We start from the raw sequence: 57671 nt of genomic DNA, 5'->3' as shown, positions 1-57671 counted from the left end.
GTCCTCCCAGCGCCGGCACGCGGCCTCCAGGGCGCCCCCCAGGCCCTCCTCGCCCGGGCCGGTCGCGTACGTGACGAGGGCGGCGCGGGCCTGCGGGCTGACGCCGGTGTCGCGGCTCTCGTCGTACGGGGGGAAGAGGCCGAGGAAGCCCTCCACCAGCTGCTGCCCCCCGGCGAGCGCGGCCTCGGCGAACTCGGCCTGCCAGGCCGAGGCCCCGAACAGGTCGGTGGCGCGCCCGGGCAGCGGCCGCAGCGGCGTCCCGTCCGGGGCGGTCAGCCGTCCGGCGCCCGCGAGGTCGAGGAGGTGGGCTACGTACTGGCGGCGCAGGATCTCGGCGGCGGACAGGTAGCAGCCGGGCGGCAGGACGTCCCCGGCGATCATGAGCCGGGGTTCTTCCAGGTAGTAGCGGTCGCGCGGACCGCGGTCGACCATGGTCAGCAGGTACGCGTTGCCGGTCGAGCGACCGGCCCGGCCCACGCGCTGGATGTAGTTGGCCGGGCCCTTCGGCAGGGAGGCGAGGACGACGGCCGACAGGTCGCCGATGTCGATGCCGAGTTCGAGGGTGGGGGTGCAGGACAGCACCTGCGGGTTGGCGTAGTGGACGTCGGTGCCCTCGCGGAACGCCTTCTCCACGGCCTCGCGTGCGGCACGGGACAGTGTGCCGGTGTGTTCCGCCGTGTTGATGGTGAAGACACCGGCCTCGCGGTACATGCGCCGGTAGAAGTCGTCGGTGAAGTCCCGTTGCCGCAGGCCGCTGTCGAGGTCCCGGCCGGTGGCGAGGATTCCGGGGCAGCGGTAGCGCGGACACGGCTGTCCGTGCCACTGGTCGGCCAGGTCGGGATGGACGGTCTGCTCCCAGAAGCAGACCGGGCAGTGCGCGGTGGCGTCGGGCAGCGTGTCGTCGGCGAGTCTGCGGACCTGGATGTGTCCGGGCTGGAGGCCGTAGACGCGGGTCGCCCCGTCGAGTGCGGTGCGCACGGCGAGGACCCCGGTGTCGGCGAGGGCGGGCAGCAGCCGGGTCAGGAAGTCGGTGGCGGCCTCCCTGCGCAGCCCGAGGGAGCGTACGGCCCAGTCCTGGTACCAGCCGAGCCGGCCGGTGAGGACGTCGAAGTCCTCACTGCCCTGCTTGGGGGTGCCGAGCAGGAACGCGGGCGCGGAGACCCCGCGGGGGAAGGCCGGCATGCCGGTCTCGCGTCCGCCCCAGATCGCCCATCGGCGTACTCCTGCCTGGTCGAGCCAGGGGTCCAGCCAGGCGTGCCGGACGGCACCCCGGACACGCAGCCGCTCCAGCAGGCCCCGGACGAAGCCGGTGTACCGGTCGGGGCCGGGCACCGACCCGTCGGGCAGGGCGATCTCTCCAGGAGTGGTGAGCAGCGTCTCGCGTACGAGGTCGGCGACGGCGTCGGCGTCGGGCAGGGGCACGTCGGCGGCGACGGTGCGGGTGAGTTCCAGGGTGCGGCCCTGCCGGGACCGCAGGCCGAACTCCATGACGGTGGCGAACGCCAGGCGCTGCGCGATCAGTTCCCAGGTGGCCCGGGAACCGTGGCTGCGTCCGGAGAGCAGGGTGTCCACGCCCCGGATCAGGTGCAGGTCCGGGGGGATGACGGCGGCCTGCACCGCCTTGCTGTCGACGACGTCGGCGATCAGATCGGCGGCCAGATCACTCAGGGTCGTCGGTTCGTCCTCGTCGATGCGGCTGGCGAGCAGCGCGCGCAGCGAGAACGTGTAGGAGCGGCTGGCGACGTATCCGGCGCGGTGGGCGGCGTCCTGCACGGAGTCGTTGAAGAGGAGGGTCTTGTTCTCGCGCTTGCTCTTGTCCAGTTCGCCGCCGGTGAAGAGCTGGGTGACGGCGGCGGCGGCGAGTGCGGCGAGGCCGGTGCCGAGGTAGCGGATGGAGTTGAAGGTGCGGCAGGCGGGGCACTGGTCGCGTTCGGCGGCCCGGTCGCCGTCCAGGTCGGCGTGGACGAACGCGGCATTGTGAAGGGGCCCGGGCCGGCGTGGTCCGTCGCCGCCGGCGGGGGCTGTGAAGTCGGTCTCGGGTGAGAGGGGGCGCAGCCGTCCGCCGGTGCCTTCCAGGACCATGACCGCGGGCCCGCCGCGTCGGCGTTCCGCCCCGGCCGCGAAGGCGGCGTCGTGCACTTCCCGGGGGGTCGCGGCGATCATGTTGCGCACCCGGCGCTTGTCGCGGCCGACCGAGGCGCGGCGGATCTTGGAGGCGTTCAGGTCGAGTTCGGCCGGGTCGACCTCCGGCGAGTAGGCGGCCCAGCCGGAGCGTCCGCACTCGCGGCAGAAGACCGCCGGCAGGAACACCTCGGCGGGCGGTGGGGCGCTGTCGTCGGCCGGTACGGCGGCCTGCTCGGCCGCGCCGGCCGGCACGACGGGGTCCTCCCCGTCGTACGGCGAGGTCCGGGCGGCCGGTCCGTCCTTGCGGGCCAGTGCGCCGCGGGAGGTGACCCGCTCGTCGTCCCAGCGGAACTCCGCACGGGCCGCGCTGATGCCGCGCAGCACACGGGAGACGGACCGCACCCAGTGGTGGATCTCGATGGACAGCAGGGGCCGCCCCGGGTGCTCGGGATCGCGGGCGTACGACAGGAGGGCGATGTAGCGGGCGAGTGCCTGGGCGGCGACGCGCGGCCGCTGCTGCACGGCCACGCCCCAGTGGTAGGCGTAGCGGGGCAGCACCTCGGTGATCTCGGCGAGGGTCCTGGGGGTGCCGTCGAGGATCTCCAGGACCGCGGCGGTGAGCCGGTGGCGGCGCAGCACGCCGCCGAGCTCCTCCGGGCTGGGGCCGCTCAGGCCGGTGAACGCGGCGACGAGGCCGTCCATGGCGTCCGGATCGCGGGTGGGGTCGCCGAGCTCGGCGACCTCCTGCGGGGAGGGGAAAGGCAGTGTGAAGTCGCTCTCGCCGGTGAAGTCCCTGGTGGAGCGCCGGTCCTCACCGACGACCGACTCCGGCGGGAACGGTACGCCGAAGACCTGCCCGGCGACCTCCAGCATGCCGGGCCCGCCGCCCGTCGTCCGCCCGTTTTCGCCGGGGCCGTTCTCCCCCAGCGTGGCCGACGTGGCGACGGGACAGACCGGCCCCAGGGGACGGCCGGGTTCCGCGAGTCCGGTGACGGACCCGAGCCGACGCAGCAGCATGGCGACATCCGTGCCCTGGGCGCCGTCGTAGGTGTGGAACTCGTCGAGGACGACGTACGCGAGCGAGGAGTCCTGCCACAGCCGCTGGTCCTCGGGCCGCTGGAGGAGCAGGTCGAGCATCTTGTAGTTGGTGATCAGGATGTCCGGCCGGGTGCGCCGGATCTCGTCCCGGTCGACGGTGATCGTGGGGTTGGCCTGCTTGAACTCCTGCGACGGCTTGTCGCCGATGTAGAGCCCGGCCCGCACACCCGCATCACGCAGCCGGGTGTCCTTGGGGTCGTCGAGCCGCTTGTCGATGCGGTGGGCCTGGTCGGTGGCGAGGGCGTTCATGGGGTAGAGCAGGATCGCCTTGACGCCCTCCCGGCCCGCCTCACGCTCGCGGCGGCAGTGGTCGAGCAGCGGGATCAGGAACGACTCGGTCTTCCCGGACCCGGTGCCCGTGGTGACGAGGGTGGGCCGCGCCGGCCCGTGCAGTGTGGACAGCCTCTCCCAGGCGAGCTCCTGGTGCCGGTGCGGGGTGAAGTCGCGGGGCCACCAGGTCAGGTGCCGCTGCCAGTCGTCGCCCTCGGCGCTCCGGAAGGGTGTGCGGATGCGGAGGTACGGGCCGCGGAAGATGCCGTCGTCGTCGTCGCCGAGGAAGCCCTCCAGGGCGCGGCGGGTGCTCTCGTCGGCCAGCGCGTACGTCGTCGCGAGGTACTGGCTCAGACTGGCCCGTACCTGGTCGGCGGCGAGTGTGGGACGCACGCGCGGTCCTCCTTGGTGCTGGTGGGGCGGCTGGGAGCGGGGCAGACCGAAGCCGCCCGTATCACCGCCCTACGGTAGCGGGGCGGGCCGGGCGCTCCTGCCCGGATCACTTGCCGAGTTTCCGCCCGGCGTACGCGATGCGCAGGGTGCGCTCCTCGTGGACCAGCCGGAAGTGCATGCGGCCCGGTGACGGCAGGAAGTCGCAGTGCCAGTCGAACAGCCGGTCCTCGCCGTCGGTGTCGGTGAACCAGCACAGCCGCCGCCGGGCCTCGAACTCGGTGCGGACGTAGGAACGCCACTGGGGCGCGACGGGCTGCCGCTCCGGATCCCAGTCGCTGACCGCGTCCTGGAGCTCCCCGAGCCGTTCGCCCACCGGCCGCACCCACACCTCGGGGAGTTGGACGAAGTGCTGCTCGGCGAGCGGGAGGAACTGGAGGAGGGGAAAGAGTTCCGACCGCAGGCCCCACAACTCGGCGCCGGACCGCAGTCCTTCGACGGCCTTCTGCCGAGCGGTGTCGGTGCCCTGCCGGATCCACGGCAGGTGGGCCGTGACGTGTTCGGTGGTGGCGGCGTGCCGGATCTCGACCGCGGTGAACGCGGAGCTGCCGTCCTCGTCGTCAAGGAGTTCCTCCCGGACGAGGGGCAGCCGGTCGGTGATCCAGCGCGGCTCGACCGGGAGGGAGATGCCGAGTCCGCCCGTCAGGTGCGCGGCACCGAGCCCTTCGACCGTCTCCCCGTCGTGGCGGTACGCGACGTCGGAGTGTGACTCCCCTTCGGGGAAGGCCTCCCGGTGGGGCCACTTGGTCTCCAGGATCGCGAGCCGCTGCCACAGGTCTCTGGTGCCCGGTGTGCCGATCCACTTGCCGATCGCGTGGCCTTCGGCGAGCTCCAACGCGTTGACGGGCTTGTCGGCGACCAGCCGGGTACCGGCCCTGTCCTCCCTGGCCACCGCGAGGACGGCTTTGACCATCTCGGTCATGGCGCGGTTGACCCGCTGCGCGTCGGCACGGGTTGCACAGGACTTCTCGTTCAGGAACAACTGCGGCACGTCTCCCCCTCCGGATGGTGTGCGCCTTGCCCCGCCCTCCCCGGCGGGTGTCAGCCGATGAGCTGGTCGAGCGTGTTCTCCAGCTCGTCGAAAAAGCCCTCGGGCCACTGGTCGAGCATGCCGTCCGCGTCGACCTGCGGGCTGACGACGTCCACGCCGGTGCCGTCGCCACGGAAGTAGTGGAACACCACCTGCCCAGGCGCGAGCCGCCGCTGCTTGACCGCGAGCCGGACGCCGTTGATGACGTGGTCGCTGTGGGTCTCCATGATCACCTGAGCGCCCTGCGCGGCAGCGGCGGCGGCGAGCGACGCCATCCGGGTCTGGCCCTGCGGGTGCAGGTGCGCCTCCGGGTTCTCCAGGAGGACCAGGGAGCCGGGGCGGGCGGTCAGGCAGGCCACAACGATCGGCAGGACGTAGGTGAGGCCGAATCCGACGTTACTGGGACGGCGACGCCGGGTGGCGCCGAGTGTGCCCTGGAACCCGTACGAGAGGCGTACGGCGTCGGCGCCCTCGATGGCATCGGCCTGGATGTCCACCCCGGGGCAGAGTTCGCCCATCCAGGCGGCGGCCTGGTCGAGCAGGAGGTCGGACTCGGCTCGGGGATGACGCAACGGGCCCTCGGGAACGGGGTTCCTCGCCTGGTCGCGGAGGAAGTTGACGGTGTGCTCACCCCGGACGCCGAGGAAGCCGCGGCCGATGGCAGCGTGATGGTCACGCGGGTAGAACTCGGCGGGCGAGATCCGGTCGGCGTGCAGGTACTGGAAGGGCGCGGTGAAGAACGACGGGGACACGCCCGCCGAACCGGCCGGGGCGTCGGGCCCCTCCGAGGTGAGCGGCAGGTCCGCATCGAGCAGGGGCAGCAGGTTCTGCTCGGGGTCGTACTCGACGGTCCAGCCGTAGTGGTACGGCCCTTCGTCGACTGCGAGGGTGATCCGGGCCTCGTCCTCCGTGAAGTCCTCGTGCAGGACGTCCTCTCCGGTGCCGAGACCCACGAGTTCGCCGTTGAGCAGGAAACCCTGGTTCGCGACACTGCCCGTCAGTCCCGCCCGTCGTGCCTCGGACAGGAAATCGGAGACCACGAGATCGCCCGCTTCGTACGACTGGCGCAGCAGCGCGACGGCCTGGAGAACACTGCTCTTGCCGGACGAGTTGAGCCCGGTGAGAAGGGTGAGCGGGCCGAGCGGAAGCACCGCGTCGCGGAACGCCTTGTAGTTGTGGAGTGTCAGACGGTCGATCACTGCTCAGCTACCCCCCGGAACAGCCGCGCCACGTGCTGGAAACGTGTGCGGATCTTAGCCGGGTCCCCGGTGCCGATGGAGATCGACCGGTCGAAGTCCCAGTCGTCCATGAGCGCGAAGAACCCGTCGTGCACCTTCGTTCGCGACGCTACCAGTCTGTCCCGCTCGTGATCGTCGAGTAGCGCGAGATGGACGGAGATCGCCTCGAACAGTGCCTTGTTGATGGCGGGCGAACTCCGCTGCCCACCACGCCACTTGCGAAAGGCGTGCTCACCGAACAGCTCCCGCGCGCACCGCATGGCCAGCCGGAACTCCCGTGCCAGCTGCTCCCGCCGCTCCTCGGTGAAGACGTTGACCTGGTACATCGCGTTGATGAGGAACTGGTCGAAGTCCTTTTCGGTGTGCTCGGCGGGATTGGTCAGGCGGAAGGCGAGGAAGCGCAGCACCATCTCCCGGTCGGCCATCCGTTCGTCGGACACGCTCCACCGGGTGGCCTCACCGAACTCCGGGTCCTCGGCCAGGTCGGCGAGGAACGCACGGACGGGACCCCGTACCAGTGCGTGCCGCAGCTCCTGCGGTTTCAGTGGCATACCGCCGGTGTTGATCCGGGAGAACACGTTGTACTTGACGGCCTCCGGGGTGCCCTGCTGCATGATGTGGACGGTGAGCTGGGTTTCACGCAGACGGATCTTCAGCCGCCCGGTCAGGTCCTGGTACGTGCTGCCGTTGAATCTCCAGAGGTAGTCCAGGCCCCGGAGGGTCAGCGGGCCGAGGCCCGTGACCTTGGGGTCCATGAACCGGGCGATGGCGGTGAGCCGCTGCACGCCGTCCACCACGGCCCACTTGTCCTCGTCGTCCTGGGCCATGTGGAAGTTGGAGATGGGGATGCGCAGCAGCAGCGACTCGATCAGCCGGCTCTGTGAACGGTCGCTCCAGATTCCGGCCCGGCGCTGGAAGTCCGGCGCGAGGTCGATCATGGCCTCGCGCAGCCGGGACAGCAGCAGATCCACGGTGGTGGTCTCCGTATGGATCTTGATGCTGTCGGGCCGGAACGGGGCGGAGATGCCGTCCGCGTCGCTGTACCGGCCACCCCCGTCACCCTCCTCGTCGGAGGGCAGCTCCAGCTCCACGCCGGTCGGCCGGCCGTCGGACCCGATCTCGAGGGGCGCCCCCAGCGGCAGGAGGAGCGCGTCCGGCTCGTCGACGTCCTCCGCCACGGCGTACCCCTGGGGACTCGTCCGTCGGTTCCTCCCGGTGACCCCGCCGCCGCTTTCCTCCAGGTCCGTCACGGTTCGTATCGCCCTCCGCCGCCCGATGCCCTTCCCGGCCCAGCCTATAGAGGGGTTCACGGACTGTCAGTGCGACGTCCGGGGCCACCTGGGCTGTGCGGGCACCGTCACCGCGGCAGGTCCGGCTCAGCCACGACACGCTTGCCTACGGGTACGCGGTCGAGGACGTCCCAGCGGTCGACGAGCGCCTCCACCAGCGCTCAAGAGTCGTCTGCGCTCGAGGACACCTCGATGTCCTCCTCGCCGCCCTGCAACCGTCCCGTGATGCCCATGACCTGGAAACCGGGCCCGCCCTGCGTCACGTTCCGGCCAGGTCGGCCAGCGCCGCGCGGATGGTGGCGGTCATCGCGTCCGGCCTTCCGAAGGCCTCCGCGGCCGTGAAGCGCAGCACCCGCCTCACGCCCGCGCACGCGGCCAGCTCGTTGAAGCGCCGGGCGTCCCGTGCGTGGGCCTCGCGTGTGCCGTGGAAGGCGAATCCCTCGATCTCGACCACCAGGCCCTCCGCGAGGAAGAGGAAGTCCGGGCGCAGGATCCGGCCGGCCTGCGTGCGCAGCTCCACCTGGGACGCCGGATGGAGCCCGGCGTCGTGCATCCGGAGACGCGCGAACGTCTCAGCCGGTGATCCGGCGGCCGGGTCCGTGAGGCGCAGCCATCGCCGCGCCCGCTGCGCCCCGTGCAGGGGCGGGGCGAGCTCGGCCGCGAGGCCGGCCAGGGTCACCAGGGCCGGGCGGGTCACGCCCGCCACTCGGCGAGGAGAGAGGGCGGAGTCCGCGGCGACGACGGCGTCGTCACGAGGTCCGGCGCGCAGGAGGTCGGCGGCCGTCCGCGCGGGCGTGGTCACGGCGAGCCCCTTCCGCACGGTCCGGTCGGCGTCGGTGAGGTGCGTCGCCACCCGCACACGGACGCCCGTCGGCTGGTCGGTCGAGCCGCGGTACGTCGTGCTGAACTCCAGCGGCGCGGCAACCGGACCGTTCCTGAGCAGTTCGATGCGGTGCAGCGCGGCGGCGGTGCTGTGACTGCAGACGAGATGGGGGCGCAGTAACTGCATCGCGCGGGCACGCAGCAGCCAGTCCACCGGCACGCCCGGCGCTGCCCACGCGCCCCTGTGAATGGGAAGCCAGCCGTCGCGGCGCAGTCGCCGGGTGAGCCTGCGAGCGGGCCAGCCGACGGCCAGGGCGTGGGCGGTCAGCAGCACGCCGTCGCGGGTGAGTCGTGTCAGATCCTGCACAGGGGAAGTGTCCGATGTCGGGCGGCAGACGCGCTTCCCCTGTGGATAACCAGGGCGCGAGCCCGGGCGAGCCGGCACCGTGACCCGTGCGGCGCGGAAGCGTCACCACCGGAGCGGCAGGGTGCACCTGACCACCGGCCCCGGTGGCGGCGTCGCGGCCTGTCAGCGCGACCTCCGAGGCCGTCGGCACCGTCACCGTGACAGGTACAGCTCGGCGACGACCGTCTTGCCGACGGGTACGCGGTCGAGGACGTCCCAGCGGTCGGCCAGCGCCTCCACCAGGAGCATGCCCCGGCCGGTCTCCGCGAGCGGCGGCATCGGGGGGCGCGGCTCGCCCGGGGCGGGCGGCCGGAGCTCGCCCCGGGTGTCGGAGACCGCGATGCGCAGGGTCCGGCCGAGGATCTCGGCGGTGACCTCGAAGTCCCGGCCGGCGACGCGGCCGTGCGTCACGGCGTTGGAGGCCAGCTCCGCGACGAGCAGGGCGGCGGTGTCGGACACCTCGCTGCCGTGCGGCACGCCCCAGGCGTCGAGCTGGTGCAGCACCAGCCGACGGGCGAGGCGTGCGCCGCGCGGGGTTGAGCTGAAGCGCTGGGTGAACACGCGTACGGGGAGCGGCGCTTGACCGGACGTGGGGGTGGACGGTGCAGTCATGCGCCCACGATGGCGGCGCGCGGCCCCCTCCACCAGCTGCGACGCGCGTACGCCGCGTCAGCGTACGCACACCCCCGGTGGCCAGTACGCGGCACCAGGTGCGACGCCGAGACGGTCCAAGTTTCTCCAAGGTTTGTTCAAGACCAGTCGCAAAGAGTGGTTCTCCAGCAGGGCGCGCGGCCCGGCCGGCGCTCATGCGGTGGCCGGCGCCACGGATGCCGACGGACGACGGGGGAACGTGATGGGACGAATCGGTGGGGCGGCGGGAGCGGCCGTGTTCCTGGTCTGCCTGGTCGGGGGATGCGGTACTGAGCAAAGCTCAGGGCATTCCCCGCGATCGTTACCTCAGGTGCCGTCCCCCCGGCCGGGCACCGCGCTTCCCCTGGACGGGTACCGGCTGTCACCCGACGAGCAGGCCCGGTCGGACCGAGCGCAGGCGACGCTGGAGCGCAGCTGTGTGACCGGCTTCGGGCTGCGCTGGGAGGGGCCGGAGGAGTCGGCTCTGGAATTCGGCTCGCGCTCGATCGCGTCGGAGCGGACCGCACGGTTCGGGGTGGTGGACCGGGATCAGGCCTCACGGTACGGATACCAGCCACCGCCGTGGAGCACACGCAACCCTCTCGTGCGCACGGCCCTGACCGAGCACCACCACGACATCCCTCCCGAGGTGGAGAAGGTGCTCTACGGCCTGACACCGAAGCACGGCGGTCGGAGCGTCCCGGAGCACGGGTGCCGGTCCGAGGCGGCCCGCCGGCTCATGACGGGTGTGCCTCAGCTGGACCGGAGCCTTCCCGCCCGGCTGGAGGAACAAGCGGTGGCGGCCGGCGCCGAGGACCCCAGATTGGCCGCGGTCCTGCGCGCGTGGGCCTCCTGCATGGAGGGCGCCGGCCACCGTTACGCCTCCCCGGAGACCGCGGCACACGATCCCCGCTGGAGGGGCGACGGCACCCCCACCGAAGAGGAGCGCGCCGTGGCCGTGGCGGACGTCCGCTGCCAGGACGAGACCCGGTACCTGCCCACCCTTGTCGACGTGACGGCGGAGCGTCAGCGCGAGCTGATCGACCGTCATGCCACTGAACTCGGCCGGCTGAAGCACCTGGAGAAGATCCGGGCGCGGAACGTCGCCGAAGCGCTCACCGCGGAACCGACGACACCCCCGCCTCCGGCAGAGGACGAGCGGGACGGCTCCGCGTAAGAGCGAGGAGAAAGACAGCACGATCCGCGAACCAAGAGAGGAACTGACATGCGAAGTGCCCTCAAGGCCGTGTTCGGCGCCCTGGCGATCAGCGTGGCATCCGCCGGGCTGTGGGCGGCGCCGGCGAGCGCCTCCGACGTCAACCAGGGGTCCGACTACGCATCGCACTCCTATGACGGGACGTATCTCGAATACTGCGACTACGAGAGCGACAGCCATTCGGTGTGGGTCAACTACTACACCGACGCGTCGACCAGCATGCGTTCGACGGCCTCGGTCAACGGTGCCGGCAACTGCAACGCGGTCTACCTGAGCAGCGTGCTCACCAACCTCAGGGTGGTCGAGGACAACCCCTCCAGCAGCACCAACTACTACGGCAGCTGGCACGGCTACCCGGTCCAGGGTTCGTAGCCGCGCCCACGGGGCGGTACGGGCGGTGAGGACGGCGGGCGCTACGGGGGGGTGCCCGCCGTTCCGGCACGAGCTCGGCGAGCACCAGCTGCCCCATGACCCGGTGGCTGGTGTCCAGCCCGGTCGCCGGGATCACCGTCGAGCAGTGCCGGCATCCACCGCCCCCAGCAGCCACCGTGTGCGGCCCGTCCGAACACGGCGTCGCTGTCCATTCCGGTCCAGCGAAGAAAGCAGCTGACAACAACGGAGGAAACTCATGCGTACTCGTCAAGCCCTCACCGTCACGGTGATCGGCAGCGCCCTGGCACTGGCCGGCACGACCGCACCGAGCTCGGCGGTTGCCGCGGCCAAGTACCCCGGCCAGGTCAAGTGCCCCAAGGGCGACTATCAACTCTGCATCGACGGGGGCCCTGGAAACTTCACCATCAGCGGCAAGAAGTTCTCCGGACACGACAACGCGATCCTGCTCAGGAACGTCAAAAACGTCACGGTCTCCGGCAACCGGTTCACGAACCTCAGCGGATCCACCGGCTACGCCGGGGTTCACGTCCAGAACTCCTCGGGCATCGTGATCAGGAAGAACACCTTCTCCAACCTGCGCAATGGCGGCAAAATGCATGGCGTCTACCTGGTCAGGACCTCGGGCAGCAGCATCACCGGCAACACGTTCTCGTCGATCACTGGCGACCCCGTGAGGATCAGGGACGGCAGCAAGAACAACACCGTCAGCGGGAACACCTTCACCGGCTCCGGCCAGTACGCCCTGTTCAGCGAGTGGGGCCGGCTCGAGAAGGGGGAGCGCTGCGGAAGCGGCAACGTCTTCAAGAGCAACAAGTACAGGACCGGGGGCTCCGGAGGGAAGAAGATCTCACTGATCAAGTGGGGCGGCAAAGGCGGGGGCACAACAGGCCTGAAGCTCACCTGGGGCAATTGCAAGAAGGCGAGCATCGTGAACAAGGGCGGTAACACGAGGCTCTGACCTCGATCGTGCCTGGTGCCGGTCACCGGAAGCAGGCGTCACAGTCGCGCCCCGGACGCGCACCTCCGTCGCAACTGGCGCCCCGACCCTCGGCCATCGCCGAGGCGGGGCGCCAGTCGCGCGAGTGCGGCCGCCCGCCGGGAGGTGCCGCCGAGATCCCAAGTCTGGCCGGATGTTGAATTGGCTGGGCGACCGAGTGAGCCAAGACTTGGCACAGGCACATTCGGAGGAAGACGGGGATGCGGTGACCATCGAGTTCGGCATGCTCGGGGAGATCCAGGCGCACGTGGGCGGGACGGCCCTGGATCTCGGGCCCACCCGGCAGCGCTGGGTGCTGGCGGCGCTGTTGATGGACGTCAACCGCGCGGTGCCGGTGGACGGCCTGGTCGGTCGGGTGTGGGGCGCCCACCCGCCGCCGGGGGTCAAGTCGACGTTGTACAGCTATCTGTCCCGGCTGCGGCGGGCGCTCGGCGCCGCGGCGGACGCGTCGTCCCCCGGCGCCGGCATCGAGCGACGCTCTGGTGGTTACGCGCTGCTCACCGAGCCGGACCTGGTGGACCTCCACCGCTTCCGCGCCCTGGCCGGCCGGGCGAGGGCCGCTGAGGACGAGCGTGCGGCAGACCTGTTCGAGCGGGCGTTGACGCTGTGGCGGGGCGAGCCCTTCGCCACGCTGGACACGCCGTGGTGCAACTCCCAGCGGGAGTCCCTCCAGCAGGAGCGGCACGCCTGCCTGCTGGACCGGAACGACGTGCTGCTGCGCCACGGCCGCCATGCGGCACTCCTGTCCGAGCTGGCCTCCTGCCTCGACGGACACTCGCTGGACGAGCGCCTGGCCGCCCAGTACATGCTCGCGCTCTACCGGAGCGGCCGCGCTGCGGACGCCCTGCGGTGCTTCGACCGGATCCGCCGCGCCCTGGCCGAGGAGCTGGGAAGCGACCCCGGCCCGGAGTTGCGGCGACGGCACCAGCAGGTCCTCACGAATGACCCGGAGATCGGCGCGCCGTCCGACGCCCCCGCCTCGTCACCGGCAGCCGTCGTCGTCACCGCCTCCGGCATCACCTCGTCACGGGACCGCGCCGTGCCGCGCCAGCTGCCTTCCTCGGGGCTGTTCGTCGGACGCAGCGCCGAAGTGGCCGAACTGGACAAGGCACTGGGCGCCGCGGGCCGGCGCGGCGGGTCGGCGCTGGTATGCGCCATCAGTGGTACCGGTGGGGTCGGTAAGACCTCGCTGGCCGTGCACTGGGCCCGCCACACCGCGGACCGGTTTCCCGACGGCCAGCTCTACGTGGACCTTCGAGGATTCAGCCCCTTCGGAGAACCCCTGGAACCAGCCACCGCGGTACGGGGATTTCTGGACGCCCTCGGCGTCGACCCCCACTCGATCCCGGCGGACCAGCAGGCCCTGACCGGGCTGTACCGCACCCTCGTCGCGGACCGGCGCATGCTCGTCGTCCTCGACAACGCCGCAGACGTCGACCAGGTCACGGCCCTGCTGCCGGGCGGATCCGGCTGCACGGTCCTCGTCACCAGCCGCCGCCAACTGACCGGCCTCGCGGTCACCCACGGCGCACACCTGCTGCGGCTGGACGTGCTCACGCCGTACGAGTCCCGGGACCTGCTCGGCCATCACCTGGGCGGCGAAGGCCTGGCCGCCGATGCCGCAGCCGTCACCACGGTACTGGAACACTGCGCGGGCCTGCCGCTGGCGATCAGCGTCGCCGGGGCCCGCGCCGCCGTCGGCAGCGCTCCCACGCTCGCCGCTCTCGCCGAGGAACTCCAGGACCAGTCGGCGCGGCTGGACGCCCTGGACGCGGGCGACCTGTCGACGAACGTCCGCGCGGTGTGCCGTGTCTCGTACCGCGGCCTGACCGACCGGGCCGCGGAGGCCTTCCGTCTCCTCGGGGCCGCGGGTCCGGCCCCCGAGATCGGTCTGGCCGCAGCCGCCGGGCTGCTGGGCCGGCCACCGGCCGCGGCCCGGGTGACGCTGCGGGAACTGGAGACGGTCCACCTGGTGCAGCAGCCGGCCCCTGGCCGGTACGGCATGCACGACCTGATCCGGCTGTACGCGGCCGAGCGGGCCGTCGAGGATCAGGCGCAGGTGTCACGCGAACGTGCGCTGCGGCGTCTGGTGGACTTCTACCTGCACTCCGGTTACGCCTGCGACCTGATCCTCAGTCCGTTCGAGCACCACGCGCTGCAACTCGAACCGGCGCTGGACGACGTGGCGCTCGAGTCTCCCGCCGATCAGGCCGCCGTCATGTCCTGGTTCCGGGCCGAGCACGCCGGTCTGGTCGCCGCGCAGCGCGTGGCCGGCCACCACGGGTGGGACCTCCTGGTCTGGCAACTGGCCCGGGTCGTGGACGGCTTCCTGTGGCGGCAGGGACGGCTCCACGAGCACGTGGCCCTGTGGCGTACGGGACTCGCCGCCGCCGAGCGCCTCGGCGAAGACACCGCCCGCGCCTGGGCCCACCGCCGGCTGGCCCACGCCTTCGCCCGCTCGGACCGCCACGATCGCGCGATGCACCACGCCGATCAGGCCCTGGCCGCGGCGGAGAAGTCCATGAACGTCACCGAGCAGGCGCGCATCCACGACGTCATCGCCTGGTCGTGGGGCAGGCAGGGCGACGACCGGGAGGCCCTGACGCACGTCCGGCACACCCTGCGGCTCCAGCGTCAGGGCGGCGACCCGTTGGCGCAGGCGAACGCCCTCAACGCCGTCGGCTGGTACGAGGCCCGCCTGGGCGAGTACGGGCAGGCGATCGCCCATTGTGAGGAGGGCCTGGAGATCCACCGCCGGCAAGGATTCCGTGACGGCGAGGCGTGCACGCTGGACAGTCTCGGCTTCATCGCGCACGCCGCAGGCCGGCACGATGAAGCCCTCGCCCACTACGAGCGCGCCCGCGTCCTCTTCCACGACCTGGGCAACCTCTACGAGGAGGCGAACACCCTGGCCAACCTCGGCGACGTCCACCTGGCACTCGGGCGGCCCGGCCGGGCCCGGGACCAGTGGCGGCGGGCGGCCAACCTGTTCCGCCTGCAGCACCGTGCGGAGGAGGCCGGCCGCATCGAGGACAAGTCGGCCGCGACGACCGGCTGACCACCGCGCCTGGTTCCGGTCACCGGCGACGACGCTGCCCGACATCTGATCCGGGCCAGTGGCCGGGGCCCGCCATCGGGGCGCCCCCAGGGCTTGACCTCCGCAACCTCCCGCCGAGCTGTGCGGGGGCCGTTCAGGGGCTGCGCATCAGGTTGCGGAGGCTCGCGACGAGGGCTGGGACATCGCGTTCGGCCTGCTCCGGGGCCGCCGCCGGGTCGGACGATTCCGGCTTCTGGAGCGCGGTACGGCAGGGACGGCAGAGGCCGTCCGGGAGCGCCTCGGCCGGGCCGGGGCGACCGCAGTCGGCGCACTCGACCAGGAGACCGCGCACGGCAGTCCCGGGGAGGCCCGACGCAGGGGCCGGGGCCGGTGCTGCGGGCAGTCGGGGTGGCATCTTGTCGGTGAGGCGGCGGCGCATCAGGCCGACGGGTGATCCGATCGGCTCGGGAAGCCCGGCCGTGAGCGCCGACGTCAGGTAGTCGGCGCTGACACCTCGCGCGAACCAGGCAGCGGCAAGCGGCTCCAGGGCGGCGCAGTCGGCGGCGGAGAGCGCCAGGCGTGGTTCGCGGCGCCCGAGTCCGGCCAGGGCGAGGTAGGCGGGGGAAGGGACCGCAGCAGCTGAGGCGGTGGCTGCGACCGGCCCGTGTTCCGGCGTCGGGAGCGGCGGCGGATTCGGGGCGGGGCGCGCGGTGGTGCCTGGCTCCGCAGCGCGCTGCTGGGGCACGGCTACCGGCTCGGCGGAGAGCGCGGGTGCCTGCTCGGGGTCGGCGGCTTCGCCCGCGAGCCTGACGGCCCACCACTCGTTGTCGTGGGCGGTACGGGACCAGTAGGTGCGCGTCACCCACCGGTAGTGGCCGTCCCCTTCCGCACGGCACCGCACCCGGCGCAGGTGCCCGGCCACGGCGAGAGCGCGCAGGGCGGTGCCGATGGCCATCTGGCCGTACAGGGGGAGGTCCTTGGCCAGCGACTTGATGTCCATGGCGGCGCCGTCGGGAAGGTGGTCGAGGTACCCCGCGACATACCGCTCACGCTCCGGCAGGAAGGCGAAGTCGCGGGCGGCGGGGTGTCCCTGGGCGGGGATGGACTGCTTGCCGTAGCCGGTGCGGGCCTTGCGGTACGGGCGTGAGGCTGCGGGGGCGGGCGGGGCGGAGCTAGGGTGCTGGATAGCCACGAGATCGTCTTTCTTGGGTATCGATCTTGGGTCAGACCCCGGCCGGTGCGCCAACACCGCGTCGGGGTCGTCTCGTTGTGGGCACCGTAAGCAGCCGCGACTCTCCGCCGCAACTCGCTCACCATTAGTCATACTTGCTGGCCGTGACGGGGTGGGGAGGGAGGGGCGGTTTTCCCAGAACCCCCTTACCTACCTCCCGGATGAACAACACCGCTCGGATACCGACCCTCGCATCCCGACCCTCGAACCCCGAAGCTCAAGCGTCGGCCCGCGCACCTCCACCCGCCCCCGAACGAGTGACAGGGCGGTGCGCGACGCTCGAACCCCAAGACTCGGGACCCGAGTTCCGGGGCCGGCGTCCGGGCTCCCGCAAAGCCCGGCACCGCCGCCAGGGTGAGCCGCCGCACACTTCCGCCCGAACAGAAGCACAACTGCCGCCTCCTCGACGGGAGGGGGCCAGGGCAGGCCGCCGGACGCCCTGGCGCATAGGGCAAACGTCAGCATTCACCGCCCTGGCGCGCGTACGCTGTGTAATCACGCACGCACACCCAGTGGCGCACCGTGCCGCTGGGTGTGCTGGTGCAACAAGGTCAGAAGCGGTACGGCGGGGCGGGTGCGCGCGAAAGGTGGCCGACTGTGGCCTACGAGAACACGGACGACGACGCTACGGGAATGGCGGCAGGAGGAACGGGCGCGGGAGCCGGCGCCGAGCCAGGGGCATCGGACAGCCTGCGCACGTTCGGCGCGTTCGTCCAGGCCCTGCGAGAGCACGCGGGCTTCAACCGCGAGGAGTTCGGCGACCTGGTGCGCTTCTCCAAGCACACCGTCGCCTCGATCGAGCAGGGCCGTCGGATGCCGGACTGCGACTTCGTCGAACGCGCGGAGGCTGCGCTGGGGAACACGGGGGCACTGCGGAAGGCGGCGCCGCATCTGTCGCGGCAGGCCGGGTTGGCGAGTTGGTTCCGACAGTGGGCGCGGCTGGAGACGCAAGCGGTGACCCTGTGGACCTACGAGTGCCGAGTGATTCCCGGACTGCTTCAGACCGAGCGGTACGCGCGAGCTGTAACGGTGAGCGTGCCACCCGTGAAGGATGAGGAGCAGGTGGCCAAGCAGGTCATGGCCCGGCTGGAGCGCCATCAGCTGTTCGAGCGCAGGCCACCGATCGCATTCAGCTTCATCATCGAACAGGCGCTTATCGAGCGAGGTACGGGAGGCCCTGATGTGATGCGGGAGTTGCTCGACAGCCTCTTGAAGCGGTCTTTGCAGTTCAACGTCGAGTTGCAGATCATGCCGCTAAGCCAGCCCGACCATGCCGGGTTCGACGGACCCTTGATGCTGCTGGAATCACAGGAGAACAAGTGGTTCGCCTACGCGGAGGGGCAGCGCGGCGGCATGTTGATCTCAGACCCGAAGGAGGTCAGCATCACGCTCCAACGGTATGCGAAACTGCGCTCACAGGCTCTCACCTCCGAGGACTCCAGGAGCCTGCTGAAGCAACTTCGAGGAGCGCTATGAGCAGCATCGACGAACGGGCTTGGTTCAAGAGCAGCTACAGCGGTTCGGATGGTGACGCCTGCATCGAGGTGGCGAAGGGGACGGAAGCGATCCACGTCCGGGACTCCAAGGACCAACTGAGCCCCGAACTCGCCCTCTCACCCTCGGCATGGAGCAACTTCGTCAGCTACGCCGCCCAGAGCTGACGCACGCGCCCCGCACCGGACCTGTCCGGCGCGGGGCGCTGCCGTTCAACGGGCAGGCGGTGTCCACTTCCCCTTGTCGACGGCTTCCTGAAGCCGTGCAGAGAAGTACGCGTGCGCTGCGCGCATCTCCTTCTCCCGGTCCGCCTTGTAGAAAGGAGCGGTGTAGCCCTCGGGGGGATCGGGCCGCTCCCTCTTCTGGAAGGCAAGGAAGTGCTCGTAGTGCTCCTTGGTCTGGCCGTGGCCGTGGGCATACGGGTCCTTGGCCAACTGCCGTCCGTTGGCATCGAACCACATGTGCGACTCCCGGTCCGCGAGGATCGCGTACCGCGCCTTGTGGATGGCGATGAGCTCGTCCGCGCTCATCCCGAGCCAGGCCGCCACCAGCGCGTCGATCTCCACGAGGGCAGCGCGACGCTCGTACTCGGTACGGAGGGGCGTGCTGTACTCCCAGTCCTCCGTGATTCCGCTGGCAATCGGCGCAAGACGGGGCCACTTAACAGCCCAGTCCTCGTAGCCGGGCCAGGTCATGTCATACAGCTCGGCCCAAAGGGGCGCGTAGGCGTTGGTCAGGCAGTTGAGTCGGAGGGTGCGGAGGAGAAGCGCGCCTGTGAGGGGGTGAGCAGGGTCGGCGTAGGGCATCTTCTTGGCCTCAGCCACCTGCAGGTGCGATCGGCCAGTGATACGAAGTAGATAGTCGAACGGGAGTGAAGCCCAGAATCCGGCGTTTAGAGCAGTGGTCTCGTTGTCCCTCAGAGCCATCGACTGCACGGTGTGGACGTGCGCGGGGCCTGGTGGAATGAGAGCTGGAAACAGGCTGCGCTCAGTATTAAATGGGATCATGACGCGCCAGGCCAAGCGGTAGAACCTCGTATAGGGCCGGAAGAACCACAACCGCTGACGCAGCAGCTCGCGCTGTTCGCCCTCGTCCGACTTCAGCTCGTCCTCTGTCAGGACATCGCTGCGACTTGCCCACTCCTCCGCGCTCGGCTGCCAGTCGGCCTCAAGCCGAGATCGATCCAACCAGCGGTCCTGTTCGCCTTCGTACCTCTTGAGAGAGCACGTCCCAGGGCGAACGTAATTCGTCCTGGGCACAGCATCCGCCGCAAGCGCTGTCAGGTCGAAGCTCGTCCAGTCGTGATTGCCCCGGCAAGGCACCTTCGGTTGCTTGCTGACCGGGGTAGCGATACCAAAATGCGGTCCCTGAATAATCAGCTCGGACTGCGAATCAGGCTGTGAGGTTGACCAAGCGATGAGCCCGTCCTCTTTACCCATCTTTTCGTGGTACCCGGCGCTAATCTGCGGATCCTGCCGCCCGATCCTGCTCTCCACTGCGGACAGCGCTGCGATAGCCCCCTGCTCTTCCGTCGTTACGGGCTGGAGCAACGCAGCTTGCCGCGCAGAACCGTCCGCGTCGCCTGTCAGCTTCTGCCACTCCGCGAGAGTGTCTTCAGTCACATGAATCACCCGCGCCAGATGGGGGCGAAGGTCCCATCCCCCACCGTGCTTCATCCCCGGAACTTCGCCCTCCCCGTCGTGGGCCAAGGACGCTACAACCGGCTCCACCCCGTACAACCGGCTCAGGTTGACGAATTCAATGTGCTGCTGCGGTCTCCCGTAGATGTGCACACCGAACTCGGTGTTACGGCTGGCTTCGAACGCCCAGTTGCCCACATTCACGAACCCGGCATGGAGCCTCAAACGCGGATAGGTCGCCCCACGAATCCGGCCGTCCTTGGTCCCCCCGAGATGCGTGTCCGGGTGCACCAGTCCAGCCATACCCTCCGAGCCCAGGTTTGCCCACGTCCGACACATGAAGGCCCGGTACAAGTCCGGCTGCGTCCCCGTGAGTACGGGGTAGGTGACGGGCGATCCCAGCCACTCCGCGATAGCCGCATTCGATGCCAGTTCCCGGAGGAAGTAGCGGGGCACACCTGCCTGATCCAGCACAGCCGCCTTGCGCTCACGCCAGACCGCGACGCCGGGCTTCTCCTCAAGCTTGAACCACGGTTCCAGCTCCGCCAGAACCGTATCTTCCTCCCACCTAGGCCGCACCCAAGGCGGGTTCCCCACCTGAAGGTCGAACCCGCCCCCCACCCCCCGGAACACGTGCGCGAAGTGCAGCTCCCAGTGGAAGAAGCCGTGGCCGTCCTCCGCCTTTATGTCCTTCTCCGTCGTGCCCGCGATGTCCTCGACCGTGTTCAACCACGGGTAGCGGAACGGCAGGAGTGCCGCCGGTCGCATGCCGAGGAAGCCCTCCAGGCGGTCCTCCACGTCGGCCAGCAGCTCCAGCGCATCGTCAGGGCTGAGGTTCTCGATGCCCGAGAGAAGCGACTGCTCAGGCATGTCGGCCGTGCCGAGGACGCTCTCCAGGAAGTCCAGCCAGTCGCCGAAGCTCTGGAGCGGCACGGTCCTCCGCTCAGGGGGACGGCTGCTCGTCCTGCGGGCCGGCGTGCTCCTCCTGGCCCCTGCGGTCGGCAGCTCCGCGCCCAGCTCGCCCTGCTCGCCGTCCGGGTCGTCGAACAGCCCGGTGGCCTGCCACAGGTGGGCACCCGGAGCCGGGGCCGACGTCTCGGCGGCGGTGGGACGCCCGTCCGACGGGCCCGGTGCTGCTGCCGCCGCCCCCTGCGCGAGGCTGTCACCTGAGGCGTAGACCGACTCCGTACCGTCGAGTTCGCCCGTCTTGTCCAGCGGCCAGAACCACAGCGCGCACCACGCGTCCATCACGGTCTTCAGCCGCCAGTACGGCGTGCCGTGGCGCGTCAGGTCGTCCAGGACCTTCTGCTTGTCCTCCGCCTCGGCCTCCGAGGACTGCTCCAGCCAGTCCGCGCCCCACACGTCGATGCGGCGGGCGATCGTCCGCTCGGAGAGTTCGAGGCGGGTGGCGACCAGGGACCACAGGAACTCCGCGCGGCGGGCCACACCTTGCAGCCGGCCCAGCTCGGTCTTCTGTGCCGCCTTCTGCCACCGGTCGTAGCGCTTCTGCCGTGCCTCGGCCGTCTCCTCGCCGCGCTCCTGGAACGGCTTCGGGCCCTTCGGGGCCTTCTGCACGCCTCTGCGCCACTTGCCGAGCGCCTTCGCCGCGTCCTCCGCGAGCTTCTTGGCCTCCGGCTCCCCGGCGACCGCGCCCCAGCCGATCGCGGGCAGAAGGAACTGGTGCACCGCGCCCTCGGGCAGCGGGCCGTCCCGGAACGGCAGGTCGGTCGGCGGCAGGGTGTTCTTCTTCGCGAGCCACTGGCCGTCCGCCAGGACGTCGGACTTGTAGACCTTGCGGCTCGCGCCGATGAGGGAGTTGCCGCGCCGCAGGTGCAGGCCGAACCAGGGGGCCCGCATGCCCGGGTGCATGGAGTTGAGCCACAGGGAGACTTCGGCCAGCTCCACCGCCGTGGCGTTGAGGTCGACCCCGTAGGCGTTGTGCAGGGCGACGTACGCCTTGGCTTTCTGGAGCTCGATCTGCCGCAGCTCGGGGTCGATGCGGCGCCCCAGCTCGTGTTCGCGGCGCCGCAGGTACTCGGCGGCCACCTGGTCGATGGCCTCGTTGAGGAACGCGCCCGAGCCGAGAGCCGGTTCGCAGATCTTCCACTCCAGGAGTTCCCTGGCCGGGGTCGTGGTGTCGTGCTGGTCGAGGCGGTGCTTGAGGGCCAGTTCGACCGTGACCTCGGTCAGTGACTTCGGCGTGTAGTACGAGGCGGAGGTCTGGCGGTCGCGGCCGGCCAGCCGGTAGACGAACCTGCCCTTCGGGTGGACCACCCGTTCCGGGCGGCCGGTCTCGGCATGGGTCCGCTGGACGAAGACCTCGTCCTGGTAGTCCTGGACGCGGGAGGCGGGGATCATCCAGCTGCCGCCCGAGGGGTCGCCGCCCTTGGCGACCTCGTACAGCTCCTCGTCGGCGATGAAGCCGGAGTACGACATCAGGCCCTCGTACACCGCGCCGAGCTGGTTGATGCCGAGCTGGGCGTACGAGATGAACCCGCCGCGCTCCCTCCCCTTGCCCTGGGTGAGCATCAGGCGGCGCAGCACCTTGTGCAGTGTCTCGTTGCGCAGCCGGGTGTCCAGGAACGGGCGGCGGCGCTCGCCCTCGCCGCCCCGGTACGCCCGGTTCTCGATCTGGTCGTCCGAGATGAGCCGGACGGCCTCCTTGGTGAACAGTTCGGAGCTCAGGGCCTCGAAGCGCAGTCCCGCGCTGGTGCTGCGGGCGGCGGCGCGGCGGGCCCGGTCGGCCTCGCGGACGCGTTCGGTGTGCTCCGCCTGGGTGATCGTGCCGGCGGCGAGCAGCCTGGCCGCCTCGTTCTCCGCCGCGGTGGCCTCGCGGGCGGCGGCCTCGGCCACCAGGTCCTCGGGCTCGGTGCCGTAGCGGCGGTGGCCGTTCTCGACCTTGTCGAAGAGCAGGTCCAGCGACTCGTACAGGTGGAAGCCGCGCCGGGAGCGCTCGCCGACGAGGTCGCGCAGGACGAGGTCGCCGAGGCGCTGGAGGCCGTACCCCCGCTCGTACTCGGGGTAGTCGGAGGGCAGGATGCCGAGCGCGGGGCTGGCCTCGGCGTACAGCAGGAACAGGATCCGGTACAGGTAGCGCAGCGACTCGCGGCTGAGCTCCTTGGCCAGGCGGGCCGGGTCGTCGAGTTCGGCCGGGGTGATGCCGTTCTCCGGTTCGCGCAGGCGGTCCAGGACCTCGTTGGCGATCCACTCGACGCTCAGGCGCAGGCCCTCACGCAGTTCGGTGGAGACTCCGACGGCGTGCTTGCCGGACTTGTCGAGGAAGGCGGCGAGCGGCGCGGTGCCGCCCTCGGTGGGCACGCGCAGCGAGTCCGAGCCGAACAGCGCGGCCACCGTGTCGAGTTCGCCGCCGTGGCGGTCGTCGCGGCGGTTGAGCGCCGCGTCGAGGTCGGCGGCCAGGTAGCGGCCCTCGTGCCAGGCCAGGCGGTCGGCGAGGACGATGACGCCGCCGACGAGCAGCAGGACGTAGCGCGGGGGTGTGTCGCAGGCGAAGAGGAAGTCGGTGAGGGCCTTGGCGTCCTCGATGATCGCCGACGCCTCCAGGGCGACGGGGTGGAGCAGGCGGCCGGCGCCGTCCGGGTCGAGAGCGGCGTCGGGCTCGGTGGTCCAGCCGCAGGAGACGGCGTACAGGCCGGGTTCGGCGTGGGCGACCTCGACGGTGTACGCGTGGTCGGCGCGGTGGACGGTGACGGTCTGCTCGTGGGCGGCGGTGTAACCGAGGGCGTGCAGGGTGTCCAGGTGGACTTCGGTGACCCGCTTCTGCCGGCCCTCGGGCTCGGGTGCGTCGGGGTCGGCGAGCGCTTCCGCGTCCTCGGCGAGGGCTGCGCGGCCCGCGAAGTAGGGGCCGCGCAGCGCGCGCAGGCCCTCACGGGGGGTGCGGGCGCGCGGGGGTACGGACGCGAGGTCGAGACCCTGGCGCTTCGCCTCGGCGACGGCGTCGGCGTGGCGGCGGCGCTCCTCCTCCTCGAAAGCGGCCCAGCGCGCGAGGAGGCCGTCCTTGGCCTTGAGGTCCTTGGGGAGGACTTCGGCGAGGTAGTGGGCCGAGAGGTAGTCGCCGTGGTTGACCAGCGAGTCGTACGTCACGTCAGTTCTCCGCCTGGGCGTCGGACGGGTGAGGATCGGAAGTGAACGGCCCGGCCGTCGGGTCCGCGTCGTCCCCGGCGCCGGGGGCGTCCGGGTCGCCGGGTCGGTCGAGGACGGCCAGGACGCGCAGCAGCGGACGGCCGGTGGTGTGCAACTGGTCGAGCAGCCGGGCCAGTTCGTCGGCGGTCTCCTCGACGAGACGTTCGCGGCGGTCGGTGATGCCGGGCAGCAGGGAGTCCGTACGCCACTGGGCGACATGGTCGCGGTAGGCGGCGAGCGGCTCGCTGATCTGCTCCTCCCAGGCGGCCCTTCCCGTCTCCAGGTGCGCGCGGGCGGCGGCGACGGCGGCCGGCACGAGGACCTGGAGCCTGTCCGGGTCGCGCGGCCCGCCGGTGCGCGCGAGCCTCGGGCCGACCTTCGCGTCGCGCAGCGCGTCCGCCATGGGGCGCACCTCGGGTGTCCCGGCGCCCTCGGCGCCGAGCCCGGTCACAGCCATCCACCGCACCACGGTGGGGCGGCCGAGAGCGTTGGAGTGGATGCCCTGGACGAGGAACACGGGCCCCTCGACGTGAGGCGTGGTGATCACCGGGGCCTCCTGCCGGCCGAACTCGACGAGGACCTTGTCCGTCAGCCACTCCACCACCGGGTGGATGTCGGTGAGGAAGGACACCTCCGGCCACATGGTGCCGCTGCTCTCCCTGGCCTCGGTGAGCTTGCGCTGCGCGAGGGTCCGGTCGAAGGTGACCAGCATCCGCTCCGCGACGCGCTGCTCCTTGAGGTAGGAGGGCGGCAGGGCCTTGAGGCGGTGGAGCAGGTCGGGGGCCAGGGCCGGGGAGAGCGAGAAGTACGCGCCGCCCTTGGCGTCGGTGCCGGACGCCAGGCCGATCAGGTCCTCCGCGCGGTCCTCGTAGACCTCGTCGAGAGCGGTGTCGACGAAGTCGGCCGTGTCCCCCTCGAAGAGGGAGATCAGCTCGGCGCGTGCGGGCAGTTCCTGCTCGGTGATCGTGCCCACCTGGCCGAAGAGGTCGGCGAGGGCGGTGTCCTCGGCCGGGGCGGACTCCAGGAAGTCCTCGACCGTGCCGCCGCGGACCAGCTCCCTGATGAGCCGGCGCTCCTCCTCCTCGGCCCGGTAGAGACCGGACACGGCCTCGGCCGTACCGTCCAGCTTGTGCGCCTCCTCCTCGCGGAGGAGGAGCTTTTCGGCGACCGTGCGGTCGTCCTTGGCACCGGGGATCGCGGACGTGAGGATCAGGGCGCGGAACTGGGGCTCGTGCTTCTGGCCGTACCGGTCGATACGGCCGTTCCGCTGCTCGATGCGGATCAGCGACCACGGGATGTCGTAGTGGATCAGGTGGTGGCACTGGCGGTGCAGGTTGACGCCCTCGGAGGCGACGTCGCCGGTGAACAGCAGCCGGACCGGGTTGTCGGCCAGGCCGAACGCCTCCAGGACCTTGGCCTGTTCGTCGTCGCTGAGGCCGCCGTGCATGACGGTGACGGCCTTCGCCGTGCCGTCGGCCCCGGCCGGGAACCCCAGGCGGGCCGGAACGACCTCGGCGAGCCAGGTGAGCGTACGGACGCGTTCGGAGAAGACCACGGCCCGGGTCGCGGACCGAGGGCCCACGCCGATGTCCTTCAACTGCTCCACGAGGGCGTCGAGTTTGGCGGAGTCGCCGGGCGCGGTGCCGTCGCCCATGCCCGCGACGATCTCCCGCAGCCGGGCGAGGGCCGCCTGCTCCGGGGCGATGGCCGGGTCGGGCCGCAGCCCCTTCTCCTCGGCTCTGCGGACCCGCTCGCCGAGCGTGGCGACACGGTTGCCGACCGTCTCGCCGAGAGCGACGTGCGAGGACAGGAACGTCTTGAGCAGGTTGTAGGCGAAGAGCTGCTCGGTGGCGACCGAGGTGCGGTCCTGGCCGGCCGTGCCGAATTCCGTACTCGTCTGTGGCACGGGGAGCCAGTGCTCGGCGAGCTCGGCGAAGATCCGCTCCTCCGCCTCACCGGCGGCGCAGTGGAGGGAGACGGTGGGGCCACGGTCGGGCCACTCGGTGCCCATCTCGTCCCGGACCTCGGGGCTGACCTTGGTCCGCCGGATGTAGAGGTGGCCGAGGTCCTCCGCCGGGTCGTAGTGGTCGGAGTCGGCGATGGCGGCCGGGTCGAGGAGCGAGATCAGGTCGGCGAAGGAGCGCTTGTCCCCGTTGTGCGGGGTGGCGCTGGCGAGCAGCAGGGCGTCCGTGCGCGGGGCGAGGATCTCCGCGAGGGCGCGCCGCTGGCTGCCGGGGTTGATCAGGTTGTGCGACTCGTCGATGACGACGGCGTCCCAGCGGATGCGCTCCAGGTGATGCCTGTACTGGCCGATGCTCTTCAGCGTGTCGACGGAGATGATCACTCGCTTGTAGTGCGTGAACGGGTTCCGTCCGGCCGGGATCTCGCGCTGGATGCGCTGGATGCCGAGGGAGTCGAGCCGCACGAGCGGGATCGAGAAGCGGGTCCACAGCTCGTGCTGGAACTGTTCCAGGATGCTCTGCGGGGTCACGATCAGGATGCGCTCGCCCCGGCCCCTCCGGATGAGCTCCGCGAGGGTCAGGCCGATCTCCAGCGTCTTGCCGAGACCCACGACGTCGGCGATCAGGACCCGGGGCCGGAGGTTGCGCATGGACAGGGCGAGCTCGGCGGGGCGCTGCTGGTAGACGAGCGGGTCGAGCAGGAAACGGTCCGCCAGGGCGAGCCCACGCTCGGACTGGGGCAGCGGCGTCTTGCGCAGGATCGCTTCGAGGAAGAGACGGCTGCGCCGGAAGTACGAGGACGCGTCGGGGACCAGGCGGGTCTTCTCCGGGTCGAGCAGCTCCACGCGGTCGATCCCGCTGAAGAAGACGGCTTCCTCGTCGCGGACGAATTCCGAGACGCCGACCGCGTCGATCCGCTCACCGTCGTGATCGGTCGGGGCGGCGTTACGGACCAGCCACTCCTCGTCGCGTACGAGGATCTGCGCCCCCGGCGGGAACCGGGTCTCCCCCTGCTGCGCACCCTGGTCGGTCACCCTCGGCCCCTCCGTCGTCCCGTGCGCCCTGCGGCCCAGCGGCGTCAAGTCTGTCACGGCGGAACGGACGGTCGTGCCCGGTCGTGAAAGGGGCGGCGCCACAGCTCAGAAGCGTGCCTCCCGGGCGTAGGAGGCCCTGAGCCGCTCGGCGATCCGCAGGGGTACGGCGGGCCGGGCCTCGGTGGCCCGGCGGCTCCGGGACGGGGTTCCGCCAGGCGCGGGGGACGCCGCGGACCGTGCGGCGGGGACCGCGTCCGAGGGTTCCTCGCCGGGCTCGGCGCCGGTCCCGGGCCCGTCGGCCCCGGCCGGTACCGGTTCGCCCGTCTCCTCGTCTTCCTCGGCCGCCGTCACGTCGATGACAGTGGGTGTGTAGCCCGGTTCGGCGTCGCCAGGTCCGGCAACGGGTGGGGGCAGCTGCGGCACGACGATCTCGGGGGTCAGGTCGGTGAGCCGGCGCTTGGCCTGGAGGGCGGTCAGGCTCTGACCGCGGATGACCCGCACCAGCCTCCCGATGACGTCCGGCAGCGTCGGCCGGGCCGCGGGGTCCAGGGCCAGCATGTCCGCGACCAGGCCCTCCAGTTCCGGGGGCAGGCCGGTCATGTCGGGCGGCGTCGCGGGGTCTTCGATCTTCAGCGCGACGGCCTGCCAGCTCGGCCCCTCGTACGGGTAGTGCCCGGTCGCGGCGAACAGCAGCACCGCGCCCAGCGCGTACACATCGGCCGGCCTGCCCAACTGGTGCTCACCCCGGGCTTGCTCCGGCGGCATGCACAACACGCTGCCGACGACGAAGCCGGTCGCCGTCAGCATGGTGCGGCGCTCGGCGAGTACGGCGAGGCCGAAGTCGATCACTTTGGGGCCGTATTCGGACAGCAGGATGTTCTGCGGCTTCAGGTCACGGTGGAGCAGCCCCGCGTCATGGACCGTGCCGAGGCCCTCGGCCAGCAGCGCCCCGAGACTGGCGGTCTCGACGAGCGGGAGAGGACCGCTCCCGGCGACAAGGGTGCGCAGATCCGGTCCGGGGACGTACTCGACCGCGAGCCACGGCTGGTCGGCGTCCGCGTCAGCCCCCACGAAGGCAGCGACGAACGGCCCGTACACGGTGCGCAGGCTGTCCACTTCGGACAGGAAGCGCACGCGGGTGTCCTCGTCGAGGACGGAGGGCTTGATGACCTTGACGGCGGCCTGATGACCGGCTGCGGATTCGCCGAGAAACACCTGGCCCATACCGCCGGCCCCGATCCGGCACACGAGCGCGAAGCCCCCGATCGACTTCGGGTCGTCTTCTCGAAGTGGCTCCACGGCGCTACGCCTCCCCCTGTGTGTCCGGCAACCACTGCTCCGGACTGCGGGCCGGCCGGACCGGAGTCAGTCTATGCACGCCGTACTTCCCCGAAAGGTGAGCGAAGCCCCGGACTGTGCCGTGGTACACGTCATCATGAGCTCGCGCTTCTGGTCCTCCTGGCGGCCATCGGTGGGCCGGATACCGAAGGGACCGGGCCGGCCGGGGCCGCTGGCACCGAGTCGGACGCGCCGCCCAGCCGCGCCCACCGGCTCGAGTGGTCCGACTGGCGGCGCCACCAGGCACGATCAAGGACCAGTCGTTACCGCCGACAAGCCGCATCCCGAACATGAAGATCACGATCTACAGCCGGAGTGTTGACGCTCCGGACGTGATCGTGGAACGGATCAGCCCTCTCGCATGCGCAGGATCAAGGTGACCGCGTCCTCCGGGCGGGTTCCGGGAGTCAGGACTTCCTGCAAGAGGAGGCCGCGAATCGCGGCAATGGTGACGGTGGCCACATCCCGCGCTTCCTTGGTGTCGAGCCCTTCGCGTTCCGCGAGTGAGGACAGCATCACGGTCAGGTCGCCGATCGACTCGATGAACTCACGGAAGTCCTCGGGGCCGTACGCGGCCAGTCCGACGACGTAGAAGAAACCGCGGGCACGCGACAGCCGCCCCGGCAGGGTGTACGTACGCCAGATCGCCATGACGAAGTCGTCGAAGGTGCCCTGCTGGGCGGCCTCCAGAAGTGCCTCGTTGTCACGGGATCGCTGCGCCCTGAGCATGGCGGCCAAGACGCCCGGGTGTGACCCGAAGTGGTATCGCAACAGGGCGTGGCTGGTCTCGATCCGGGCGGCGATCTCACGGAGCGACATCTCCGGCGGGGGAAGGGCCTCGCCGAAGGCGTCAAGAAGCCGTGCCAGGAGTCGCTCGCGTGCGCTGCCCTTGCGTTCCGAAGTTGACAGGATCACTCCCGCAGTTTATCCATTGGAAAAGAAAGATGGGCGGTTCCGTGTTGCTCGCACATGGTCGCAGTCAGCTCGCAACGACGGAGGATCGGCTATGGGGCCTGCTCATGTAGTCGGCGCGGCGGTCATCGACGGATCGGGGCGCCGATCCCGGCAACGTCGACATCACTGTCGAGAACGGCCGCATCACCCAACGCGGTGCCTCCAGCGCGCACGGCGAGCGCCTCGATACCGAGGGATTGACGGCGGTGTCGTCACCGCGATCACGAAAGGGCGGCGACCCGGACCAACGCCGAGCTCCTCGGCCTGTCCGGCCAGGTGGGTGTCATCACTCCCGGCGCGCAGGCAGACCTCGTTCTTCGGAACGGCAACCCGCTCGAAGACCCAGAACTGTTCTCCGACCGAAGGACCTCAGATGAGCACCATGTGGCAGGGCTGCCTCGCCCACACCGACTACTTCGAGATGCGCTCCAGCGGTGGGCACGACTACGGCGTCTGGGTCACCACGCCACCGCGCTACGACCCTGCCACGGCGCAAGCGCCTGTCGTGTACGTGCTCGACGGCAACTGGGCGGTGGGCATGACCGCCCCACTCATCGTCACGCAACTGGACCCCATGCAGTCGATTCAGCCCTACGTCCAAGTCAGCGTGGGTTACGCGGGCGAGGAAGCAGAGCACTGGGAGCGGTTGCGCAACCGCGACCTCGTGCCCCCCGGCGAACCCATCGCGAAGGAGTACATCGACGCGGTGGAGATGGGGGTCGAAACGGGCACGATGACTCGCGAGCAAGCCGACGCCTACCTCGCTGAATTGAGCGACAGCCGCGGGGACATGTTCCTGAACTTCCTCACCGACGACCTACACCCGCGGATCGAACGCGACTACGGCACAGCCCCGAGCGGTCACGGCCTCTTCGGCTATTCCTACGGCGGACTCTTCAGTCTCTACGCCTGGCTCACCCGTAGCACCTTCTTCGAGAGCATCGGCGCGGGCAGCCCCGGCATCGTCAATGCGGACAGTCAGGTCTTCGCTCGTCTTCGAGCAATGGGTGACACCCTGCCTGCTACCAAGCTTCACGTGACCTTCAACGACCGAGAGATCCTCGGAGACATAGCGGTCTACCAGAATCTCGCGAAGAACGCGGCCACGTTCCTTCACCGCCTCACCTCACGCAGCGGATCCGTCACCAGCGCGCTCATGCACGAAACGCACGTGACTGGGCTGCAGGCATCGTTCCTCAGCTACCTCAGGACCTGCCGTGCCCAGTAAGCCCGGACGCCTCGGCTCTGCCTGACCGCCGCGACGGGCGGCGGCGCTCCTGGCCGGTGCCGCCGCCCCCGATTGCCTGGCACCACTCGCCGCACCCGACCGGTACGCGTTTCGAGCCCGTGCCGGTCGCGCCGGGAAACGCGCCACCCAGGGGAGGAACGGAACGGAGCAAGAGTCGCCCCAGGACTCCCATCGTCTTTCCGGTCAGGCGCTGTCCGGTGCTGCGGATACCAGTCGTGCCGCTGGTGGCAGTGGTGCGTGCTGAGGACAGGCTTCGGACGCCTGGATCGCCAACCCTGCGAAGCGTCGGGAGGCCATGACCTGGGTGTCGGTCGATCTGGTGTGGATCCCCTTGTCGGCCATGAGGATGAGATCAAACGGACGGGGCGTCCGTTAGCGTGCGAGACGTAGCAGCTCACCGAGATCATCGGGGCGCACAGCACCGGAACCGAACCCCTGCCGCGCCGTAAAACCCCTCCCGCCGTCGGCGGCGACCGGCGGCGGGTACCGGGCATCGGCGACCTCCTCCTCGAACAGCTCCGCAGGCTTCGGCGCGACCTCGGTGTCGACGAGCGGGAGTCCGGCGCGAACAACTCGGTCGAAGACGTCTACACGGCCTCCGGTGTACACGGGGTCTTCTCAGCCGCGGTCGAGGGGAACACCGACTGCGACCCGGAGGAGATTTCCGTCCGCACGCACTCCCTCTTGCCCGACTGGATGCGTCAGTCACCCAGTCGCTGACGACCTGAGCCGGCCATCGGCGCCCCACCCGGACGGGGGCGCGGTGGGTCACCGACGAGCGCATCAGCGTCAGCGGGGGCCCGCTCGACGGCTGAGGTCCCGGCGTACCCGCAGGTGGTCCTGGAGCCGGGCATGGCGGAACTGGTACACCGCGCCCGCCCGGCGCAGTACGTCGCGGTCGCAGGCGTCCTCCAGGAACGCGACCAGCCGCCAGGGCAGCCGGCGCGTCAACGGCAGCCAGATACGGGCCAGCGCCACCCACTGGCCCCACGCCGTCAGACACAGCCCGTAGCCGAGCCCGGCGCCGAACGCGCCCTCGATGCCGAAGACGAGCCCGAGCTGGAGGCTACGGAGAGGAGTTTCGGTGAACGTGGCCCCCAGCCCCGCGACGAGTCCGCACACAAGGGCCCAGCCGAGGAGATGGGAGATCACGTTCGCACGGTTCTCCCGCAACAGGTCGGCGCAGCTGGGGGACTTCTTCCACTTGATGGGGGTTTCCAGCCAGGCCATCAGCGCCATCGCGATCCCGGCCGAGAGCCCGACCGTGAGCGGGAACTGGGCCGCGGCCACGAGCCCGCCCCCGAGTCCGTCGTCGAGGCCGAGCGGCGGCAGGAGAAGCCGGTCCATGAGCACGATGGCGAGCGCGATCCCGAATCCGAGCAGACTGCCCAGCACGACCTTGTGCGAGAACCCCTTGTCCGGCTGCCGGTCGCGAGTGAACAGCCGGGCCCGTACGGGACGCGGCTTCAGCAGATCGGCGCCGTCCGCACGCCAGTAGACGTAGCCGAGCGCCAGCCCCCACACGAGCCCGTGCATCAGCCCCACGACCAGACCACGCCGGATCGCGAACCCGAGTTCGTACGAGGTGGCGACCAGGTTCACGGGAATGTTCCCGATCGCGGTGGTGACCGCGAAGGCCAGCCCCGCCAGGAAAGCGATCACAGCGGTGCGCGCCCGGAGACTCATCGACGTGCCGAGCTCCCACCAGGTCAGGTCGGGCCTGCCGTTCAGATGCTCGGCGAGGTACCCGAGCCAGTGCTCGGCCCGTTCCGGGTCCCACTTCCGGCCTGGCGCGGTGCCACCGGAGGCTCCCTTCTTCTGAGAGATCCGGTCGTCCTCGTAAACCGACGGGACGAAGTTGCTCAGCAGGTGCTCCTCGATGCTTTCCGGGGTGCTGAACCGATCCTTTCGGAGCAGTTCGTTCGGGCTGCGTCTCGCACCCTCGGGCCTGCTCCTGTCTTTCCCGCCTGCCCGCTCGCGATAGATGTCACGGGCGAGGGCGACCATCAGCGGCGTGGTCAGCACCCTGCGGAGGTCTCTGGTGGCCCGAGCATCGGCCGGGTCGTTCAGCCTGGCCAGTACGTTCTTCCACTCGGGCGTGACGACCTTGGCGCTGCCGGATTCCAGCCCCTCCGCCAGGTCTTCCGGGGCGAGAGCGGTGAGCCTGATCGCTGCTGCACGCTCCAGCCCCAGGGTCCCCTCCATCGCGGAGGTGTACTGACCGGTGCGACTCGTCAGGATCAACGGCATGTCGCTGCGGGAGAGTCGCTTCAGCGCCTTCGCCCGAAGCCCTTTGGCGATCTCGTCGAAACCGTCCAGTACGGGCAGGACGCGCTGCCTGTTGACCAGCTCGGCGGCGAGCGTCCTCCCGTCGGCGGTGGGCCTCGCCAGGTTCGGATGGTCACGTATCAGCAGGCCGCTCAGCCACTCCTCCAGCGGTTCCTTGGGATTCCACGATCCCAGGCTGAAGATCTTCGGAACGGGTTCATCAGGCCAGGGGTTGTTGAGGAGCTCCAGTACGAGCAGCAGACTCAGACTGCTCTTCCCCGAGCCGGCTTCGCCCAGCACCACGAGGCGGCGGGTGGGGACGGTCCGGTAGACCGCGGCGATCGTAGCGGTCTCACGCAGATTTCCGTCCAGGACCAGGGGAACGGCCTTCTGCCCGAGCGGGACCTCGCAGATGTTCTCCCAGTGGTCCATCAGGGAGTCGCGCGCCGTCGTCCAGCGCACGGGCAGCCGTTTCCTTCCCACCAGTCCGCGCTGGGCCAGTTCGGGTTGCCAGCGGTACTTGACCTGGTCTGCGAGTTCGGCCTCGGGCGACCGGACCGGTGAGCCGTAGACGTTCGTGTGGATGTTCTGCGTGCCGACCTGGGTCACCGACCCGGTGAAGGTACCCCCGCTGATCTCGTTGTTGACCGTGCCGTCGGCACGCTTGTCGCGGTCGGGGGACACATCAGTCATCCTGGCCCTCCGCTCGACGCCGCCGCCTGCCCCACCAGCCGGCCCCGATCGCCGCCGCGCACACCACCAGGAACGCCGCGACCGCCCGCAGCGGCGCCGCGAAGTCCGTGCCACCGGTCGCGGAGGCGCCCGGGGAGGTGATGTCCGGGGCGCCGGAGCGCGAAGCCGACGCCGTACCGCTGGGGGAGCCCGAGGGGGCTCGGACCCTGGTCGAAGCTGAGGCCGAGGCCGAGCCGGAGGCGGGCCCCGAGGCGCTGGGATCGGCCGTTCCCGGCGGCCCGGAGGCCCCCGGCGGCCCGGAGGCCCCTGGTGGCCTCGACTTCCGCGGCGTGCCCGGCCCATCCGACTCGGTCGGCTCCTTCGGCGTCCCCGTCGCGGTCGGGCTCGGACGCGCCGGCGGACGTACGACCGTGAACGTCGCGAGCACCCCGTCCTGCCCGTCGTTCAGGTCGCACGACGTGTCGACCTTGCCCGCCCACGTCTCGTCGCCGTCCCCGTCCCGTGGCGTGAGACGCAGATCGATCGCGCCCACGACGATCTTCGCCGGTCCCGGCCGGTGGAAGGTGAGCGAGGGGATGGTCCCGTTCGCCGGGACGGTCAGTGGGCCGGACTCCGGCACGGCCGCCCTGGGCACCTTGAGCTGCACCGTGACCCGCCGGTCGCCCTCCGGTGCGGCCACGACGGCGTGCACCTCCGCCGTGCCCTCGACGGTACGTGCGCCGGCCAACCGGAGCGCACGGGTGACGTCGGCGCCGACCGTCGCCGTCGTGCCGATCGGCATCCGTGGGGTGGCCTTGCCCACCACATGTGTGTCCGAGGCGTTCCACACGACCGACGCCGTCATCGGCTGGTCGTCGATCAACGGGAACGGGCAGGTGTAGCGCAGAGAGAGCGGAGCCGGGCCCGCTCCAGCGGACCCGGCTCCGAACAGACCAGTGCTTCCCACGACGGCCACTGCCGTGACCACGCGGGTGATGCGCCACCGTAAGGGGGCAGTCGGTAAGCTGACGACCATACTTCGCACGGTACGGCGGCCTGCTCCCATGCGACTGAAGGAACCTCAGAAACTGCACCGTTCCTCCACGGCTCTGTTTCTCTCACCATTCCTTCCGGCCCCCTCCGGCCCCGCGCGACCCGCTCTTCGAGCCCCTTCCGGCACTCCGGGCACTCCTCCGCCGTGATGGAGGACATCGCCGAGTCGCGCCCCCTGCCGCCCTCGCCGGAGGCCCGGAAGAGGGACCGGAGCAGAAGTCGAGGCAGCGGCTATGCCGGAACCGCTTCGGGGGGCTGCGAAGCCGACTTAAAGTGGGATCCGTCACCGAACGAGGGAGTTCCAGCATGGACCCGATCACCGCAGCGACCCTCGCCGCGCTGGCCGGCGGTCTCGGCGGCGAAGCCGGACGTCAGGTGTGGCAAGGACTCACCACGCTGGTACAGCGCCCGTTCCGGCGAGCCGAAACACAGGGAACGCGAGACGACAGGACGCCCCAGGTCAGCTCCGGCGAACTGGAAGTCGCAGCGCTGGAAGGAGACCCTGCCGACCCGATGCGCGCGCAGGCACTGGCAACCGCCCTCGGCGTGCGTGCGGCTCTGGACGGAGAGTTCCGCGTACTACTCGATGAGTGGTGGCAGCGGGCGCAGGCCACCTCCTCGGGCGGAGGCGAAGTCAACAACACCATCAGCGGCGGCACCCAGAACGGCCCGGTGTTCCAAGGCCGGGACTTCTCTCAAATCCGGACGCGCCACGCCTGATCGGTAGGTGGGCTTGATCCACGGCCGGGTAGCCAGAGCATTCGCGCTGGTAGGCGTGGCGCAGGCTCTTGGGCAGGGCTCAGTCGGTCAGGTACTTCTGCAGGAAGCGACTGATCCGCGCCGGTGCGATCTGGTTGGCGAAGCCGCCGAAGTAGCCGTCGAACGCATGCTCCGTGTCGGGGAGGAGCAGCATCTCGTTGGGTACTCCCGCGTCATCGAGCCGGTCGGCGAGACCAGTGCTCGCCGCCGGCTGGACACCGGTGTCGTGAAGGCCCTGGACGACGAGGGTCGGTGGGGACTCGGAGTCGATGCAGGTGACGGGCTCAGCGAGCGGTAGCGGTCGGGCTCCGTGTCCGGGGTGCCACCGAGGTACTGCCGCAGGGACGCCTTGACCGCGGTGCTCGGGGTGCCGGTGCCGGTGCCGGTGTGGAGCTGGGTGAGGTCGGCGGGACCGTAGAAGTCGACCACGGCGCGGACCGAGGTGTCGTCGGCGTCGCGGCTAAGGAGATCGCGTCGGAGCCGTCCGAGGACACGGCGAGAAGGGCTTGACGGACGGCTTCGACAGCCCGCCCTCAGGGCCGTGGAAAAGCTGGCCGACCGTTGGCGTACCGGAAGGTGGGGGCCGGGTCGGAATGCGCATGCGCATGCACGTAGGCACGGTAAGGCACGTTGGCAGTCCATGCCAAAACGCCGAATACTTTATGCTGCATGCGTGTCCGACGTGCGGGTGAGTGAAGGCCAGGAGCCGGGCGGGCTTCGAGCGCGTCGTCGCGCTCTGACGCAGCGGGAGATCGAGGGGGCCGCCCTCGACGCCTTCGAGTCGCAGGGCTTCGCCGGCACGACCATGGAGCAGATCGCCGCCCGTGCGGGCGTGTCCATCCGTACCGCGTTCCGCTACTTTCCGACCAAGGCCGACACCGTCCTGTACTCGGCACGTCATGTGTCACAGGTCCTGGGCGACGGACTTCGAGCCGACCTCGTCGCGGGTGCGTCGCTTTCCGACATCGAGGAATCGGTCGCCGCTTCACTGGCCGCGCTGACCACCTCGAGCGCGGATTTCATCGCTCGCCTCAAACGTGCCCGCACCCTCATGCTGAACGATGGCCGGCTTCGTGCCCAGGTGGCGGCGAGTGAGGACTATCTGGCCGTACTCGACGGCCACGATGCGGGCGTCGTACCGAGAACACTCGAAACGCGCCTTCTCACCGAGATCGTCGCCGCCACTCTGCGGGCAACATTCGACGCCTGGGCCGGCTCGGCCGCCGACGACGCCTCGCTGGTCAGCCACTACCGCCGCGCCCGCGCTGCGCGCGACTCCTTGATGACGTAATCATCCTGTCCATCAAGCGGCGGCGTGAACTGCGTGGCACGCCTGCTGCCGGCCCGCCGCCCCTGCGCACTGACGGTGGCCGATGCCTCGCCCTGGGGCGAGGCGCCTGACGTCTACAGGGCTGTGGTGAAGGCGCCGAGCTGTTCGGCCGGCCCCGCAAGGCGACGAGGGGGCGCTCGGACGTCCCGGCTGATCATGACGATCCTCAGCGACCCGGCCGACGAGGCGCGAAGCTGGACGGGACGGGACCGGCCCAGGACACAGTCCGCGACCGGTATCTGGCGGCCTTCGAGGGCGCGCTGCCCGGCCTGTCCCCGGAGGAGCTGGGGTTCCGGATTCGCCCTCGGGATCCTGGCCCCTGCACCGGGCACCAGCGGGCAGAAGCTGGAGGCCGTCGGCCTCCTCGGCTGCCTGGCCGTCCTCTGGCCGGGCGGCCTCGGACATGCTCTGAGGGGCGGCCGCGAGCTCGCGGACAATTGGCCGGTCCGGCGGCGGCGAGCAGGGTACGGCCGCGCACGGGCCGTCCTCCACTCGCTGACCTACCGCCGTCACTTCGGTGGTCGCACGTTCCGATAACCCCAGAGACTCCGCTACGACATTTCTTGCAGGCATACCGACCGAACACGGACTGCGGATGTGCTGCCAGCGCCTCAACTCCGGCCCGCGTTTTCCCTCCCGTCAACCGTTCCCGCCCCCCACCTCGGGCTCGTCCGTCCGGGAAGCGGGTGCCACGCCACTGCCCCTGTCGGCTCGGCCGTTCGTCCACCGGGCAGGGCCTTCGACCCCTGGAGACCCTCCTCGCAGTGGCCGCATCGCGTCCGGCAGTGACAGCATGAGAGTGGGAGTGGGGACAGCCGCACGGCGCGAGGAGCGGTGATGCGTACCGACACGTCCGGCACCACGGAAAGTTCGAGGACCGTTGTGGGGGTGGACGGTTCGGAGCACGCCCGGGCCGCCGCCCTCTGGGGTGCGGCCGGGGCAGCCCGGGACCACCGCGGCCTGCATCTCGTACACGCCACGAACCTGGACCGCCTGGAACGATTCGCGTCGTTCGAGACGTCCGAGCACGTCCGGGACCACGGCAACGCCGTGCTGGCGGAAGTCGCGCAGGAGGTACAGCACCGTTTCCCCGAGCTCGACCTCACCCTCAAGCTGAGCCGCAGGAGCCCGGTTTCCGCGCTCCACGCGGCTGCCCGGCCGGGCGACACCATCGTCGTCGGCAGCAGGGGCAGCGGCGGGTTCGGACCCCTCCTGCTCGGATCGGTCGGTCTCGAAGCGGTCGTCGGCAGCCCCGCACCCGTCATCGTGGTGCGTGGTGAGGCCGAGGCGAAGGTCGGCTCGCCGGTCACAGCGGCGGTACGGGACGAGCAGGACGCCGTATGGCTGGTGCGGGCCGCACGGGAGGCCCAGGCCCGCAGGGGTCCCCTGCGTCTGCTGAACGTCCGGAACCTGCTCTCCCGGTACGGCAACCGCCGGGCCACGCCTGAGGAGGCCGGACGGCTCGCGGCTCCCGGCGAACGGCTGCTGGCAGACCTGGCCTCCCGAATCCGCGAGGACCATCCCGGTCTCATCGTGCAGACCCAGGTGGTCACGGCGCGGTCCGCGGCGTCCGCACTCGTCGAGGCGAGCCTGGAGGCGGGCCTCCTGGTGATGGGGAGCCACGAGCGGCGAGGTGTCTCCGTCCTGGGACTCGGCCATGTCGTTCACGCGCTGCTGCACCATTCCCACTGCCCGGTGCAGATCGTGCCCTACTCGCGTGACAAGAGGGGAGTCACCGAGGAGGGGCCCGGTGATGACGGCGATTGACAGCTCACGCCGACCACCCGTGACAAGCCCCCTGTCCGCGAAAAGGCCCACACCCACGAGGAACGCTCCGGCGAGTGGCCACGTCACTCCCGTACCGTCGGCGACCTGATGCGGCACCGGGACCGGGGGCACAGGATGCGGCCAGGTGCCGCAGACGGGCGGGCGGGCGGGCGCCGACCGAGTGGGCCGGCGCCGCCTGCTGACCGACACCCATGAAGCTACGGCTGCAGGATGGGCGAGTCGTCAGCACCCCGCAACAGCCTCTTGGCGCTGCGCGCCAGCCCCCACAGCCGGGTGTCAGCGGAGGCGGCATCCGGCGTCGAGGCCGTTGCAGAACTAGTGCCATCTGGCAGTACTGTGCCTTCGCCAGATGGTTCTCCGTGGCGGGTACCCAAGTCTGCGCACGTGGCCGACGAGAGGTCGCATGCGCCGGTCGCATCAGCAGAGGAAGGCAGTTCATGCAGAAGGCAGCCGGCGAGGGCACGGACGGCGTGCGCAGTGTGCTGCGTGCCTTGGATTTGCTCGCCTTGTTCGATGAGTCCCACCGTTCGCGTACGGTGCGGGAACTGGTTGATGCGTCCGGCCTGGCGAAATCGACGGTTGTGCGGCTGGTGGCGACGTTGGAGCAGCGAGGTCTGTTGTGGAGCCGCGGGGACGGGCGTCTGGTCCCGGGTGCAGGGCTGTTGCGTTGGGCGGCGCTGGCGCAGGAAGCGTGGCGCCTGCCGCCGGAGGCGGTCAGTTGTCTGCGTGAGGTATCGGTGCGGTCGGGTGGCGAGTCGTCCCGGATCTATGTCCGGCAGGGGCTGGGAAGGGTGTGCGTGGCGCAGCACGAAGGGACGCAGCAGTTGCGCCATGTCGTGCGGATCGGTGAGGAGCTGCCGCTGGGTGCGGGCGCGTCCGGGCATGTGCTGTTGGCCGGGTGTCCTCAGGAGTTCGTGCATACGGTGGCCGAAGTCTCAGGGCGGGGAGCGGAATTCGAGCAGGTGCTGGCCGCGCGAGTAGGTGCGGCACGCGATCAGGGATGGGCGTTCAGTGACGGGGAACGTGAGGCTGGGGTGGCCGGTGTGGCTGTCCCCGTCGTGAGCGACGCCGGCTGGGTCGTGGCCGCGCTTGCACTCGGCGGGCCGAGCAACCGGTTCACGCCGGAGCGGGTGGCGGCATGTGTTCCGGTGCTGACTGAGGCGGCGAGGCAGTTGGCGGCGCTTCGGTTCCTTGAGGGCAGCGCTGTCTGAGCCGTGTCGTCGTGCCGGAGCAGGCATCACGGTTACCGGACGGCGGCGGCCGGCGGGCTCACGCCACCGCGCGGCTGATACGGCTTCGCCCAGATCGGAGCGTCGGCGGTTCTCGAAAAGACCAGCGGGAACTCAGGCGGTGTCCTCGGGCAGGAGGTCGCGTGGTGCGGGTCCGTCGTAGGACGGCAGCAGTCGGCGCGGGATGGGTCCCTTGATGCGGGCGCCGGCTGACTTCTCCTCCCAGCCGTGGGCAAGAATGCCGACGCTGCGGGAGAGGACGAAAAGGCCGCGGCCCAGTTCAGGTGCGAAGCCGAGTTCGCTGTAGACGATGGCGGTTGCTCCGTCGATGTTCATGGGGACGGGGCGGCTGCGGCCCTTGGCCAGGGCGCGCTCCAACGCGATGCCTGCCAGCAGGGCGCGGCCCGGTACGTCACCGTTCTCGGCGGCCTGGGCGACCTGGTCGAGCAGCGGGTCGCGGCGGGGGTCGTGCGAGTGGAAACGGTGCCCGAATCCGGGGATGTGGCGGCGCTGTTCGCGGTAGGCGGCGACGAGGTCCTCGGCGGCCTGGTCGAGGTCGTCCTCCTGGCCGGCCTGCTGGGTGAGGTCGGCCAGGACCTGCATGCATTGCTGGCCGGCGCCGCCGTGGACGTCTCCGAGGAGGTTCACGCCGGTGGCCATCACGTTGTTGATGCCGAGTCCGCAGGTCGCGGCCATGCGTGCGGCGGCGATGGAGGGGGCCTGGGGGCCGTGGTCCACGCTGGCGACGAGCGCGGATTGCAGGAGCTGGGACTCCGCTCGGGTGGGAAGGTCGCCGCGGACCATGAGCCAGATCATGTCGGGAAAGGACACCTGGCCGATCAGCTGTTCCACCGGGTAGCCACGCAGCAGGATCTCGTCGGGGCGGATGCGGCTGACAGCGGTCATCCACCAGTCGCTGACCTCGGGCAGCGGTTCGGTGTTCGGTGTGTCGGCGGGGGTGGTCATACGGTGCCTCGCTCTTTCATCGCGGCGATTTCAGCTGTGCTGTAACCGAGTTCGGTCAGGACCTGGTCGGTGTGCTCGCCGAGCATCGGGGGTGGAGTGGTGTCGTCGACGGCGTCGCCATCGACCTGGAAGGGGCTTCCCAGCACCTGCAGGGGGCGGGAGCGCCCGTCGGGGAAGGGCAGGGTGCGCACGAAATGCCGGTCGGCCAGCTGCTCCAGGCCCAACGCATCAGGAACGGACAGCACCCGGGCTGCGGGTACACCGGCGTCGGACAGGACTTCTTCCCACTCCTTCGCGGTGCGTAGACGCAGCCCCTCCTCGACCTCGTGGCGCAGCTCGTCCCGGTACGTCTTGCGGTCGGCGGGCTGGGCGAACCGTTCGTCGTCGATGAGGTCCTCGCGGCCGATCAACCGGCACAGCGTGGTGAACTGCTCCTGCCGGTTGGCGGCGATGTTCAGGTGACCGTCGGCAGTGGCGAAGGTGCCCGAGGGGGCGGCGGTGAAGTTCTCGTTACCCATGGGCTGGGGCGGCCGCCCGGTGATGAGGTAGTTGGAGGTCACCCAGCCCATCGCGGTGAGCGCCGACTCCAGCATCGAGACGTCCAGGTAGGCGCCCGCTCCACTGCGCTCGCGGCGCACGAGAGCGGCGGCGACGGCGTAGGCGGCGGCCATTCCGCCGAGGGTGTCGGCAACGGGGAACCCGGCGCGCAAGGGGCTGACTTCCGGGGTGCCGGTGACACTCATCATGCCGGACAGTCCCTGCACGATCTGATCGTAGGCGGGGCGTGCACGGAGCGGGCCCGTCTGCCCGAACCCGGAGATCGCGCAGTAGACGAGCCGGGGGTTTTCCTGGCGCAGGGTCTGCCAGCCCACACCCAGGCGGTCCATGACGCCCGGGCGGAAGTTCTCGATCAGCACGTCGTACTCGCGGGCCGCACGCAGTAGTGCCTCACGGCCGTGCGGATCTTTCAGATTCAGGGTCAGGGAGCGTTTGCCGGCGTTCTGGGCCAGGAACGACGCGCCGAGCAGGTTTTCACTCAGCTCATGGTCGGCGCCCAGTTGGCGTGCCAGGTCGCCCGACTCCGGCATCTCCACCTTGAGGACGTCGGCGCCGTGCAGGGCGAGCTGATATCCGGCGAAAGGACCGGCCAGGACGTTGGTGAGGTCCAGGACGCGTACGCCCTCCAGCAGCGCGGGCTGGGGCGGGGTGTCGTTCGAGTTCAACGGGCTGCACCTCCTGATGCACCTCACCGCAGACGCCCGGTGAGTGGTGGCGCTCCCATCACACCACCGAACCGCGCTATGGCACAAGCGTCCCATCCAGTGGTACCGCTTGTATGCGATCCTGTCGCGGAAGTCCGCACCGCGAGGGTTTGCGCTTCGGACTATTGCCAGGAGATGAAGCCCTCCGTAACATCGCCGCACCATGCAGCGGAACGTGAGTACCACTAGGTGGCACTCACTCGTGGCGAAGGAGCCGCAGTGACCACACCCACGCAACGTCCCAAGAACCGACCACTCATCCAGCCGCGCGTCGCCCTGGCCGCGATCTTCGGAACGACAGTCGAGTGGTACGACTTCGCCCTCTACGGCATCGCCGCCAGCCTCGTCTTCAACAAGCTGTTCTTCCCCGGCAGCAGCCCACTGGTCGGCACGATCCTCGCCTTCGGGACCTTCGCCATCGGCTTCCTCGCACGTCCGCTGGGCGGCGCCTACTTCGGCGAACGGGGAGATACCAAGGGACGCAAGGGTGTCCTCGTCGCCACACTCCTGCTCATGGGCGTGGCAACCACGGGCATCGGCCTGCTGCCCACCTACGACCACATCGGCATCGCCGCACCGATCCTGCTCACCGCACTGCGCTTCATCCAGGGCTTCGCCGCCGGCGGAGAGAAGACCGGCGCGCTGATCATCCTCTTCGAGAACGCACCCCCCAAGTGGCGTGGCCTGCTCACCTCACTGCCCGCCATAGGCACCGGAACCGGCACCCTGCTGTCCACCGGCGCCTTCGCTGTCGTCACCGGCCTGCTCTCCGAAGAAGCCTTCCTCTCCTGGGGCTGGCGCATTCCCTTTCTCATGAGCGCCGCCCTGACTCTGTTCGGCCTCTGGGTACGCCGCGCCATGCCCGAAACCGCCGACTTCCAGCGCGAAGTCACCCTCGAGAAGCCCGCCCCCACGCGCCGCCCCCTGCGCCGGCGGATCGCCGAAAGCCGCGGCCTGGCCGCCTGGCGCCGCTACCCAAAGGAAATGCTCATCGTCATCGGCGCCGGAGCAGCCGAGAACGCCGGCTACTACGTGTACGGCACCTTCTCCATCACCTACGCCGACGACCGTGGGCTCGCCACCGCAGGGCTCCTCGGCGGCATCACCGCCATCGCAGCCGTCAAGCTGCTCACCGTCCCACTCTTCGGCGCCCTGTCCGACCGCATCGGCCGCCGACCGGTCTCCATCATCGGCGCCGCTCTCCTGCTCGCCTCTGCCTGGCCCTTCTTCCGTATCGTCGACACCGGTGAGACCTGGGCGATCTGGGCCGCACTGTTCGTCACCCTCGGCCTCGGCCAGTCCGCCATCCTCGGCTCCCAGCCCGCTTTCTTCGCTGAGCTCTTCGACACCAGCGTCCGTTTCAGTGCCCTCGGCATCGCCAACAACATCGGCACCGTCCTCACCGGCGGCCTCGCCCCCATGCTCTGCTCCGCCCTCCTGCTCTGGTTCGACCACAGCATCACCGGCGTCGTCATCTTCATCGCCTGCATGAGCGCCCTGACCATCATCACCGTCAGCGTCGCCCGCGAGACCCACCACACCACCCGCTCCGACAAGGCAACCGACAGCCTCGACCTGCAGCAAGCACACTGATGACGCCGGCTGCGGCCACACCTGGCTCGGCCGCTCCCCGCCAAGAGAACATCGAGGCGTCCGAGCGGCTGACCTGCAGCTACGACATCATGATCCGGTCACCGAAGTCACCCAGTGGCATCGGCTCCATCTCGCTCCAGATCCGGTGCTGCGGACGGCCGAGTTCGTGTGCGGAGTTCTGTGCTGTGGTCATGGAGAAGACGCTACGGCTGATCCAGGACAGGTTCAGTCCTGGTCGTGAGGCAGACTTCCGCAGGTGATCAGTACCTCTGCCCGCCTGTTGCGCTTGGTCTCCCTGCTGTCCGCCCGCCCTTCGTGGACCAACGCTGAACTGGCCGAGAGAATGGAGGTCGACCAGCGCACCGTCAGGCGCGACGTGGCCAGACTTCGGGAAATCGGCTACGCGGTCGAGTCCGATCCCGGCCCCTGGGGCGGCTACCGCCTCCAAGCCGGTACTCGCATCCCGCCTCTGATCCTCGACGACGAGGAGGCCCTCGCCGTGACGGTCGGACTTCGCGAAGCCGCACTCGGCGGCGTACTCGGCGGCGACCACTCGGCGCTGTCGGCCCTCCTGAAACTGCGGCAGGTCCTCCCGTCCAAAATCGCCGGGCGATTGGCCGACATGGATGCCGCCCTGGTCCACACCCCGCGAATCGAGGAGCCGCAGATCGCCTCCGGCATGCTGCTCGAGCTGACCGCCGCATGCCGCCGCAGCGAACGCGTCACCCTGACGTACCGCGACAGGGAAGGCCGGACGACGATCCGTGAGATCGACCCCTACCGCCTCGTGCACACCGCGCGCCGCTGGTACTTCGTGGCCCAGGACGTGGCACGAGGGACATGGCGCACCTTCCGGGCCGACCGGGTCCTGCGGATCCGGACCACGGGACGCGCCGTGGAGATATCCGATCCGCCCGACCCCGCACAACTGGTCTGCGACTCCATCCCGGCGGGCACATACCCGCTCTACACCACGGTTCGTGTGCCCCTGCCCGTGGACGAAGCAGTGCGGCTCATCCCCACCTCGATGGGTGTCCATCGCCCGGACGGGCCCGACAGCACCCTCGTCGACATCGGCGGCTACGACGCTGACGACCTTGCCCGCTACCTTCTCAGCCGGGCCACCCCCTTGAAGGTCCTTGCGCCCGACACCGTACGGGAGGCGTTGCGGCGCCGTGTGCAGGACATGCTCCAGGCCATGTGACGGTGCTGCCGCAGAACGCTCAGGAGTGCCCGTCCCGACATCGTCGCCGCGGCGTCTCGGCTCCCGCGCCGGTCGGCGGCGCCGAGCCCTTGTCCGCCTTCAGGACCGCATGCCCTCCAGGGTCTGCTCCAGGCCGGCGCCGATGCGGTCCATCGTGGCCGCGTAGGCCTCCGGCATGTCGACGTCGAGCCGGTCGGCCAGCACGAAGACCCACCACAGGCATTCGGCCAGCTTGTGCCGCAGTTCGGCGTCCACGTCGCCGTCGATGCCCCAGGTGCGCTCGGCGGCGAGCACCAGGCGCCCGACATAGGCGGCGTCGTTGGTGAAACCGATCGCGAGCTCGGGCAGGGTCCAGGTCCTGCCCAGTACGCGCTGCTCGATCTGCTCGTACTGGGCTCGGACCTTCAGTGCCCGGTCGTCGGCCTCTTCGAGTCCGGTCTCGCCGTGGTGCGTCGGCGTCTCGTTCATCTGGGTTCCCTTCCGGGGATTCTCGGTGTCATCCACGACTCTGGACGCACTGTGCGGATGCCGCGCGCAGTGCCGTGAGCCCGGCATCCGGAGCGGCGGCCCCGATGGCACGCACGCGTGAGGCTCTGCACGGTGTGGCGGTTGATGAGTTCGTCGGCGAACGGCATCCTGTCTCCTCCCGTCACGCAAGACGGTGCAGCGCGGTGGTGAGCTGCCGGTCCACGCTGTCGTGGTCGAGCGTGGCCACCTCTTGAGGCAGGCGTCGATACCGGCGTTCGCCTCGACGAAGGGGTGTTCTAAAGGTCCTTGATCCGCGAATCCCCGATCGACAGAGCCAGTTCGGAGCCGTAGGCGGACGAAGGGGACTGGAAGCCGGGGGTGAAGGAACCGGCCAGTACGCGGCGGGCGATCTCCACGGACGACAGCTGGGTGAAGCGGTAGCCGGTCGGTGTGTCGATCAGGGACCGGGTCACGCCACCATCTCGGCCGGTGACCTCGGCAAGGACCTTACTGCGCCCCACCTCCCGCTCCTCAGCTGTCGGGCCGTCGGGGAGAGCGGAGAGGTCGAGGTCGATGGGAAGCGGCTGGCCGACCTGCACGTACACCTCGATCGAGGGGACCCCGGTGGCGAGGTGACTGGTGATCAGGTCGCCCATGGACACCGACACGCACTCCTCCGGACCCTCGTCCCCGAAGTCGAACGAGGCGGCCCTGGGCTCGGGCAGGGAGACGATGTCCCCCTCGCTACGGACCAGCACACCCAGGTCGCCGATGCCTTCGGTGGCGCTGACGATGGATCCGCGGGAGAAGAGGTTCAGACCCTCGGCCTCCTCAGGGGTGGCGCTGAGGAGCTTGAGGGCGATACGCAGGCTGACGGGATCGGCGACGCGCGCCACGGCGTGGGCTGCGACACAGTCGCTGGGTACGACGTCCCAGCCGGCCCCCGACATGATCATCACCCCGGCGGCCGCGGCCTCGGTGTGCAGGGAACGCGCGGTGGCGAAGATGTCGAATTCGGCGGTGGTGTCGAGGTAGTGCACACCCTTGTCGATGCAGGCGTCCATCAGCGGGCGTGCGGTGTGGCGGAAAGGGCCGGCGACGTTCAGGACGACGGTGATGTCGTCGAGTGCGGCACGCAGGAGCTCAGGGTCGTCGACCGTGAAGGCGCGGCTCTCCACGCCGAGTTCCTTGCCGAGCAGGGCAACGCGCTCCTGGTTCCGGCCGGCCACGACGACGTCGAGGCCCGACTGCCTGGCATGCTCCGCGACGAGCTTTCCGGTGTAACCGGTGGCTCCGTAGACCAGCAGGCGAGGGGTGGATGCCATGAGACGCTCCCGGAAGAAGGTGAGAATGCGGAGGGAAGGCCCGACCGGAGCGGCGACGCGCTCAGCGGTCCGTGCCTCTCACCCAGGCTAGGAGCAGATGCGGACACCCTCGGTCCTGGTCTCTGTCCGTCCCGTGTCCGTACCCGTCCGGCCGTTACGGCTGCTCGCCGGAACCTGGCCGAGGTGCTCCGTTCCCACGGTAGAGGGCGTCGAGACGGGCGAGGAGGGCCTCACGGACGGAGGCGGGGGACAGCACTTCCAGCGGTGTGCGCAGGCTGAGGAGGTATCCGGCGAGCTGGTCAGGGTCGGATCCGCCGATGCTGATGATCGTCTCGTCCGGCCCGTCGGGTTCGTGGGTGGCGACGATGGGCGCCACCAGTCGTCGCGCGTCGTCGTAGGGCAGCGGAAGCCGGACGCGGGCGAAGAAGGGGTACCCGGTGCGGGTGATGGTGTCGGAGACCAGCTGCGCGGCGTCCGGAGCGTCCGGCACGTCGACGACTTCCCTGGTGGACTCGACTCCGGCCACCCTGTCGACGCGGAACGTCCGCCAGGCCGAGCGTTCGACGTCGCGAGCCACGAAGTACCAGTGGACGCCGGTGTACACCAGGCGGTGCGGATCGACGCACCGGGCGGTGGTGGTGCCGTGCATGTCGCGGTAGGTGAGCGTGGTGCGCTCGGACGCCCGGCAGACGGAGGCCAGCAGCAACAGCACGTCTGCGGACGCCCGCGGGGTCTCGCAGCGCGGGGTGTGTTCGACGGTGGCGTCCAGGCCCGCCAGGCGCCTCGCCATCCGGGCGGGCAGGATCTGCCGGAGCTTCAGCAGGGCCGACAGTGCTGCCGGGTCGGCGCCGAGTGCCGCGCCGTGTGCGGCTTCCCTGAGCGCCAGGGCCACGGCGAAGACCTCGTCGTCGTCCAGGCTCAACGGCGGCATGCGGTTGCCCGCGCCGAAGCGGTAGCCGCCGCCCGGCCCCGGCACGGACTCCACTCCGTAGCCGAGCTCACGCAGCCGGTCGATGTCCCGGCGTACCGTGCGTTCCGTGACGTCCAGTTGCCGTGCCAGCTCCGTGTTGGACCAGGTGGGCCTGCTCGACAGCAGGGACACCAGCCGCAGCAGCCGGGCGGAGGTGGCGATCATGACATCTCGCCGTGGCCACGCCGCTGGGACGTCACGCGATGACCGCGTCTCGCGCGGCCGGCGCAGCAAGGGACGCGATCGGTTCGGCGCTCGGGCTTGCGGGCAGGGGAACACCGGCCAGGAGCTGCTGCCCGGGAGCGTCGTGGACGTCGAAGGTCTGGTAGGTCAGCTCGATGCGGCCGGTTCCGGGAAGGACGAAGACCTTGAACGCGCGGGCCGTGTTCCGGTGTCAGCCGCGTCGCCCGCCCCACAGCGTCGACGACCTGCGGCGACGGGCGGCGTTCGCGCCCCTGTTCCAGGCGCGCGTAGTAGGCGGCGCTCACCCCCGCGAGTACGGCAACCTCCTCACGGCGCAGCCCCTTCACTCTGCGGCTGCCGCCACCGGCGGGCAGCCCCGCGGCGGCCGGCTCGGTGCGGGCCCGGCTCGCCCGCGGGAAGGCACCGAGTTCGTTCTGTGGTTGCCGCATCTTCCGCCTACTGCCTGGGTGAGTGACACGCCGGAGTGACGGGCGTTTCGCCGTCCTGGTACGTGAGCGTAGGCGGACCGGCCTCACCCGGCCTCACCCGGCCTCGCGCCGGCTTGCTCACGTCGAGAAACACGACGGGGACGACTGCGGGCGCGCCCTCCGCGCCGCGCCGGGAGACGACCGGCAGGAAGGACAGTGTGGCCGGGCGGGTGTGACGGACGTAGGGGTGAGGTCGGCGAAACCCGGGGAATAAGTGGCGACAACTGATGGGAGGTTGCCATGCACGCTAGAGATTTGGAACTTGGCGAGCTTCTGGCCGCCGCGGAGTCCGCGCCGCCCGGGGAGTCCGTCGGCGTGATCGCGCACGACCTGCGCAAGCGCTTCGGGGCGGAGCGTGTGTCGTTCCTGTTCGTCGATCTCATGGGGCAGCGGCTGCTGCGCCTGACCGCGCCTGCCGACGGTGACAGGGCGGACGCGGCGGAGCGGATCGATCTGCAGGACAGCATCTACGACACGGTTCTCCGCAACCAGCGCCAGCACGTGGAACCGGACGGTCAGGGCGGGCGGCGCGTGATCTCGCCGGTGACCAATCGCGGCGACTGCATCGGCGTACTGGAGGTGACATTGCAGAACGCCGACGACGCGGTGCTCGGACAGATCAACGACGCAGCCCATGCGCTGGCTTACATCATCGTCACGGACCGCCGCTTCACCGACCTGTACCACGCGGGAAGGCGCACCACCCGGCCCAGCCTGGCCGCCGAGATCCAGCACCAGTTGCTCCCTTCGGCCTCCTGCTGCGAGGCCCCCCAATTCACCCTCGCCGCAGGGCTGGTCCCGGCCGACGACATCGGCGGCGACACCTACGACTACACGCTCGATCGAAACACGCTGCACCTGTCCATCACCGATGCCATGGGCCACGACACCGACTCCGCCCTGCTGGCCACGCTGGTCACAGGTGCGTTGCGCGGCGCCCGCCGCACCGGTTGCAACGCGCTCCATCAGGCCGATCGCGCGCACGAGGCCCTGCTGACGCACAACCGTGGGCTGGCCACCGGACAACTGCTGTGCATCCGTCTCGAGACGGGCACCTGCGAACTGGTCAATGCGGGACATCCCTGGCCTCTGCGCCTGCGGGCCGGCGCTGCCGAGGTCGAGGAGGTCCAGCTCGCCGTCAACCTGCCTTTCGGCGTGGCGGCTCCCACCTCCTACCAGCTCCAGGAACTGCAGCTGTGCCCCGGCGACCGCCTGGTCCTGCTCACTGACGGCATGCAGGAGCGCGGTGCCGCTGCTGTCGATCTGGCCTCTCTCGTGCGCGACACCCGCGCCTCGCATCCCAGGGAGGCCGTCCGCGCCCTGACCACTGCGGTACTGGAGGCCTGCCGGGGCAACCTCAAGGACGACGCCACTGTCCTCATACTGGACTGGCACGGCACCGCCCGGCCGCGATCACCGGCGTGACACCGTGCCGAGCCCGGCTCACCGATGAACCGCCTCGACCCGTTCCGCATCGTAAGGCCGACGACACGGCCCAACGGGCGGAGGGACGTCGGCCGACCCGCCTGATGTGGAACGGCCGGCCGGCCGGCCGCGGTGACGGGTTGCCTGGATCGAGCCTGCGACAACCTGAAAGGGCAGTGGTTCGCGTCCCCTGACTGCCGTGCACGCACGCCACGTGCGAGGTCATCGGAAGCAGTCCCGTCGCCGCTTGTCAGGCTGTGAGTCCCGCGTCGCCGGCCAGAAGGGCGGCCGGGACTCCGTTGGTGACTTCCAGCGAGGTGAGAACGCGGCTGACTGGGCACTCGACGGTGCTCTCCCCCATGACGAGACGGGGGGCGATGTCCGCGTCGGTATGGCCTCGGGCGAGCAGGACGAGTACGTCGCGCTCCCGGGGATCAGCCTCATCGACGACTGGCGTGGCCCGGAACATCCAGGCACTTGCCGTACACGGTCAGCTGGTTTGCGTCCGTCAACGTCCACTGCTGGTTGGTTCCGTTCCAGCAGTCGTGGATCTGCAGGTACGTGCCGTCGGTCCGGACGGCGCCCGGCACATCGAGACACCGGCCCGAACCGACACCGCGCAAGGCGCCACTGGCAGCCGCCTGAGCCGGGGTGGCGACGAGCATCGCCGCCAGCGCGGCCAAGGCCGCGATCACGGCGGCGAGCACTGCAGACGGATGCCTGCAGCTGAAACTTCCTCTGTGCATGGGGACTTCCTCAGCCTTGAGACGGTTCCGGTTCGCCTCGTCAAAGGTTGCCCGGACTGTCGGTGTGGTGCGGTGTGCCGCGGTCTGTGAGCACCACGGCATACCGCCTGTGACTTCCCGGGCCTTCCCGACCTGCTGAAAGACCGGTAGCGCCCGGCGCCTTCGGCCGGCATGGGCGACCCGGGACGGAGGCTTGGACGGCCGCGCGCCCGGGTGGCACTGTCGAAGGGCGACACGAGAAGTTGGCGCGGGCATGACATATACATGCCGCGACTCCTTGCGGCACCGCGTTCGGGCGGTGCGGCCCGGAGCTGCCCTGTTGCGCGATGGAGCGACTCGACGCGTTCGCAATATCGAACAAGGGTCGAAGTGTCGAGCGACCTTAATGATAGGGAGCCGGTGAACGGCGTCAATACCTCTCGCATGTGTCGCTGTCGACGCCGAAACAATTGCGGAAATCCATCCACGAAACGTCGCACGTCACCCCGGCCGATGGCCGAGTCGCGTCACACTTGGCACCGGGGTGAAGGTGGTCGAGCGCGACCCGAACACCAAAGGGTTCACGCCGGCACCTACGAGACCGGCCCAGCCGGCGCGCCATCGTGATCAGCTGATCGATGGCCGGCACGACCCGCCGGCCCACCGGCCGCGCCACGCAGACCTGGCGGGATCCACCGCCCTTCGAGGTCAAGGCGCAGTGCGGGGCGACGCGTTCGCGAGCTCCTGGCCCAGATCGAATGTCGAAAGTTTCGGACGAGGAACAGAAACTTTTTCCTGCGGGGAGTATTGACGATGCATCGTCAATACCTCAATCATTCCTGTCTGAGACACCGGCCACAGCTCGGTACTTCGAACGCACCGGCCTTGGGCAAGCCGTGCCGCACGGCAGAGACACGCACGACTGCACTACAGATCCGCACACCGAAGCACCTGCGCCACCCCGTTTCGTTCCGGTGAGGTTCGCACCAGCGCATCCTGGCTCTTCACGCAGTTGGAGAGGTACGAGACGCCGCGTGGCGGTCCCCCGACTGAGCCGCGATGGAGTACCCCCGTGCCTGTGCCGAAGGTCGCCCCGTCCCATGACCGCGGTGTCCGGTGAATCCGTGCTGCTTGAACTCCGTCCCGCCCCGTCCGTCCATCTGCCGCACGGGAGCGGACGACGCCATCCCCTGCGCTTCAGTCCTTCCGTGATTTCTACCTTGGAGGCACAGTCATGGGCTCGTACGCCCTTCCCAGACCCGCTGTCCGCCGGAAGATCCACAGCATGCTGTTGGCGCTGGTCGTCGGCGTCCTCGGTGCGGTCGCCGCACTGGTCGCGCCGCCGACCGCACACGCCGCCGAGAGCACGCTCGGCGCCGCAGCGGCGCAGAGCGGCCGCTACTTCGGCACCGCCATCGCCTCGGGCAGGCTGGGCGACTCGACGTACACGACGATCGCGGGCCGTGAGTTCAACTCGGTGACGGCCGAGAACGAGATGAAGATCGACGCCACCGAACCGCAGCGGGGCCAGTTCAACTTCACCGCCGCTGATCGCGTCTACAACTGGGCGGTGCAGAACGGAAAGCAGGTGCGCGGCCACACCCTGGCCTGGCACTCCCAGCAGCCCGGCTGGATGCAGAGCCTCAGCGGCAGCACACTGCGCCAGGCGATGATCGACCACATCAACGGCGTCATGGCCCACTACAAGGGCAAGATCGCCCAGTGGGACGTCGTGAACGAAGCCTTCGCCGACGGCAATTCGGGAGCCCGGCGGGACTCCAACCTGCAACGCACCGGCAACGACTGGATCGAGGTCGCCTTCCGCGCCGCGCGCGCCGCCGACCCGGCGGCCAAGCTCTGCTACAACGACTACAACGTCGAGGACTGGACCTGGGCCAAGACCCAGGCCATGTACTCCATGGTCCGGGACTTCAAGCAGCGCGGCGTGCCGATCGACTGCGTCGGCTTCCAGTCGCACTTCAACAGCGGCAGCCCCTACAACAGTAACTTCCGCACCACTCTGCAGAACTTCGCCGCCCTCGGCGTCGACGTGGCCATCACCGAACTCGACATCCAGGGCGCCCCGGCCTCGACCTACGCCAACGTGACCAACGACTGCCTGGCCGTCCCGCGCTGCCTCGGCATCACCGTCTGGGGCGTGCGCGACACCGACTCCTGGCGATCGGAGCAGACGCCGCTGCTGTTCAACGGTGACGGCAGCAAGAAGCCCGCCTACGCCGCCGTCCTCAACGCACTCAACGGCGGCTCCACCACGCCCCCCGCGGATTCCGGACAGATCAAGGGCGTCGGTTCGGGCCGTTGCCTGGACGTGCCCGGCACCAGCACCACCGACGGCACCCAGCTCCACGTGTGGGACTGCCACAGCGGCACCAACCAGCAGTGGGCGTACACCGACGTCGGCGAACTCAGGGTCTACGGCAACAAGTGCCTGGACGCCGCCGGCACCGGCAACGGCTCCAAAGTCCAGATCTACAGCTGCTGGGGCGGCGACAACCAGAAATGGCGCCTCAACTCCGACGGATCCATCGTCGGCGTCCAGTCCGGCCTCTGCCTCGACACCGTCGGAGGCGGCACCGCCAACGGAACCCTGCTCCAGCTCTACTCCTGCTCGAACGGCAACAACCAACGCTGGACCCGCACCTGAGGGGACCTGCCACAAACGAAAGGGCGAATCGATGACGGCCCACGGTGCGGCTTCTCCCGTCCTTCCAGGACATCGTTGATGGGCCCGGGTCGCCGCCGCGGTGGCGGCGGCCCTCGCGATCGGCATGCTCGCCGGGGTGAATCCGGCGCTCGCCGAGGCGGAGACGGCGGACACCAGCAGTGGGCCGAGCACAACGGTGCCAACCAGCGGTTCCACTCTGCCGGACCCGACGCGGGCCACGCCCGGCTGATCAACCGCACCAGATGTCGCAGCAACAGACCACCAGGAGAAGCGCAGGTCAGACCTATCTTCCATGCCTCATCCGGCCGAGTGAGGTGGTTGGAGCGTCAAACAAGCGTCACGGCGGGCGAGACCTTCCTCTCCAAGAGGAACCGCCGTGTGGCCTCTCCAGGGACCGGTCGCCACGAGGCAGGCTCGGGTGCGGAACCCGAACCTGCCGGCAAGAGGACATGGCTGAACTTCGCCCCAGCCGACGGAAGGGTGCTCCTCCCCGATGCGGGCAACGACTGCGGCGCCGGGCCCGGGGGCGGTGTTCCCGGGGTGCACCATGCTCCCCTCCGATGACCGAGCGCCGGCGTGCCGTCCGTATCGGCCGACTCAGGCCCGGCGGACCAGTGCCCGCACGCTGACCAGGAGGCCGAGCACGCACCGGACCGTCAGCACGGTGAGGTCCTGCCAGTCGACCGACTGGCCGCCGGAGACCAGGCCCGCGCGCAGCAGGTACGCGGCCGACCGGAACGGCAGCACGTCGTGGACCACCCGGAACCAGTCCAACCACTGGCTCTCCGGTTCCGCTCAGCACGGTGCCCGACGGGAGACATCGATCCCCCGGAAGCAGCACCGTCCGGGAGGGGGCACCTGCCGGGACAGCAGGGGAGCCACCGGCTGCCGACCCGGTCACGGAACCGGCCGCCACGCCGCCCGGCAGCCCCACATCGGAGCTGCTTCGCGACCGACGAACCCTGCACGGCCGTCCTGACGAACCGTCAGGCGGTGTTCCCGGAACGCCCCGAAGCGAGCAGCTGCGTCTCCCAGCTGAAGGCGACGCCGGTGGCGCCCCCGTTCTGGAGCTGGACTTCGGTCATGCCGGGGAGGGTCTTCTCGCGGGCCCAGTCGCGCTGCCACTCACCCGCCACGGCCATCCAGGTGATCGGTACCACGCCCGCCTGAACCATGCGCTGCACGGCCATGTCGTGGGCTTCCTTCGAGGCGCCGCCCGAGGCGTCGGTGACAGCGAAGACCTCGAAGCCCTCACCCGCCGCCTGTATCGCCGGCATCGCGACACAGATCTCCGTCCAGAGACCGGCGATGATCAGCTTCTTGCGGCCGGTCGCCTTGACGGCGTCGACGACACGCTCGTCCTCCCAGGTGTTGATGAACGTGCGGTTGATCGGCTCCTGCTCCGGGAACTCATCCTGCAGCCCCTTGATGATGTAGCCGCCGCGCTCCTCCAGCACGGTCGTCAGGATGGTCGGCACGTCGAACACCTTGGCCGCCCTGGCGAGCCCGACGACGTTGTTCAGGATCATCGTGGGTTCGTGGCTGTTCAGGTTGGCGAACTGGAACGGCTGGTGGTCGATCAGGACGACGACGCTCTCCTCGGGCGTCAGCAGTGCCTGCAGTCCGGACTTCGTTTCCTTGCTCATGGGCTCCCTTTCCGGGTACTTGTCTTCGCGTGCTCGGGGTGCTCGGACGGACGCCGCCGATCCCGACGCCGGAATGCGGCCGTACGCTTCCGCTCAGACGGCCTTGAGGCCGAGTCGGCCAACCACCGCGCCGAAACGGTCGGCATCCATCCCTGACAGGCTCCGCTTCCGCAGCGACACAGCCACGGCATCGAGGGCCGGCCAGCTCGACCAAGTGGTTGACACGTCACCTACATTAGCAGCGATGGTGGACGTGTCAACTGACGATCCGGCGGTCGCAGTTCACCCTGTTCGCGGCCCCGCGAACGCACCCGTGGAGGCACGCCTGGTCCACCGGATGACGGAGCGGCGGATCACGCTGCCCTCGGCGGGCGCGCCGGGGTGGCCACCCCGGGGTCTTGTTGCCCCGGACACGGCGGGCCCGGCCTCGCCGAAGGTCGCCTCACCGCCCCTGCAAGCAGATGAGCGACCAACGACCTCGTTAAACTGCTTCCATGAACGCACCGCCGCGCTGGCTCGTCGGGGAAGAGAAAGCCGCCTGGGACAACTTCATCCGCATGCAGGAGAAGCTCATCGGACGGCTGTCCCGCCACGTCCAGTCCGACTCCGGAATGTCCGCATCCGACTACGTCGTGCTCGCCGGCCTCACCGAAAGGGGCGGCGGGCGGATGCGCTTGCTGGATCTGGCCAAACTCGTGGAGTGGGAGAAGAGCCGAATGTCCCACCAGGTCACGCGGATGACGAAACGCGGGCTCCTGGCCAGGGAGGAATGCCTCGACGACGGACGCGGCGCGTTCATCGTCGCCACCCCGGCCGGCTACGAGGCGATCGCAGAGGCTGCGGGCCAGCACGTCGAGCACGTCCGCCGACTGTTCATCGATGCCCTGACGCCAAGTCAGCTCAAAGCGCTCGCCCGCATCTCCGAGCACGTCTTGGAGCACATGGAGAAGCAGTCGGACTGACCGGGCGAGGAGACGCGGCTCAGGCCCGGCAGAGGCGATGCACAGACCACGCTCGCGCAGCGCTCCGGCGACGGCGACGGCGACGGCGACGGCGACGACCTGGGCCTACGGGGCACCGGGCCGTCGGGGCGGGGATCCGTCAATCGAGCGGCTCCTCCGGATTTTTCGCAGACGGTGGATTTTCGCACGTTGACCGTCCGGGCCTCTCAGGACATCGCCGACGGGACCGTCGTACGTACCGCTCCGAGTCTCCCCCGCCGCCCCGACTCCAGCCGCGTATGTTCCGGCGTCCAGGAAAGGTTCGTACGGGGCATGCAGGGCCCCGATCCTGCCGATCCTCGCCACCGAGTACGACAGCGCCTGGACCGTCGAACAGTCCTACCGCCACGACCCCCTCGGCCAGCCCGCCGCCATCAAAACCGGCACGGGCGCGGTCTTCTACTACCACCACGACACCCGGGGGGGGACCCAAGCGACAACGTCGACGGCGTCGGTGACGTGCTGGGCATCTTCGGTGACGCCTTCGTCGGCGTCGTCAAGTCTCCGTTCGTGTTCCTCGGAGACGCACAGAATGCCTTCACCGGCGAAAACGGTGGCGCCGGCGCCTTCCTCGACACGCACCTCCCCGTCCGCCCCGCCTACCGCCTCTACCGCGCCGAGTACATGCTCCGCCAGCACGGCTGCGACGCACTCGCCGACCTGTACGCGCAAGCCGCCGACGAACTCACCCAGCAAGTAGCCCTCGTCGGGGTCGGCGGACTCACAGGTTGGAGGCGACAAGCGCTCGAGCCCGAGACTTCGGCCCTGGGCGCCGAAGGACTTAAGTGGTCACCCCACCATTACGGGGACCCGGACGGCCACAAAGCTAAAGAACTCTCCAGGTGCTGTAACAGGTGGCGGACGTCTTTCCGATATATCTGGCGGGTGACTGAAGGGAACCCATGGAAATACAGGGAAAATCCCAGGACAGATCGGCGGACAGCTGCAGGGGAAATCCTTGGGAAGATATAACAAGTACGTCCTCCGCCACGTAAAACCAATTCAACATGGCGGCGTCTATGATTTGGACAACCTGGTGGTTGTTAACTCCTCGGTATCACGCCGAGGTGTTGGACCCAACTATCACCAGTGAGGTCAGTGAGGTGTTATGGAAGCGCGCGTCCTTACCCGTGATCAGCTCGTCGATCTGGTTCGCAAAATCATGGCGACACATGGGACGGAGGAGGAAATCGATAGACTCGCGGAGAGCCTCGAAGCGAGCGTGCCTCATCCTCGTGTACTCAATCTCATCCACCATCCCGACATGGAAGGTTTTACGGACGGTTTGACGGCAGAAGAGGTCGTGGACACCGCCTTGCTCTATACCCCTTTCGCTCCGTAAGAACGAAATGTGGGGTTCGGATCCCCGGCCGCAGGTCGACGTATGCCGCGAGTGTCAAGACCGCTGACAACAGAGCCTCCGGGGCCGATCGGCCCCGGAGGCTGTCCCGTTCCTTGTTCTGGCTCAGTTCAGCGCGGATCCACCGGCTTGTTTGTGGTGTGATCGGTTCCGGGGTGGTGCAGGGCGTGTCGGGGCTGGGCAAACAGAACTCCGAGGTGAGCAGGTTCGCGCTTCCTCGGTCGACTCTGAGGAGACGACGCCGGAACGCTGGATCGCATGGCCGTCGGCGACGGCTACGACATCACCTATCCCTGAGGGAGCTGGACCGTGACCTCCCACCACAGCATCTTCATCCACCCCGGACACCCTGTGGAGGCCCTCGTCGTAGACGTGGCGCTGGCCTGTGGCGGGAGGCTGCGGCCCGCCGTGAACGGGCCTGCGGATTACATCGTGAGCCTGAGCGACACAACACTTGAACTAGAAATGGAGCATGAGTACGAGGAAGATAAAGGCATCCCGTTCGAGCGCTACCAGGTCGTCCTGACTGTGCGGGAATCCAACGGCGACATGAAGCGGGAGAAAGTAACCGCCGGACAGGTCTTCCACGAACTCGCGATTCTGCAGCGGTACTGGCTGGTCCTCGTCTTCGACCTCCAGGCAGTCATCGACACGGCTACTCCACCTGGACAGGGAACGTTCCCCTGTGCCAGAAAGGAATAACGAGTGCGGTATGGGCGGCAGTGCTGGACCTGCCGGACACGACGTCGGTGTCCTACGGCTTGCAGTTTCGTGATGAGAAAAACCTTCCCACCTTGAGAGCCACCCTTGACCGACCTCAGCTGCCTGCACCGCAGAACCCGACAGCCCCGGGACCGGAGACTTCGGTAGCGGCTCAGCGCAAAGGCCGAAGAGCCCCTCTGAGTTCCTTGGGGACCGTCACCACCCCGCTGACCTGCCCCGAAGCACACCCGGTGAGACCAGCGGTCGCAGCGTATTCAAGCAGCCGGTGGACCCGAAGGACCCGATGTCCGGGTACAGGAGGGGGGTGCCAACGCCAAGGCGTACGACGTGAACGGCATCGAGACACGCCTCAAGTACGACAGCAACCGCAACCCACCGTTCACGGTCATGACCTCCATGCCCTGCAAGCCCTAACCTCGCCGTTTCACTTGGGTACGCCTGGCTTGGGGGGGGAAACGCGAAAGTGCCTTCCTGACCTGGGACGATGAACCTTGCTGAGGGGTTCT

42 protein-coding genes and 3 pseudogenes (1 of these 45 running past the window's edge) are annotated in these 57671 nt (G+C 69.7%); 19 read left to right on the top strand and 26 right to left on the bottom strand.

Annotated elements, in window-relative coordinates:
* The 6 genes from ACWD04_RS23980 to ACWD04_RS23955 form a co-directional block, all read right to left on the bottom strand.
* Positions 1 to 3885, bottom strand: the 5' portion of a protein-coding gene (locus ACWD04_RS23980; protein WP_451135101.1) for a DEAD/DEAH box helicase. The gene continues 2871 nt to the left of window position 1, outside the view; the window shows 3885 of its 6756 coding nt (coding positions 1-3885); its start codon is at positions 3883 to 3885; its stop codon lies off the left edge, out of view.
* 106 nt (positions 3886 to 3991) lie between these two features.
* The gene (locus ACWD04_RS23975) at positions 3992 to 4933 is read right to left on the bottom strand and encodes a hypothetical protein (protein WP_451135099.1); all 942 of its coding nucleotides are present in this window, start codon (positions 4931 to 4933) and stop codon (positions 3992 to 3994) included.
* Between the two features lie 50 nt (positions 4934 to 4983).
* The gene (locus ACWD04_RS23970) at positions 4984 to 6171 is read right to left on the bottom strand and encodes a DUF3696 domain-containing protein (protein WP_451135097.1); all 1188 of its coding nucleotides are present in this window, start codon (positions 6169 to 6171) and stop codon (positions 4984 to 4986) included.
* Complete coding sequence (locus tag ACWD04_RS23965) at positions 6168 to 7388, bottom strand: DUF262 domain-containing protein (RefSeq protein WP_451135095.1); 1221 nt, start codon at positions 7386 to 7388, stop codon at positions 6168 to 6170. The genes ACWD04_RS23970 and ACWD04_RS23965 overlap by 4 nt, the downstream gene beginning before the upstream one ends.
* Before the next feature lie 370 nt (positions 7389 to 7758).
* Positions 7759 to 8688: an endonuclease domain-containing protein gene (locus ACWD04_RS23960; protein WP_451135093.1), complete on the bottom strand. Its 930-nt coding sequence runs from the start codon at positions 8686 to 8688 to the stop codon at positions 7759 to 7761.
* Positions 8689 to 8880: 192 nt separating this feature from the next.
* Positions 8881 to 9339: an ATP-binding protein gene (locus ACWD04_RS23955; protein ID WP_451135091.1), complete on the bottom strand. Its 459-nt coding sequence runs from the start codon at positions 9337 to 9339 to the stop codon at positions 8881 to 8883.
* Between the two features lie 349 nt (positions 9340 to 9688).
* On the opposite strand from ACWD04_RS23955, the gene ACWD04_RS23950 reads away from it, so the two are divergent.
* From ACWD04_RS23950 to ACWD04_RS23935, 4 genes are all read left to right on the top strand, one after another.
* The gene (locus tag ACWD04_RS23950) at positions 9689 to 10534 is read left to right on the top strand and encodes a hypothetical protein (RefSeq protein WP_451135089.1); all 846 of its coding nucleotides are present in this window, start codon (positions 9689 to 9691) and stop codon (positions 10532 to 10534) included.
* A gap of 48 nt (positions 10535 to 10582) precedes the next feature.
* Positions 10583 to 10945 (top strand): hypothetical protein, encoded by a 363-nt coding sequence (locus tag ACWD04_RS23945; protein WP_451135087.1) that lies wholly within the window; start codon positions 10583 to 10585, stop codon positions 10943 to 10945.
* A 256-nt stretch (positions 10946 to 11201) separates the two neighbouring features.
* On the top strand, positions 11202 to 11924 hold the full coding sequence (locus tag ACWD04_RS23940) for a right-handed parallel beta-helix repeat-containing protein (RefSeq protein WP_451135085.1): 723 nt from the start codon (positions 11202 to 11204) through the stop codon (positions 11922 to 11924).
* A 244-nt stretch (positions 11925 to 12168) separates the two neighbouring features.
* Positions 12169 to 15021: an AfsR/SARP family transcriptional regulator gene (locus ACWD04_RS23935; RefSeq protein ID WP_451135083.1), complete on the top strand. Its 2853-nt coding sequence runs from the start codon at positions 12169 to 12171 to the stop codon at positions 15019 to 15021.
* Between the two features lie 133 nt (positions 15022 to 15154).
* On the opposite strand, the gene ACWD04_RS23930 is transcribed toward ACWD04_RS23935, so the two are convergent.
* Positions 15155 to 16192 (bottom strand): MarR family transcriptional regulator, encoded by a 1038-nt coding sequence (locus ACWD04_RS23930; protein WP_451135081.1) that lies wholly within the window; start codon positions 16190 to 16192, stop codon positions 15155 to 15157.
* Between the two features lie 636 nt (positions 16193 to 16828).
* Between ACWD04_RS23930 and ACWD04_RS23925 the strand changes: the two genes are divergently transcribed.
* Together ACWD04_RS23925 and ACWD04_RS23920 are read left to right on the top strand one after the other, a co-directional pair.
* A complete protein-coding gene (locus ACWD04_RS23925; protein WP_451135079.1) occupies positions 16829 to 17707 on the top strand; it encodes a helix-turn-helix domain-containing protein in 879 nt (292 codons plus the stop codon).
* Positions 17704 to 17892 (top strand): DUF397 domain-containing protein, encoded by a 189-nt coding sequence (locus tag ACWD04_RS23920; protein WP_451135077.1) that lies wholly within the window; start codon positions 17704 to 17706, stop codon positions 17890 to 17892. Before ACWD04_RS23925 ends, ACWD04_RS23920 begins: the two co-directional genes overlap by 4 nt.
* Positions 17893 to 17937: 45 nt before the next feature.
* Here the strand turns inward: ACWD04_RS23920 and ACWD04_RS23915 are convergent, their stop codons facing one another.
* The 4 genes from ACWD04_RS23915 to ACWD04_RS23900 form a co-directional block, all read right to left on the bottom strand.
* Positions 17938 to 23466, bottom strand: coding sequence for a DNA methyltransferase (locus ACWD04_RS23915; protein ID WP_451135075.1), 5529 nt, complete (start codon positions 23464 to 23466; stop codon positions 17938 to 17940).
* Between the two features lies 1 nt (position 23467).
* Positions 23468 to 26557: an SNF2-related protein gene (locus tag ACWD04_RS23910; protein WP_451135073.1), complete on the bottom strand. Its 3090-nt coding sequence runs from the start codon at positions 26555 to 26557 to the stop codon at positions 23468 to 23470.
* Between the two features lie 48 nt (positions 26558 to 26605).
* Complete coding sequence (locus ACWD04_RS23905; protein WP_451135071.1) at positions 26606 to 27799, bottom strand: serine/threonine-protein kinase; 1194 nt, start codon at positions 27797 to 27799, stop codon at positions 26606 to 26608.
* A 387-nt stretch (positions 27800 to 28186) separates the two neighbouring features.
* Entirely contained in the window at positions 28187 to 28753 is a 567-nt protein-coding gene (locus tag ACWD04_RS23900) for a TetR/AcrR family transcriptional regulator (protein ID WP_451135069.1), read from the bottom strand.
* A gap of 412 nt (positions 28754 to 29165) precedes the next feature.
* Between ACWD04_RS23900 and ACWD04_RS23895 the strand changes: the two genes are divergently transcribed.
* Entirely contained in the window at positions 29166 to 30020 is an 855-nt protein-coding gene (locus ACWD04_RS23895; protein ID WP_451135067.1) for an alpha/beta hydrolase, read from the top strand.
* A 393-nt stretch (positions 30021 to 30413) separates the two neighbouring features.
* Here the strand turns inward: ACWD04_RS23895 and ACWD04_RS23890 are convergent, their stop codons facing one another.
* The 3 genes from ACWD04_RS23890 to ACWD04_RS23880 form a co-directional block, all read right to left on the bottom strand.
* Positions 30414 to 30650, bottom strand: coding sequence for a hypothetical protein (locus tag ACWD04_RS23890; protein ID WP_451135065.1), 237 nt, complete (start codon positions 30648 to 30650; stop codon positions 30414 to 30416).
* Between the two features lie 180 nt (positions 30651 to 30830).
* Positions 30831 to 33002 (bottom strand): NACHT domain-containing protein, encoded by a 2172-nt coding sequence (locus ACWD04_RS23885; protein ID WP_451135063.1) that lies wholly within the window; start codon positions 33000 to 33002, stop codon positions 30831 to 30833.
* On the bottom strand, positions 32995 to 33948 hold the full coding sequence (locus tag ACWD04_RS23880; protein ID WP_451135061.1) for a DUF6801 domain-containing protein: 954 nt from the start codon (positions 33946 to 33948) through the stop codon (positions 32995 to 32997). Before ACWD04_RS23880 ends, ACWD04_RS23885 begins: the two co-directional genes overlap by 8 nt.
* Before the next feature lie 392 nt (positions 33949 to 34340).
* On the opposite strand from ACWD04_RS23880, the gene ACWD04_RS23875 reads away from it, so the two are divergent.
* Positions 34341 to 34754, top strand: coding sequence for a hypothetical protein (locus ACWD04_RS23875; RefSeq protein WP_451135059.1), 414 nt, complete (start codon positions 34341 to 34343; stop codon positions 34752 to 34754).
* A 79-nt stretch (positions 34755 to 34833) separates the two neighbouring features.
* Here ACWD04_RS23875 and ACWD04_RS23870 read toward each other — a convergent pair whose 3' ends face one another.
* Complete coding sequence (locus tag ACWD04_RS23870) at positions 34834 to 35064, bottom strand: alpha/beta hydrolase (RefSeq protein ID WP_451135117.1); 231 nt, start codon at positions 35062 to 35064, stop codon at positions 34834 to 34836.
* 402 nt (positions 35065 to 35466) lie between these two features.
* Here ACWD04_RS23870 and ACWD04_RS23865 point away from each other — a divergent pair, with 402 nt between their 5' ends.
* From ACWD04_RS23865 to ACWD04_RS23855, 3 genes are all read left to right on the top strand, one after another.
* The gene (locus ACWD04_RS23865; protein WP_451135057.1) at positions 35467 to 36084 is read left to right on the top strand and encodes a TetR/AcrR family transcriptional regulator; all 618 of its coding nucleotides are present in this window, start codon (positions 35467 to 35469) and stop codon (positions 36082 to 36084) included.
* Positions 36085 to 36960: 876 nt separating this feature from the next.
* Positions 36961 to 37890: a universal stress protein gene (locus ACWD04_RS23860; protein WP_451135055.1), complete on the top strand. Its 930-nt coding sequence runs from the start codon at positions 36961 to 36963 to the stop codon at positions 37888 to 37890.
* A 458-nt stretch (positions 37891 to 38348) separates the two neighbouring features.
* Positions 38349 to 39122, top strand: coding sequence for an IclR family transcriptional regulator (locus ACWD04_RS23855; RefSeq protein ID WP_451135053.1), 774 nt, complete (start codon positions 38349 to 38351; stop codon positions 39120 to 39122).
* Positions 39123 to 39254: 132 nt separating this feature from the next.
* On the opposite strand, the gene ACWD04_RS23850 is transcribed toward ACWD04_RS23855, so the two are convergent.
* Both ACWD04_RS23850 and ACWD04_RS23845 read right to left on the bottom strand, forming a co-directional pair.
* Positions 39255 to 40106, bottom strand: a complete 852-nt coding sequence (locus tag ACWD04_RS23850; protein ID WP_451135051.1) for a citryl-CoA lyase — start codon at positions 40104 to 40106, stop codon at positions 39255 to 39257.
* Positions 40103 to 41329 carry a CaiB/BaiF CoA transferase family protein gene (locus tag ACWD04_RS23845; protein WP_451135049.1) on the bottom strand — a complete coding sequence of 409 codons (1227 nt, stop codon included), beginning with the start codon at positions 41327 to 41329 and terminating at the stop codon, positions 40103 to 40105. Before ACWD04_RS23845 ends, ACWD04_RS23850 begins: the two co-directional genes overlap by 4 nt.
* Positions 41330 to 41587: 258 nt before the next feature.
* On the opposite strand from ACWD04_RS23845, the gene ACWD04_RS23840 reads away from it, so the two are divergent.
* Positions 41588 to 42961, top strand: a complete 1374-nt coding sequence (locus ACWD04_RS23840; RefSeq protein ID WP_451135047.1) for an MFS transporter — start codon at positions 41588 to 41590, stop codon at positions 42959 to 42961.
* A gap of 256 nt (positions 42962 to 43217) precedes the next feature.
* A complete protein-coding gene (locus ACWD04_RS23835) occupies positions 43218 to 44165 on the top strand; it encodes a helix-turn-helix transcriptional regulator (protein WP_451135045.1) in 948 nt (315 codons plus the stop codon).
* Between the two features lie 99 nt (positions 44166 to 44264).
* Here the strand turns inward: ACWD04_RS23835 and ACWD04_RS23830 are convergent, their stop codons facing one another.
* The 5 genes and pseudogenes from ACWD04_RS23830 to ACWD04_RS23810 form a co-directional block, all read right to left on the bottom strand.
* Positions 44265 to 44633 (bottom strand): hypothetical protein, encoded by a 369-nt coding sequence (locus tag ACWD04_RS23830; protein WP_451135043.1) that lies wholly within the window; start codon positions 44631 to 44633, stop codon positions 44265 to 44267.
* A gap of 296 nt (positions 44634 to 44929) precedes the next feature.
* Complete coding sequence (locus tag ACWD04_RS23825) at positions 44930 to 45958, bottom strand: saccharopine dehydrogenase family protein (protein ID WP_451135041.1); 1029 nt, start codon at positions 45956 to 45958, stop codon at positions 44930 to 44932.
* Between the two features lie 154 nt (positions 45959 to 46112).
* Positions 46113 to 47093 (bottom strand): helix-turn-helix transcriptional regulator, encoded by a 981-nt coding sequence (locus tag ACWD04_RS23820; RefSeq protein ID WP_451135039.1) that lies wholly within the window; start codon positions 47091 to 47093, stop codon positions 46113 to 46115.
* 31 nt (positions 47094 to 47124) lie between these two features.
* Positions 47125 to 47262, bottom strand: coding sequence for a hypothetical protein (locus ACWD04_RS23815; protein ID WP_451135115.1), 138 nt, complete (start codon positions 47260 to 47262; stop codon positions 47125 to 47127).
* Between the two features lie 10 nt (positions 47263 to 47272).
* Positions 47273 to 47560, bottom strand: a pseudogene (locus tag ACWD04_RS23810) (helix-turn-helix domain-containing protein); the annotation flags it as partial.
* Between the two features lie 279 nt (positions 47561 to 47839).
* Between ACWD04_RS23810 and ACWD04_RS23805 the strand changes: the two are divergent.
* Positions 47840 to 49024: a PP2C family protein-serine/threonine phosphatase gene (locus ACWD04_RS23805; RefSeq protein WP_451135037.1), complete on the top strand. Its 1185-nt coding sequence runs from the start codon at positions 47840 to 47842 to the stop codon at positions 49022 to 49024.
* A gap of 250 nt (positions 49025 to 49274) precedes the next feature.
* Here the strand turns inward: ACWD04_RS23805 and ACWD04_RS23800 are convergent.
* Together ACWD04_RS23800 and ACWD04_RS23795 are read right to left on the bottom strand one after the other, a co-directional pair.
* Positions 49275 to 49472, bottom strand: a pseudogene (locus ACWD04_RS23800) (response regulator transcription factor); the annotation flags it as partial.
* A gap of 1 nt (position 49473) precedes the next feature.
* Positions 49474 to 49770, bottom strand: a pseudogene (locus tag ACWD04_RS23795) (ricin-type beta-trefoil lectin domain protein); the annotation flags it as partial.
* Between the two features lie 1213 nt (positions 49771 to 50983).
* Between ACWD04_RS23795 and ACWD04_RS23790 the strand changes: the two are divergent.
* A complete protein-coding gene (locus ACWD04_RS23790; protein ID WP_451135035.1) occupies positions 50984 to 52414 on the top strand; it encodes an endo-1,4-beta-xylanase in 1431 nt (476 codons plus the stop codon).
* Positions 52415 to 53032: 618 nt separating this feature from the next.
* Here ACWD04_RS23790 and ACWD04_RS23785 read toward each other — a convergent pair.
* Positions 53033 to 53209 (bottom strand): hypothetical protein, encoded by a 177-nt coding sequence (locus ACWD04_RS23785; RefSeq protein ID WP_451135033.1) that lies wholly within the window; start codon positions 53207 to 53209, stop codon positions 53033 to 53035.
* A 212-nt stretch (positions 53210 to 53421) separates the two neighbouring features.
* Positions 53422 to 54081: a hydrolase gene (locus tag ACWD04_RS23780; protein ID WP_451135031.1), complete on the bottom strand. Its 660-nt coding sequence runs from the start codon at positions 54079 to 54081 to the stop codon at positions 53422 to 53424.
* 494 nt (positions 54082 to 54575) lie between these two features.
* Here ACWD04_RS23780 and ACWD04_RS23775 point away from each other — a divergent pair, with 494 nt between their 5' ends.
* The 4 genes from ACWD04_RS23775 (at position 54576) to ACWD04_RS23760 (ending at position 57144) form a co-directional block, all read left to right on the top strand.
* Positions 54576 to 55043 (top strand): MarR family winged helix-turn-helix transcriptional regulator, encoded by a 468-nt coding sequence (locus tag ACWD04_RS23775; protein ID WP_451135029.1) that lies wholly within the window; start codon positions 54576 to 54578, stop codon positions 55041 to 55043.
* 498 nt (positions 55044 to 55541) lie between these two features.
* Entirely contained in the window at positions 55542 to 56054 is a 513-nt protein-coding gene (locus ACWD04_RS23770) for a hypothetical protein (protein WP_451135027.1), read from the top strand.
* A gap of 136 nt (positions 56055 to 56190) precedes the next feature.
* The gene (locus tag ACWD04_RS23765; RefSeq protein ID WP_451135025.1) at positions 56191 to 56424 is read left to right on the top strand and encodes a bacteriocin immunity protein; all 234 of its coding nucleotides are present in this window, start codon (positions 56191 to 56193) and stop codon (positions 56422 to 56424) included.
* A 327-nt stretch (positions 56425 to 56751) separates the two neighbouring features.
* Positions 56752 to 57144, top strand: a complete 393-nt coding sequence (locus ACWD04_RS23760) for a hypothetical protein (protein WP_451135023.1) — start codon at positions 56752 to 56754, stop codon at positions 57142 to 57144.
* Positions 57145 to 57671: the final 527 nt, after the last annotated feature.

Source organism: Streptomyces sp. NPDC002911, assembly GCF_053591835.1.
The sequence above is the reverse complement of the archived record's forward strand: the minus strand, read 5'-3'. Positions and strand labels throughout refer to the sequence as shown.

Coding starts and splice junctions, on each gene's coding strand:
- ACWD04_RS23805 (WP_451135037.1), top strand. CDS start 47,840: ATGCACGCTAGAGATTTGGAACTTGGCGAGCTTCTGGCCGCCGCGGAG.
- ACWD04_RS23940 (WP_451135085.1), top strand. CDS start 11,202: ATGCGTACTCGTCAAGCCCTCACCGTCACGGTGATCGGCAGCGCCCTG.
- ACWD04_RS23850 (WP_451135051.1), bottom strand. CDS start 40,106: ATGACCACCCCCGCCGACACACCGAACACCGAACCGCTGCCCGAGGTC.
- ACWD04_RS23955 (WP_451135091.1), bottom strand. CDS start 9,339: ATGACTGCACCGTCCACCCCCACGTCCGGTCAAGCGCCGCTCCCCGTA.
- ACWD04_RS23790 (WP_451135035.1), top strand. CDS start 50,984: ATGGGCTCGTACGCCCTTCCCAGACCCGCTGTCCGCCGGAAGATCCAC.
- ACWD04_RS23895 (WP_451135067.1), top strand. CDS start 29,166: ATGAGCACCATGTGGCAGGGCTGCCTCGCCCACACCGACTACTTCGAG.
- ACWD04_RS23775 (WP_451135029.1), top strand. CDS start 54,576: ATGAACGCACCGCCGCGCTGGCTCGTCGGGGAAGAGAAAGCCGCCTGG.
- ACWD04_RS23885 (WP_451135063.1), bottom strand. CDS start 33,002: ATGACTGATGTGTCCCCCGACCGCGACAAGCGTGCCGACGGCACGGTC.
- ACWD04_RS23765 (WP_451135025.1), top strand. CDS start 56,191: ATGGAAGCGCGCGTCCTTACCCGTGATCAGCTCGTCGATCTGGTTCGC.
- ACWD04_RS23820 (WP_451135039.1), bottom strand. CDS start 47,093: ATGATCGCCACCTCCGCCCGGCTGCTGCGGCTGGTGTCCCTGCTGTCG.
- ACWD04_RS23920 (WP_451135077.1), top strand. CDS start 17,704: ATGAGCAGCATCGACGAACGGGCTTGGTTCAAGAGCAGCTACAGCGGT.
- ACWD04_RS23855 (WP_451135053.1), top strand. CDS start 38,349: ATGCAGAAGGCAGCCGGCGAGGGCACGGACGGCGTGCGCAGTGTGCTG.
- ACWD04_RS23830 (WP_451135043.1), bottom strand. CDS start 44,633: ATGAACGAGACGCCGACGCACCACGGCGAGACCGGACTCGAAGAGGCC.
- ACWD04_RS23825 (WP_451135041.1), bottom strand. CDS start 45,958: ATGGCATCCACCCCTCGCCTGCTGGTCTACGGAGCCACCGGTTACACC.
- ACWD04_RS23780 (WP_451135031.1), bottom strand. CDS start 54,081: ATGAGCAAGGAAACGAAGTCCGGACTGCAGGCACTGCTGACGCCCGAG.
- ACWD04_RS23945 (WP_451135087.1), top strand. CDS start 10,583: ATGCGAAGTGCCCTCAAGGCCGTGTTCGGCGCCCTGGCGATCAGCGTG.
- ACWD04_RS23860 (WP_451135055.1), top strand. CDS start 36,961: ATGCGTACCGACACGTCCGGCACCACGGAAAGTTCGAGGACCGTTGTG.
- ACWD04_RS23875 (WP_451135059.1), top strand. CDS start 34,341: ATGGACCCGATCACCGCAGCGACCCTCGCCGCGCTGGCCGGCGGTCTC.